The sequence below is a fragment of the Pseudonocardia sp. N23 genome (assembly GCF_002583555.1).
Lineage (GTDB): Bacteria > Actinomycetota > Actinomycetes > Mycobacteriales > Pseudonocardiaceae > Pseudonocardia.
In genome coordinates this window covers 1-57,671 of sequence record NZ_BEGX01000106.1, presented here as the reverse complement: position 1 = coordinate 57,671, position 57,671 = coordinate 1, and the positions used below count along the sequence as shown (strand labels likewise).

Here is a 57,671-nt window from a genome sequence, read left to right as displayed (position 1 = left end):
CCATCCCCGAGGCCCGCGAGCGCACCGTCGTCCTCGGCGGGTTCTCCAAGGCCCAGGCCATGACCGGCTGGCGCGTCGGCTGGATCTGCGCCCCGCAGGCCATCGCCGAGCTGTGCGTGCGCGTGCACCAGTACACGATGCTCTGCGCGCCGCACGTCTCCCAGCTCGCCGCGGTCGAGGCGCTCACCTCCGCCGAGACCGACGTGTCGGAGATGGTCGCCGACTACGACCGGCGCCGCCGCGTCTTCGTGAAGGGGCTGCGCGAGATCGGCCTGGAGTGCCCCGAGCCCGACGGCGCCTTCTACGCGTTCCCGAGCATCCGCACGTCGGGGCTCGACTCCGAGACCTTCGCCGAGCGGCTGCTCAAGGAGCAGGGCGTCGCCGTCGTCCCCGGCAACGTCTTCGGGCCGTCCGGCGAGGGCCACGTCCGCTGCTCCTACGCCACCGCCCTCCCCCAGCTGGAGACGGCGCTCGACCGCATGTCGGCCTTCCTGCGCGGGCTCTGACCCCTGCGTGTCCGGGCGCGGCCGGCGGCCTCACGTGACAGTCGGATCTCCGAGTGTCGTGGGGTGGACCGTCCGGCCGCCGAGTATCTGGGCGCCGAGTGTCGGGGGTCGAGCGGAGTTGCACGATCGCAACGCCTTGCACCCGGGAACACGGGTGTCGTTCACCGATCCGCAACACCGTTGCGGGAACCTTGGTCGATGGACGAGATGAGCACGACCGCCCCCGGGGTATGTCCCTGCTGCGCCCGGCCGCGCACGGCCACCGACGCCCGTGGCCTCGGATGGAGCAGCGAGCACTCCACCGACGGCACCGTCGTCTTCACCTGCGGGGACTGCACCCGCGACCAGCTCTGGCGCATCGAGGCCCTCCTCGCGCCCGAGCCAGCCGTGACCACCGCCCGCGCTGCCTGACCCGGCCCTCCGCCCCCGGAGCGTGCGGGCTCAGCAGGTGACGGCGGTCCACCTCGGTACGCCGAGTTCGACATGAGGATGGTCCCGGCCGCGCGTCAGACCGGGCTGCCGTCGAACTCGGCGAGGGGTCCGGGCCGCGTCAGCCCGGTGACGTCGGGTCAGCCCGCGACGCGCACGTCCACCGGCGACACGGCCTCGGCGGGCTGCGGGAGCTCCCGCAGGGATGTCGGGTCCGGGGACTCCCAGGCCCGCGGGGTGCGGTCGTGGGCGGGGCGCAGGCCGTCGACGAGGCCCGTGAGGATCACCGGGCCGAGGTCACGGCCGCGACGGACCAGCCACGGCACCCCCTTCACGACGAGCCACGCGATGCGGTGCGCCGCCGTCACCCGGCGGCCGCCCGCACAGGTCAGCGAGACCGGCTCCGGGACGTCGTAGGTCCCGGCCAGGATGTCGGCGATCCCCGCGGCGAGCATGCGGTGGCCCAGCTCCGAGGGATGCAGCCGGTCGACCGCCCACGCGGACGTGTCGTAGCCGCCGGGCAGCTCGTCCAGGTCGAGGACGGCCGCACCCGCACGACGGGCGGCGGCGTCGATCGCGGCGTTGAGGGCGACGATCCGCGCGTGCAGCGCACGTCGCAGCGGCGCCGGGAGGCGGAAGACCCGGGTGTGGTCGTGGTATCGCATGACGACGACGAGCGCCCCGGCCGCGTGCAGTGCCGTGATCGTGGCGGCGCAGTCGGCCTCGATGCCGACGGGATCGAAGTCCGACCGCAGGGTGTCGTTCATGCCGGCGCAGACCACGGCGACGTCGACAGGCGGGCCCGCAGCCGAGCCGCCCGCCGGACCGAGGGCGGCGGGCAGCTGCTCGCGGAGGACCGACCCCATCCGGGCGCCGGACTGCGCCCGGTTGTCGAGCACGCACGACGCGCCCAGCGACTCCTGGACCAGGACGGGGAAGCCGCGCCAGCCGCCGGTGACGGGGTCGCCGACCCCGACGGCCGTCGAGTCGCCGAGGACGACGAGCCGGGCTGCGCGCCGCCCGGCCGGTCCGGTTCGCGGGGCGGGCGACGGCGGCCCGGGCGGGCGGCCGGGGCGGGGTGTGTGCGGCCGGGCGGGCTCGGGACCGCGTGGCTGGGGGGACGCGACGGGGTCGGCACGCAACGACGGGGCGGACGGTGCGGTCACGGCGATCACCATCGCTGCCCTGCCCTGACCTGCGGTGTGCGTGTGGTGACGTGTCGCGGGCGCTCGGTGGAACGTCAGGTGCTCCGGCGTGCCTGCGCCTCCGCCGGGCGGGTCAGCCTGCGCTGCGGAACGCCGGGTACAGAGGGAGTGCTGCCGGCGCGTCGGAGAACCGCGCACGCAGCGCGGTGGTGACCGCCTCGGCGAGCTCGACTGTCGCGCCGAGGCCCTCGGCCTCGGCGGCGGCGACTCCGAGGCGGCGCCAGTAGTCGCAGAGTGCGGTGCTGATCCGCGGCGACCGGCCCGGCTCGGGACCGACCGACGTGTCGCGGTCCTTGATGCGCGGCAGGAGCCACCAGGTGCACAGCCACACCCACAGCAGCTGGGCGTCGAGAAGTCTGCGGTCGAGCCGCAGCGGGTCGTCGAGGTCCGGCCACACGACCGCGATCTCGTCGCGCCACGCCTCGAGCATCGCCTCGCTCATCCCATCGGGCATTGCGAAACTGGCCCGGCAGCCGGGGAACGGGACGCGGAAGTAGGCGGCGTCGAGCGCGACGTCGCGGAAGCAGCCCCATTCGAAGTCGACGAAACGCACGCCGCGGCTGGTGACGAGGTTGTTGTCGGGACAGGTGTCGGACGGGCTGAACGCGCGGTACCGGGTGCCGCCGAGCAGACGGGCGGTCTCGTGGGCCTGCGCCTGCGCGGCGGCGGTCGTCGTCACCCCGAGGACCGATCCCAGGAGGTCGGGCAGCCCGGCGATGGCCGCGCGTGCCTCGTCGGCGATGGGGTCGCGCCACGCCTTCTCACCGAGCCGGCGCAGCAGCGCCCCGAAGTCGTTCTCCCGGCCTGCGGTGGCGGCCTGCATCCGGCCGAGCGCGCGGGCCCACCCGACGAGGTAGCGCTGCGCGGCCGCCGGGTCGGGGCCGAAGAGCTTGTCGGCGAGTGTGGAGCTGCGGCCGAGGTCCTCCAGGACGAGGAGCCGGGCCTGCGGATCGTGGGCGATGATGACCGGGCTGGGCCGGGAGTCGGCAGGCAGCGCGGTGAACAGCTGACAGCTGGCGACCTCGAAGTGGAACGGATCGGGCCGGTCTGCGTCGGGCTCGGCGATGTAGTGCTTGACGACGACGCTGCGGCGCATCGAGAACGGGTTGCGCGCCACGCGGGCGCGCGCGACCACCGACCGGTCGCTCCCGCCCAGGTCCTCCGGATCGGCCAGCACGACCGACGCACCGTATCGCCGGGTCAGCAGGCGCTCCGCAGCGGCCAGCGCCGCGAGCACCGGCCTGGGGAAGTCGGCCAGGTCACGAACCATTGCCGTTGACCTTACCCGGCGCAGGGCCGCTCGACCCCACACCTCCGGACCCGATCCTGAACCCGCTGTGCGCCACGGCTCTTGACCGCACCTGTCGCCCACACCGGACTCGGGTGCCACACCGGCGTCGATCCGCGCGTCGTGCCCGGTCGCCCGTCCCGCGTCGGCTGCCGCCGAGGTCCGCACCGGCGGTGTCTGACGTTGCGCCGCAACGACTCTCACAGCATGCTCAGCTGCTCCCCGTCGCGCGGCGACACCGGGCGGCCAACGCCGGTACGGCGGGACGGATCGGGGCCGCCGGCGGGACCAGCGCTGTCGGAGGACCCGGGGCCGCCGAAGGAATCAGGGCTGTCGGAGGACCCGGGGCCGCCGAAGGAATCAGGGCTGCCGGAGCGATCAGGGCTGCCGGAGCGATCAGGGCTGCCGCGCAGCCGCATCGTCGTCACCGGCCGGTCGAGACCGTGACGGCGCAGCAGCGGCCCGACCCGCTCCCCGAGCGCGCGGCGGTAGTCGGCGTCGACATAGGCGCCCCGCCGGTACAGCCGCGCGTACTTCTCGACCAGCCCCGGATACTCCCTCGCGAGCCACTTCAGGAACCACTCCCGGGTGCCCGGCCGCAGGTGCAGGGCCATCACCGTCGCCCCGGTCGCTCCGGCCACTGCGATGCGTTCGAGGACCGCGTCGAGCGCCTCCGGGGAGTCGGTGAGCAGCGGCAGGACGGGCGCGACCATCACCCCACAGGACAGGCCGGCGTCGGTGATGCGGCGGACGAGGTCGAGCCGGGCCCGGGGAGTCGGTGCGCCCGGCTCCAGCCGGGAGTGGAGCTCCTCGTCGACGAGCGCGATCGAGACGCCGAGCCCGACCGGGACGTCGTCGGCCGCCGCGGCGATGTCGGGGAGGTCCCGGGTCAGGACGGTGCCCTTCGTGAGGACCGAGAACGGCGTCCCCGTGTCGGCGAGCGCCCGCAGGATTCCGGGCATCAGACGGTAGCGGCCCTCGGCCCGCTGGTAGGGGTCGGTGTTGGTGCCCATCGCCACCGGCTCGCGGCGCCACCGCGGCCTGCGCAGCTCGCGGTCGAGCACCCGCGCGGCGTTGACCTTGACGACGATCTGGCTGTCGAAGTCGGCGCCCGCGTCGAGGTCGAGATAGGTGTGAGTGTTGCGGGCGAAGCAGTTGTGGCTGATCACGCCCTCGGCGACGAAGTCGCCCGTGCCGGTGGTGATGTCGAACATCGGGCGCCGACCGCCCAGCGCCCGGACGCCGACGACCTGGGCACCGGCCGCCGCGACGAGGGCTCCGGCGATGTCGCGGACCGCGGCCGCGGTCGGGTCGACGCGGCCCACGAGGCGCGCGACGGTGCGGGCGTCCCCGGGCAGGATGGCCTCGGCCGTACCGCCCAGAGCAGGACCGGCCGGGACAGGGCCGGCCGGGACAGGCTCGACCGGGACGGGTCCGGCCGGGGCGAACCGCAGCCCCAGCCCCCGGCCCGCGGCGACCAGCTTCTCGACGAGCTCGCGACCACTCGCGCCGACGGCGCGCACGGCCAGACCCTCCGCGGTGCGGACGCCCGCCGCGTCGAGCACACCGGCGACGTATCCGGCACACCAGTCGAGCCCGGGCCGCAGCGGCCACCCGGCGGGACCGGCCACGTCGGGGACCGCGCCCGTACGGACGCCTCCGCCGGCCGGCAGCGGCACGCGCCGCGACTCCGCACCCTCGCGTCCCGGCCCGCGGGTCCTGCCCCGTGGGCCTGCCGCCGGTCGGGTGGGTGCGGGCGACCACACGCCCGGCTCGGACCGCATCCGGGTCCAGCGTCCCGCCGCCGCGGGCCGGACCGGCCCGGCGGCGGACGGACCGGTGCCGAGAACCCGCCCGACGAGGCCGCCCGGTTCCGGCGGACGAGCCGGACGCGCGCCGAGTGCACCGCCGCTCTCCGCAGCCACCACGACCGGTACATCGGACGCGTCGCCGGAGGCCTGTCCGGCCCCGGCGGCGATCCGAGCGGGCGACGCCCCGGGCTCCTGCTCCGCACCGGCCGCGACCATCCGGTGCACGCGGGCCAACGCCTCCAGCGGCAGGCGTTCCGACGGGAACGTCTCATCCGCCCGCGCCGCGGGATGCACCGCGTCGGCGCGGGTGATCCCGCACAGGTACCCGGCCCGGTAGCCGGGCGTCCACTCCGGCACCGCCATCGGCGCGCCCGGGCCGAGCAGGGTCTCCCCGGAACGCAGGTGCGGGCGCCGCCCGCTGCGGCACCATCCCGGCGCGACGTGGCGCCAGCCGCGCGAGGTGAGGAACCGGTGCTCGCCACTGGCGACCAGGCGTGTGCCGTCGCTCAGCTCGACCTCCCAGGCGTCCCGGTCGGTCTCCCAGTGCGCGAGCACCCGGGTACGCACGTACCTGCGAACCCCGTCCGGGCCCGTCTCGGTGCCGAGGACCGCGTCGCCCACCCCGAGCTCGGCGATGGGCCGCATGCGCCCGTCGGCGAGCAGGACGCGGGTGGCTCCGTCGAGGCAGTAGACGCAGGCGTGCGAGCAGCCGCGATAGGGGTTGACCGTCCACGAGAAGGGCATGGACAGGCCGCCCGGGACCCGGTTGAGCATCGACTTCGCCTCCACCTCGTGGAACACCGCTCCGGCGAACTCCGGTGTTCGTACGCTGCGCAGCAACCCACGCAGCCCCGGCAGCGCCGCATCGCCACCCACCCCGTCGTTCCCGACCTGCTGTCCGCTCCATCGCACGACGTGATTCGAACATGTGTTCGAACTGCTCGCAACCCGGCAGGACGCCCCGTCGCTGACCGTGCATCCTGAGCCGGTGAGCGGCGGCACGGGCGACAGCAGTTCGGTCGGCAACAGGACTGCCGGCAACGGAGCGGGGCACGTCACGACGACGCTCGTCGTCGCGGGGGTCTCGGGCTCCGGCAAGTCGACGATCGGCCGTGCGGTCGCCGAGCGGGCCGGCTGGGCGTTCGCCGAGGGTGACGACCTGCACCCCGAGGCGAACCGCCGCAAGATGGGCGCCGGTGTGCCGCTCGACGATTCGGACCGCTGGCCGTGGCTGCGCCGGGTCGCGGCCTGGATCGGCGCGCAGGAGCGGGCCGGGCGCTGCGCCGTCGTCACCTGCTCCGCGCTGTCCCGCCGCTACCGCGACCTCCTGCGCGAGGGCCATCCGTCGCTGCGTTTCGTCCTGCTGCAGGTCGACGGCGAGCTGCTCGAGGCGCGGCTGCGCGCCCGGACCGGGCACTTCATGCCGGCGTCGCTGCTGGCGAGCCAGCTCGCGGCGCTCGAACCGCTGGGCGCCGACGAGCCCGGCACGGTCGTCCCGGCAGGTGGCCCGGTCGACGCGGTGGTCGCCGCCGTACTGGCCGAGGCGCGAGCCTGACAGGACCGGCCGACACCACGCCCGGGCCGCGTTGGGAGGATGCGGGCGTGCCTCCGCCCGACGACCGTCGACGCCGCCCCGCGGCGCCCACGGCGAGCGGACCACGGCACCGCGCACCCGATGCCGAGCCGGAACCGGAGACGCCGGTCATCGGACTCCAGGCCGTCGCATCCCGCGCCGTACCGCCGGACCTCGCACCGGCGGCCGGCGCATCGCGGGACCCCGCCCCGCCCACCGCCGCGCCGGCGGACCTCGCACCACCGGACCCCGCACCGCCGGACCCCGCACCACCGGACCCGGTTCCGGCGGACCCCGCGGCGCCGCGGTCCACAGCGCGGCGCGGCAGCCGTACGCGCCCCGCGCCGGCTCGGGGCGCTCGCGGCCGGGACGGTGACATCGAGACCCGGGCGGAGCGCGACCGTCGACCCCGTCACCCCGCAGCCGCCGGTCACGGCCACAGCCACACCCCGGCCGGCCCGTCCGCCCGCCGGGTCCGCGTCGTCATCGCGGCGCTCCTGGTGCCGTGCGCGCTCGCGACGCTGGTCGGCCTGGTCGTACTGTGGCCGCGCGGCGGGCCGCCGCCGACGGTCCAGCAGCCCGGCACCCCGGTCGATGCGCAGGTCGTGGCCGCCCAGCGGGCAGACTGCTCCCCCGGCGACGGCACGAACGCCTGCCTCGGGCTGACCGTGCGGATGGAGGACGGCCCGCAACCGGGCCGCGACCTCGTCCAGATCCTGCCGGTCGAGCCGTCGACGCCGCGGTTCGCGGTCGGCGACGAGGTGGTACTGCAGTGGTCGGGCGCCGACCCGCTGGATCCGGGCTCCTACCAGGTCGTCGACTTCCAGCGCGGCCCACCGCTGATCTGGCTGGCGGTGCTGTTCGCGGCGGCGGTACTGGTACTGGGCCGGTGGCGTGGGCTGGCGGCGCTCGTCGCACTGGGCATGACGTTCGTCGTGCTGCTGATGTTCGTGCTGCCGTCGATCGTGTCGGGGCACGATCCGCTGGCGGTGGCGATCGTCGGGTCGTGCCTGGTGATGTTCGTGGTGCTGTACCTGACGCACGGGCTGTCGGCGCGTACCTCGACGGCGGTGCTGGGGACGTTGGCGTCGCTGGCGCTGATCGGGGTGCTGGGTGCGGTGTTCGCGGGCGCCGCCCGGCTGACCGGCCTCGACGACCAGACCGCGAACCTCATCGCGACGCTCGGCGCCCCGGTGGACGCCCGCGGCCTGCTGCTGGCCGGGTTCGTGATCGGCGCGCTCGGTGTGCTCGACGACGTCACCGTCACCCAGACCAGCGCGGTGTGGGAGCTCCGGGCGGCCGACCCCGACCTCACGGCAGCCGGACTGTTCACGGCAGCGATGCGGATCGGCCGCGACCACGTGTCGTCGGCGGTGAACACCCTGGTGCTGGCCTACGCGGGCGCGTCGCTGCCGCTGATGCTGATCTTCTCGGTGTCGGGTGACGGCCTCGGACACGTCCTGACGATCGGGGACGTGTCGACGGAGATCGTGCGGACGCTGGTGGGCAGCATCGGGCTGGTGGCGTCGGTGCCGATCACCACGGGGCTGGCCGCGCTGGTGGCGAGCCGGGAGCCACGCCCCACCGGCGCCTGATCGCGATCAGCGTCGCCTCGCCGTTGCCCTCCTCGTGCACGACCGTGGTCAGGCCGTCGAACGCCGCGGCCAGCTCACCGGGCCCGGCGCGGAAGGGGCCGGGCTCGTCGTCGACCGCGGAGAGCACGGTGAGGACGAGCAGACCGCCGGGCGCGAGAACCCGTGCGAACACCGGGTGGAGCCGCGGATCGCGGAAGCGCTGGCAGACGACGACGTCGTACGGCCCGGTGCACCCGGGCGGCAGGCCGGAGTCGAGGTCGCCCGCACGCCACGAGACGGCGGCACCGTTCGCCGCGGCCAGGGCCGCCCCCGACGCGAGCGCGACAGGCGACACGTCCACCGCGTCGACGACGAACCCCCGCAGCGCCAGCCAGACCGCGACGCTCCCCCGCCCGCAGGCCACGTCGAGCGCCCGGCCACCCGCGGGCAGCAGGCTCTCCCGGCCGCGTAGTGCGTCCGGCGGCGCCGGGGTGCCGACACCCGCGACGGAGTGCCGGGAGTCCCAGCGCTCCCGGTCGGCGTCCGCCACCGGCGTCAGGCCCCGACGCGCCCGACGACCGTGTCGACGACCGAGTCGAGCCCTACGGACTGCTGGTCACCGGAGGCGAGGTCCTTGACCCCGATCGTCCCGGCCTCGATGTCGCGCTCGCCCAGCACCAGCGCGAACCGCGCGCCCGACCGGTCGGCCGACTTCATCGCCCCCTTGAGCCCGCGGCCGCCGTAGGAGACGTCCACCCGGACGCCCGCCCGGCGGAGCGCGGCGGCGACGACGACCAGGCGGCTCAGCGCCTCCTCGCCCAGCGGCACGCAGAACACGTCGACGCGGGGGGCGTCGTCGATCGCGATGCCCTCGGCCCGGCAGGCCAGCAGCGTGCGGTCGACACCGATCCCGAACCCGACCCCCGACAGCGGCTGCCCGCCGAGGATCTCCATCAGCCCGTCGTAGCGGCCGCCGCCGCCGATCCCGGACTGGGCGCCGAGGCCGTCGTGGACGAACTCGAACGTCGTCTTCGTGTAGTAGTCGAGGCCGCGGACCATGCGCGGGTTCTCGACGTAGGCGACGCCGAGGTCGTCGAGGTGACGCTTCACCGCGGCGTGGTGCGCGGCCGACACCTCCGAGAGGTGGTCGACGAGCAGCGGCGCGTCGGCGAGCAGGGCCCGCACCTCGGGGCGCTTGTCGTCGAGCACGCGCAGCGGGTTGATCGCGGCGCGGTGGCGGGTGGCCTCGTCGAGCGGGAGGCCGGCGAGGAACTCCTGGAGCAGCTCCCGGTAGGCGGGCCGGCAGTCGGCGTCGCCCAGCGACGTGAGCTCCAGCCGGTAGCCGGTGAGCCCCAGCGAGCGGAAGCCCTCGTCGGCGACGGCGATGACCTCGGCGTCGAGTGCCGGGTCGTCGACGCCGATGGCCTCGACGCCGACCTGCTGCAGCTGACGGTAGCGGCCGGCCTGCGGGCGTTCGTAGCGGAAGAACGGACCCGCGTAGCGCAGCTTGACGGGCAGGCCCTGGCGGTCGAGGCCGTGCTCGATGACGGCGCGCACGACGCCTGCGGTGCCCTCGGGCCGCAGCGTCACGGAGCGGTCGCCGCGGTCGGCGAAGGAGTACATCTCCTTGCTGACGACGTCGGTCGACTCCCCCACGCCGCGGGCGTAGAGGCCGGTGTCCTCGAAGATCGGCAGCTCGATGTGGCCGTACCCGGCGCGGTCGGCGGCGCCGACGAGTGCGTCGCGGACCCGGACGAACCCGTCGGCCGGGAGATACTCCGGGATGCCCTTGGGGGCGGCGAAGGGCTGGACCCGCCCCGTCGCGGCGGCGCCTGTCGAGGTGGCGGTCACAGTCCCCTCCGTGCGGGCTGCTCGCCCAGGTCCTGCAGGAACGGGTTGGTGGCCCGCTCCCGCCCGATGGTGGTGGTCGGGCCGTGCCCGGGAAGCACGAACCCGGAGTCGTCACGGACGAGCAGCTTGTCGCGCACGCTGTCGAGCAGCTGCTGGTGCGACCCGCCCGGGAGGTCGGTGCGGCCGACGGAGCCTGCGAACAGCGTGTCGCCCGCGAGGATGACCTCGGTGCCGTCGTCGGACGGGGTGGTGAAGACGACCGATCCCCGGGTGTGGCCGGGGGTGTGGTCGACCCGCAGGGTCAGCCCGGCGAGCTCGAGGTCGGACCCGTCGGTGAGCAGCTCGACCGAACGCGGTTCCCGCAGCTCCAGGCGGCCGCCGAAGAGCGCGGCGGACTCCGCGGAGATCCCCTTCATCGGGTCGGCCAGCATGTCGCGGTCCTCGGGGTGGATCCACGCCGGGATGTCGTTGCCGTCGCAGACGGGGGCGACGCTGAAGGTGTGGTCGAAGTGCCCGTGGGTGAGCAGCACCGCGACGGGGGTCAGCCGATGCTCGGCGAGCAGCGCCTCGAGGGGCTCGACCGCGTCCTGCCCGGGGTCGACGACGATGCACGCCTCCCCGGCCTCGCGGGCGAGGACGTAGCAGTTGGTCTGGAAGGACCCGGCGGGAAAGCCTGCGACGAGCACGCGAACAGCCTAGACGCGCCCGCCCAGGTTCCTCTCAGGCACGGTGGATAGGCTCGCCGCCGCCTGCGGCGCCCGCAGGCGGCCGGAGTACCAGCCAGGAGGATGCACCGCGGTGGCGACGAACCAGATGCGACGTGAGGCGGCGAAACGCAAGCTCGCCAACCAGCAGAAGCGCCGGGCAGAACAGGCGAGGCGTCGCAGGCAGGTCGCCACGATCACGACGGCGGTCGTCGTCGTGGTGGTCGTCGTCGGCGTCGTACTGCTCACGACGATCGGGTCGGGCGGCGGGTCGAGCACGCCGTCGTCGACGGACCCGAGCAGCAGCGCGGCCGCCGCAGGGGTCACCCCCGACGCGATCCCGACGGCCGCGGTACCGCTGCCGACACGGCCCGACCCGTTCCCCGCGACCGTGTCGTGCGACTACAAGGCACAGGGCCAGCCGTCCAAGCCGGTGAACCCGCCGCCTGGCGCCGACGTCTCCGCGCGCGGCACTGTCGCGGTGAACCTGCAGACCAGCGCGGGGGCGATCCCGATGACGCTGTCGCGCGACCTCGCGCCGTGCGCGGTGAACAGCTTCGTGAGCCTCGCCCAGCAGGGCTGGTTCGACGGGTCGAGCTGTCATCGGCTCACCACGTCGGCGGGCCTGCAGGTGCTGCAGTGCGGCGACCCGACCGGCACCGGCACCGGCGGCCCCGGCTACCAGTTCGCCGACGAGGTGTTCCCGCAGCTCACCTACGGCCGCGGGCTGCTCGCGATGGCCAACGGCGGCCCCGACACCAACGGCAGCCAGTTCTTCATGATCTACGGCGACGCGCAGCTGCCGCCGAGCTACACGGTGTTCGGTGAGATCGACCCGGCCGGGCTGCAGGTGATCGACACGGTCGCGAAGGCCGGCAGCGACGGCTCGATGGAGCCCAGCCCGGGCGGCGGCAAGCCGATCACCCCGGTGACGATCGAGAAGGCCAGCGTCGCCTGACGGCTCCCGGTCCCCGGCATCGTCCGCCGGGGACCGGCCCGTCTCGTCAGCTGCCGACGCGGACCGGGGCAGCACCGTCCCAGGCGGCCTGCCAGGTCCGCGGACCGAGCTTGCCCGACGGGGTCAACCCGTTGGCGCGCTGCAGCTCCAGCACCGCGGTCCGGGTCTTCTCGTAGTAGCACCCGGTGCCCTGGAAGTCATAGCCCCAGCGGTTCATCTGCAGCTGCCAGACACGCAACGCCGGGTCACAGTCTCCCTGGACCCATACCTTCCCCGGCCACGCAGGCGGGCCGGCCGGGGCGGCGGGCGTGGTGCCCAGACCGAGGGTCCGCGCGCACGTCCACGGCTGCCAGCCGCGCTTGCGCCACAGCGCGAGCGCACGCTGGTCCTGTTCGGCCGGTGAGGCGTCGGACGGCAGGCCCGTCCCGCCGACGGAGCGCCAGGTCGGCAGGTCGAACTGGTAGGCGCCGTAGTGCCCGTTGTCGGCGACGACGTCGTAGCGGTTGCTCGACTCGCACATCCGCAGCCGCTCCCAGTCCGAGGCCGACGGGTCGGCCGACGCGGTACCCACGAACGTCGGGACGAGGAGCCCGATCCCGGCGACGAGCAGCAGCACGGACAGAAGCTTGACTACACGGCGTCGCCACAAGATCACGACGCGGAACAGTAGAGACGGCTCTCAGCACTCACAAGAGTTGCAATGCGCACCGTGCGTATGCATGCGCCACTTTCGTCACTCGTTCGAGTAGAGCCGTGTGGCCCCGCTGCGCCGGACGGTCGCCTGGACGGCCGGTGGCCCGGCCGGCCGGTCAGCCCGCGGACGTGACGCGGTAGACGTCGTAGACGCCCTCCACGTTGCGGACCGTGCGCAGCACGTGCCCGAGATGCTTCGGGTCGCCCATCTCGAAGCTGAACCGCGACACCGCGACCCGGTCCCGAGACGTCGTCACCGACGCCGAGAGGATGTTGACGCGCTCGTCGGCCAGCACCTTCGTCACGTCCGAGAGCAGCCGGTGCCTGTCGAGTGCCTCGACCTGGATCGCGACGAGGAAGACCGACCCGGGCGACACCGACCACGCCACGTCGAGCAGCCGCTCCTCGCGGCTCTGCAGGTCGTGCGCGTTGGTGCAGTCGGTGCGGTGGACGCTGATCCCGCCACCACGCGTCACGAAACCGAGGATGTCGTCGCCGGGCACGGGCGTGCAGCACCGCGCGAGCTTGGTGTACATGTCGCCCGCGGAGCTGCCGTCGGGGTTCACGACGGTCACGCCCGCGTCGCCGGTGGGCCTGCGCTGGCGGACCGTCGACGGAGTGGCCCGCTCGGCGAGCTCCTCCTCCGCGTCCTCGATCCCGCCCAGCAACGCCACCAGGCGCTGCACGACGTGGCGGGCACTCGCGTGCCCCTCCCCGACCGCGGCGTAGAGCCCGGACAGGTCGGGGAAGTGCAGCTCCCGCGACAGGGCCGCCATCGAGTCCGGCGAGGCGAGCCGCTGCAGCGGCATCCCGGTGCGCCGGGCCTCGCGGGTGATCGCGTCCTTGCCCGCCTCGATGGCCTCCTCGCGGCGCTCCTTGGCGAACCAGTGCTTGATCTTGGTCTTGGCCCGTGGCGACGCGGCGAACTGCAGCCAGTCGCGGCTGGGGCCGGCGGCCTCGGCCTTGGACGTGAAGATCTCGACGACGTCGCCGGACTCCAGGGTGCGTTCCAGCGCGACGAGACGGCCGTTGACCCGGGAGCCGATGCAACGGTTGCCGACCTCGGTGTGCACGGCGTAGGCGAGGTCGACCGGGGTCGACCCCGTCGGCAGCGTGACGACGTCGCCCTTCGGCGTGAAGACGAAGATCTCCTGCGATGCGAGGTCGAAGCGCAGCGACTCCAGGAAGTCCCCCGGGTCGGCGGCCTCACGCTGCCAGTCGAGCAGCTGGCGCATCCACGACATCTCGTCGATCTCGACGATGCCGTTGCCGCCCGCGGCGACGTTGGAGCCCTTGGTCTCCTTGTAGCGCCAGTGCGCGGCGATGCCGTACTCCGCGGTGCGGTGCATCTCCCGGGTGCGGATCTGGACCTCGAGGGGCTTGCCGTCGGGGCCGATCACGGTGGTGTGCAGCGACTGGTAGACCCCGAACCGGGGCTGGGCGATGTAGTCCTTGAACCGGCCCGGCATCGGCTGCCACAACGCGTGCACCATGCCCATCGCGGCGTAGCAGTCACGCACCTCGTCGACCAGCACCCGGACCCCGACGAGGTCGTGGATGTCGTCGAAGTCGCGGCCCTTGACGATCATCTTGCGGTAGATCGAGTAGTAGTGCTTCGGCCTGCCCTCGACGGTCGCGGCGATCCGCGCACCCTCGAGCTGCTGCATGACCTCGTCGATGACCTGCTTGAGGTAGGTGTCACGCGACGGCGCCCGGGTGGCGACCAGCCGCACGATCTCCTCGTACTTCTTGGGGTGCAGGATCGCGAACGACAGGTCCTCGAGCTCCCACTTGACCGTCGCCATGCCCAGGCGGTGCGCGAGCGGCGCCATCACCTCGAGGGTCTCGCGGGCCTTCTTCGCCTGCTTCTCCGGCGACAGGAACCGCATGGTGCGCATGTTGTGCAGCCGGTCCGACAGCTTGATGACCAGCACCCGTGGGTCCCGCGCCATGGCGACGACCATCTTGCGGATCGTCTCGGCCTCGGCGGCCGACCCGAACTCGACCTTGTCGAGCTTGGTGACGCCGTCGACCAGGTGCGCGACCTCGTCCCCGAAGTCGTCACGCAGCCGGTCGAGCGAGTAGTCGGTGTCCTCCACCGTGTCGTGCAGCAGCGCCGCGACCAGCGTCGTCGTGTCCATGCCCAGCTCGGCCAGGATGGTGGCGACGGCGAGCGGATGGGTGATGTACGGGTCGCCCGACTTGCGCTTCTGGTGCTCGTGCTTGGCCTCGGCGACGTCGTAGGCGTGCTGCAGCAGCCCGAGGTCGGCGTTGGGGTGCAGGGCCCGGTGGACCGTCGCCAGCGGCTCGAGGACCGGCTTGACGACCGCGACCCGCTGGGGGGTCATCCGGCGCGCGATCCGGGCGCGGACGCGGCGCGTCGCCGAAGGCTTCGTCACCGCCGTGCCGGGGCCCTCGGGACCGGGGACCGGCGGTGCGGCCGGCTGCAGATCCGTCATGCGCGCTCCACCTCGAGAAGGATAACCCTCGGCTCCGGGCCGGGCTCAGTACACCGGCACGCTCAGTACGTCATCAGCGCATGGACCTCGACGTCGCCCAGCCGCGCCCGCCCGCCGAGGGCTCCCAGCTCGACCAGGGCGCCGAACCCGGTGACGACGGCCCCCACGTCGGCCAGCAGCGCACAGGTCGCGGCCGCCGTCCCGCCGGTGGCCAGCACGTCGTCGACGACGAACACCCGCGCCCCGGCCTCCACGACATCCGCCGGCAGCTCCAGGGTGGCCTCGCCGTACTCGAGGGAGTAGCTGCGGCTCGCGGCGACCCGCGGCAGCTTGCCCGCCTTGCGCACCGGCACGACGCCGACACCCGCGACGACGGCCACCGCCGAGCCGATGAGGAACCCCCGCGCCTCGACCCCCGCGACCAGGTCGGCCTCGCCGACCAGCGCCGCGAGCTCGGTCGCGACGGTGGTCAGCGCCTGCCCGTCGGCGAGCACCGGGGTGATGTCACGGAACAGCACACCGGGCCCGGGAAAGTCCGGTACGTCACGGACCAGCGCCCTGACCTGGGCGAGCCGTTCCGCGGCCTCCTCGTCGTCGGTGCCAACGGGCAGCGCGGTCACCGGCGGCGCTGCTTGCCGGTCGGCTGTGCCGTCGGCCTGCCCGACTTGCCCGTCGGACGGCCGTTCCCACCGCCCCGGGGACCACGGCCCTGCGCCCGGGCGGACGTGCCCGCCGCGGCGGCGGCCGCACGTTCGCGGCGCAGCTCCCGGTCGATGGACTCGTCGTCGGTGGAGTCGTCGTCGCCGTCCGCGTCGGTCGCCCGGGCACCACCCGTGCGCGCCGCGCGGGCCCGGCGGGCCGCGACCCGCTCGGCCTGCTTGCGGAAGCGCGGGTCGCGCATCTTCAGGTCGACCAGCAGCGGCGTGGCCAGCATCAGCGAGGACAGCGCACCGGCGACGATGCCGACGAGCTGCACCAGCGCCAGGTCGGCCAGCGTGCCGACGCCGAGCAGCCCGACACCGACGACCATCAGGCCGAGCACCGGCAGCACCGCGATGAGCGAGGTGTTGATCGAGCGCATCAGCGTCTGGTTCAGCGCGAGGTTCGCCGCCTCGCCGTAGGTGCGCCGGGTCAGCCCGAGCAGGCCGCGGACGTTCTCCCGGACCTTGTCGAACACGACGACCGTGTCGTACAGGGAGAACCCGAGGATCGTGAGCAGCCCGATGACCGTGGCCGGGGTGACCTCGAAGCCGATGATCGAGTAGATGCCGGCCGTGACGATCACGTCGTGGACGAGCGCCACGAGCGCCGCGACGGCCATCGCACGTTCGAAGTAGAACGCCAGGAACAGCGTGACCAGCACCAGGAACACCGCGAGCGCGATGACCGCCTGGCGGGTGATCTGCCCACCCCAGATGCCGCTGACCGCGCTGTCGCTGATGGCCTGCGCCGACGGCCTGCCGTCGGGGCCGAGCGGCTGGAACTCCTGGTTCAGGGCGTCCTTGAGCGCGATCGTCCGAGCCTGGTCGAGCGGCTCGGACCGGAGCTGGATCGTCGCCGACGCACCCGTCCCCGCTGTCTGCACCGACGCCGGCTCCTCGCCGATGGTGCGCTGGTAGACGTCGGAGACCTGCTGGGTCGAGATCGGGCCGGTGGCGCCGGTGGCCGAGAACTGGATCTTCGTGCCGCCGGTGAAGTCGATCCCGAGGTTGAAGCCGCGGAGGACGATCGAGAGCAGGCAGATCAGCACCAGCGCACCGAAGGCGATGTACCAGACCTTGCGCTTGCCGACGATGTCGAACGCGCCCGTGCCGGTGTAGAGCCTGCTCAGCGTGCTTCCGCGCGTCGGCGCGGGCTTCTTCACGGTTTTCGTGGTCGTGTCCTGCGAGGCCACGTCAGGCCCCCTTCCCGGCCGTTGCGGCCGCACGCCGGCGTTCGGCGCCGATCGCGGCGACGCTGCCCAGCCCCGACAGGGCCGGGCTGGAGAACACCTTCGAGTTCGACGCCAGCGCGACGAGCGGGTGCGTCACCAGGAACACGACGACGAGGTCGAGCACCGTCGACATGCCGAGGGTGAACGCGAAGCCCTTCACCTGGCCGACGGCCAGGATGTAGAGCACCGCGGACGCCAGGAAGCTGACCGCGTCGGCCGACAGGATCGTGCGCCGGGCGCGGACCCAGCCGCGCGGCACCGCCGCCCGGAACGTCCGGCCCTCCCGCATCTCGTCCTTGAGTCTCTCGAAGAAGATGACGAACGAGTCCGCCGTGATGCCGATGGCCACGATGAACCCGGCGACGCCGGCGAGGTCGAGGGTGAGGCCCACCCATCTGCCGAGCAGCACCAGGACCGCGTAGACGACCAGCCCCGACAGGACCAGCGACAGGATCGTCAGCACGCCGAGGATGCGGTAGTAGAACAGGCAGTAGACGAACACCAGCGCGAGCCCGATGGCCCCGGCGATGAGACCCGCCTGCAACGACGCCGTGCCGAGGGTCGCCGAGATCGTCTCGGCCTGCGAGGACTGGAACGACAGCGGCAGCGACCCGTAGCGCAGGACACCGGCGAGGTCCTGGGCGCGTTGCTGGTTGAAGTTGCCGCTGACCTCGGTGGTCCCGAAGATCGGCTGGTTGATCGTCGGGGCGGACACGACCTGGCCGTCGAGGACGAAGGCCGCTGCCTTGCCGACGTTCTGGCTCGTGTAGTCCCCCCACGCCTGCGCGGCCGCCGACTTGAACGTCAGGCTGACCACCCAGTCGACGCTGTTCTGGTTCTGTCCGGCCTGGGCGCTGTCGATGTCGGTGCCCTCGATCAGCGTCTTGTCGAGGATGTACTTCGCCTGCTTGTCCTCGCTGCACGCGACGAGCGGCAGCGCCGGGTCGTCGTAGCCGAGCAGCGGGTCCTGCTTGGTGCAGTCCAGCGCCGCGAGGGCGGCCTGCAGTGTCGCCGGGTCGGTGCTCTGCCGGGTCGCCTTGGCCTGGTCGACCGCAGCCTTCAGGGCCGGGTCGACCGGCTCCGACGCAGCCGCGCCCGGGGCCGCGGGCGCGGCGGGGGCGGTCGTGCCCGGCGTCGGCGGCGGCGTCTGCTGAGCCGGACCGACGGCGGGGTCGCGCAGCGGCGTCGAGTACGAGACCGGCGCGATCGCACCGTGGGACGTGTCGAGCGCGCCGAGCCCCTGCGGCTGACCGGTGGCGGGAGCGCCCGGACCGGTGCCCGTGCCGCCCTGGTCGGCCGTCCCACCGGTGTCGCCCGGCGAGGTCGGCGTGCCGGCGCCGGGAAGAGTCGCCGCCGCGTCCTGCAGGACGGGGCGGATACGCAGCTGGGCCGTCTGGCCGAGCGACTTCGCCTCGTCACCACCGTCGCCCGGGACGGTGATGTTGATGTTCGTGCCGTCGAGGACGACCTCGGCGCCGCTCACACCGAGACCGTTCACCCGCCGTTCGATGATCTCCTGGGCCTGCACCAGCTGGTCGCGAGGCGGGTCCTCACCCGTCGTGGTCCGTGCCGTGAGCGTCACCTGGGTGCCGCCCTGCAGGTCGATCCCCAGCTTGGGGGTGGCCTTCCCGTCGCCGGTGAAGAACACCAGGGCGTACAGGATGACGACGATCCCGACGAAGGACGCCAGGTACCGCCAGGGGCGGATGCGCCCCGGGGTCGTTGCCACGTGCAGGTCTCCAGGAGGTAGCCGGGCACCGACGACCGGGGCCCGGGCGGGCGGCCCGATCGTCTGATCGCGGTGGCCGCCCTCGGGTCGTCAGTTGCGCGAGCCCGGCGTGCCGCCCGTCTGGGCGTCGTCGTCGGTGGCACCGGCGGTGCCGTTGGTGCTGGTTCCGGCGGTGCCGTTGGTGGCGGCGCCACCGGCGGGCGTGGCGTCGGGGCCGGGGTTCTTCTCCAGCGACGGACGGGCCGGCTCGGCCGGGGCCGCCGGAATGGCGTCGTCCCCGGTCAGCTCCGACGCGTCGTCGGGGGTGGTGTCGACCCTGTCGCGGACCGCGGCACGCAGCCACGTCGTCACGACACCGTCGGCGATCTCGAGGTCGATGGTGTCCTCGTAGGAGGAGTCGACGATGGTGCCGCGCAGGCCGGACGTCGTGGTGACGACGTCGCCGACCTCGAGGGCGGCCTGGAGCCGCTGGGTCTCCTGCACCTGTCGGCGCTGCTTGCGACCGGACAGGAAGATCGGGATGAACAGCAGGAGGATGAGCAGGGGAAAGAGCAGCGTTTCCATGATCTTCTGAGATCTCCGTATCTTCGCAGGTCGGCCCGAGTCTGCCAGCACCGCGGATCGCGCGACGCCGGGGTCTCGACCGCCTTGTTCAGAACAACGCCTGGGACGCCTGACCGGTGACGTCCGGAGGAGGAACCATCCCCAGATGGGCCCATGCCGCGGCGGTCGCGACCCGGCCCCGCGGCGTGCGGGCCAGCATGCCTGCGCGCAGAAGATACGGCTCGCAGACCTCCTCGACGGTACCGGGTTCCTCGCCGACCGCCACGGCCAACGTGGAGACCCCCACCGGCCCCCCGCCGAACGACTTGACCAGCGCCGACAGCACCGCCCGGTCGAGCCGGTCGAGGCCGAGCTCGTCGACGTCGTAGACGGCGAGCGCCTCCCGTGCCACCTCGAGGGTGACCGCGCCGTCGGCGCGGACCTCCGCGTAGTCACGCACCCGGCGCAGGAGCCGGTTCGCGATCCGGGGCGTGCCGCGCGACCGGCGGGCGATCTCGACGGCCCCCTCCGGCCGAAGGTCGACCCCGAGAATGACGGCCGCGCGCCGCAGCACGAGCTCCAGCTCGGCGGCGTCGTAGAACTCCATGTGGCCGGTGAAGCCGAACCGGTCGCGCAGCGGTCCGGTCAGTGCGCCGGACCGCGTCGTGGCTCCGACCAGCGTGAACGGCGCGATGTCGAGCGGGATCGACGTCGCCCCTGGTCCCTTGCCGACGACGACGTCGACCCGGAAGTCCTCCATCGCGAGGTAGAGCATCTCCTCGGCGGGCCGGGCGATGCGGTGGATCTCGTCGATGAACAGGACGTCGCCGGGCAGCAGGTTGGACAGCATCGCCGCGAGGTCGCCCGCGCGTTCCAGGGCCGGTCCCGACGTCAGCCGGATCGCCGCGCCCAGCTCGGCGGCCACGATCATCGACAGGCTCGTCTTGCCGAGCCCGGGCGGGCCGGACAGCAGGATGTGGTCGGGTGGTGCGCCGCGGCGGCGCGCCCCCTCCAGGACTAGCTCCAGCTGTTCGCGCACCCGGGGCTGGCCGATGAACTCGTCGAGCCGGCGCGGCCGCAGCGAACCCTCGACGTCGAGGTCCTCCTCGAGCACCTCGGCGGTGAGGTCGCGGTCGTCGACCTCCGGCTCGGCCTCCCGCAGGCCCTCGTCGCTCACGGCGTCACCCACGGGTCACCCACGACCCCGCCCGCGACGCCGCGCTCCCCCGGCTCACGTCCGGCCCAGCTGCGTCAGCGCCGACCGCAGCAGCGTCGACGGGTCGGCGTCGGGTGCACCTGCGAGCACCCCGTCGACCGCGGCCTCGGCGGGCCTCGCGGTGAAGCCCAGCCCGACCAGCGCCTCGACGACCTGGTCGCGGCGGGTGTTCCCGGTGAGCACCGGCGGCGCGTCGCCGTGCGCGACCGGGGTGGGGGCGACGACCTTGTCGCGCAGCTCCACGACCAGCCGTTCCGCGCTCTTGCGGCCGACGCCGGGGATCCGCATCAGCGTCGTGAGGTCGCCCTCGGACAGCGCCCGGCGCAGCGTGTCGGGGTCGAGCACCGCGAGCGTCGCCAGCGCCAGCCGGGGGCCGACGCCGGTGACGGTCTGCAGCAGGACGAACAGCTCCCGCTCGTCGACGTCGGCGAACCCGAAGAGGGTCAGCGAGTCCTCCCTGACCACGAGCAGCGTCGCGAGCCGGGCCTCGTGGCCGCGCCGGAGCCCGGCCAGGGTCGCGGGCGTCGCGAACACGGCGTAGCCGATGCCGTTGCCGGCCTCGACGACCGCGTGGTCGAGGCCGATCGACAGCACCTCGCCGCGCACGCTGGCGATCATCGGGACGCTCCCTTCGCCGCGGCGGCGAGCCGGGCCTTGTGTCGCTTGGCGAGCTCGGCGGACCTGGCCTGCGCCTCGGCCATCCGCGTCTGCATCGGGCCGCGCCAGCAGTGGCAGATGGCCAGTGCGAGCGCGTCGGCGGCGTCGGCGGGCCGGGGCGGGGCGTCGAGGCCCAGCAGCCGGGTCACCATCGTCGTCACCTGGGCCTTGTCGGCGCGGCCCGCGCCGGTGACTGCGGCCTTGACCTCGCTCGGGGTGTGGAACGCGACGGGCAGCCCGGCCCGCGCCGCTGCGAGCGCGACGACCCCGCTGGCCTGGGCGGTGCCCATCACCGTGCGGACGTTGTTCTGGGCGAACACGCGCTCGACCGCGACGACGTCCGGGGCGAACGCGGCGATCCACCGGTCGGCCGCGTCGGCGACGGCGAGCAGGCGCTGCGCGAGCGGTTCGTCAGCGGTGGTGCGGACGACGTCGACAGCGACGAACGCGACCCCCCGGCCCCCGGTCGAGTCGACGACGCCGATACCGCAGCGTGTCAGTCCCGGATCGACGCCGAGCACCCGCACCCGCATCCTCCGATCGCACGAACAGCCGTTCGAGCCCGAAGGCTACCGGCCGCGACCGTCAGGTCCGTGCGGGGCACGCCGGTGCGCCGTCACCCGGTCGGAGGCACCGGGGGGACGGGCCTGCTCACGCGGCCGGGTCGGCCTTGTCGTCGACGAACAGGACGCGGCCCTCCGGGTCGACCACCTGGATGTAGCTGCCGGACGGCTCGTGGGTGGGGCCGTCGACCTCGATGCCGGCAGCACGCAGCGTCTCGGCGGTGGCGAGCAGGTCGTGGCAGGACAGGGTCAGTGTGTAGAGCCGGTCCGGTTCGCGGTGGTAGGCCCGGGCGGGTGTGAGCACGATGCTCGTCTCCGCGTTCGGCAGGGCCACCTCGACCCAGCGCGCCCCGGGCCACAGCGCCCGGTCGACGGTCTTGCAGAAGCCCAGTTTCTCGAAGAACCCGACCATGACGTCCTGGTCCTGCACGGCCAGCATCGCCCCGGAGATGCGTGCGATGACGGGCGGTCCGACGTCCATGACGATCATCCTCCCCGCCGCGGCGGCGGTGCGCACCCTCCCGGCGGGTGAGAGCCGGAGTGCAGGGTCGGGCCCGGCACGTCGGGCCCGGAGATCGGGCATCGGGCATCGGGCTTCGGGCTTCGGGCTTCGGGCTTCGGGCTTCGGGCTTCGGGCATCGCTACGCTGCCGGACCGGCGTCCCTGCCCACCGTGGGAACGGCCGGTCGCCGCGCGCCCCTGGCACCCGATTCGCGCAGGCGCTGGTCGACGCGCTCGGCTGAGCCCGCCGGCCTGCCGCCGCGTGCGGGGGTCACCCGGCGCGGCCGGTGTCCCGGGGTCGGGGGTCAGTGCGCCGCGTCGTCCCAGCTGCGCCCGTAGCCGACCGAGACCTCGAGCGGCACCGACAGTTCGTGGGCCGCTGCCATCTCACGACGGACCAGCGTGTCGACGACGTCGCGCTCGCCCTGCGCGACCTCGAGGACCAGCTCGTCGTGCACCTGCAGCAGCATCCGGCTGCGCAGGCCCTCGGCCTGCAGCGCGGCGTGCGCGCGCAGCATCGCGACCTTGATGATGTCGGCCGCGCTGCCCTGGATCGGGGCGTTGAGCGCCATCCGCTCGGCCATCTCGCGGCGCTGCCGGTTGTCACTGGTCAGGTCGGGCAGGTAGCGACGGCGCCCCAGCATGGTGGCGGTGTAGCCGTCCTTGCGAGCGATGTCGACGATGCTGCGCAGGTAGTCGCGCACGCCGCCGAACGTCTCGAAGTAGTCGTCCATCAACCCGCGCGCCTCCTCGGTGGAGATGCGCAGCTGCCCCGACAGCCCGAACGCCGACAGCCCGTAGGCCAAGCCGTAGTTCATCGCCTTGATCTTGGCGCGCTGCTCGGGCGTGACCGCCGACGCCTCGACGCCGAACACCTTCGACGCGGTCTCGGAGTGGAAGTCGCGCTGGGAGTTGAACGCCTCGATCAGCGCCGCGTCCTCCGACAGGTGGGCCATGATCCGCATCTCGATCTGGCTGTAGTCGGCCGTCATGAGCTGTTCGTAGCCGTCGCCGACGACGAACGTCTCGCGGATCCGGCGCCCCGCGGCGGTGCGGATGGGCACGTTCTGCAGGTTCGGGTCGGTCGAGGACAGCCGGCCCGTGGCCGCGATGGTCTGCGAGTAGGTCGTGTGGATGCGTCCGTCGGCCGCGATCGACTTCAGCAGGCCGTCGACGGTCACCTTGAGCCGGGTCGCGTCCCGGTGCTGGAGCAGGTGCATCAGGAACGGGTGCTCGGTCTGCTCGAACAGGCTCTGCAGCGCATCGGCGTCGGTGGTGTAGCCGGTCTTCGTGCGCTTGGTCTTGGGCATGTTCAGCTCGTCGAACAGGACGACCTGCAGCTGCTTGGGCGAGCCGAGGTTGATCTCCTTGCCGATCACCCCGTAGGCCTCCTGTGCGGCCTGCTGCACCTGGCCCGCGAACTCGGCCTCGAGCGCCTCCAGGTGTGCCCGGTCGACGGCGATGCCGGCCGCCTCCAGGTCGGCGAGCACGAACGCGAGCGGCTGCTCGAGCTCCAGCAGCAGCCGGGTCTGCTCCTTCTCGGCCAGTTCGGCGCCCAGCGCGTCGGCCAGCTCCGAGACCGCCGACGCGGCGACCATCTCGGTGTCGGCGTGCTCGCGGTCGGCCTCCTCCTCGCCGCCGAGCAGCGACAGCTGCCCGTCGGCCGGGGCACCCTCCAGCGCCAGCTCGCGCCGCAGGTACCGCAGGGCGAGGTCGGCCAGGTCGAACGAGCGCTGCCCGGGCCGGGCCAGGTAGGCCGCGAGCGCCGTGTCGCTGGTCAGGCCGCCGAGGGCCCAGCCGCGCCCTCGCAGCGCGTGCAGCACGGCCTTGACGTCGTGCGAGGCCTTCGGAACGGCGGGGTCGGCGAGCCAGTCCCCCAGCGCCGCCTCGTCGTCGGGAGTGAGCCCCCGCACGTCGAGGTAGCCGGCCACCGGGACACCGGCCTGCGCTCCGTCGGCGCGGGCCTCCACGGTCGGCTCCCCCGCGGCCAGCGCGGTGCCGCTGAAGTCGCGCTCGGTGATCCCGCCGGTCACCCCGGAGAAGGCCACCCCGACCCGGCGGCCGTCGCGGGCGTTCTCCTCGAGCCAGGTGCGCACCGATCCGGCCGCGACGACGCTGCCCTGCACGTCGAACCCCGACTCGGCCTCCGGCTCGGCGCTCTGCAGCGTGGAGAACAGCCGCTCGCGCAGCACCCGGAACTCCAGCTCGTCGAACAGCCGGTGCACCGCGTCGCGGTCCCAGGGACGGACCTCGAGATCGTCGGGCGCGCCGTCGAGCGCGACGTCGCGCACCAGCTCGGTGAGCTGCCGGTTGAGCAGCACGTGGGCCAGGTTGGCGCGCAGCGCGTCGCCCGCCTTGCCCTTCACCTCGTCGACCCGGTCGGTCAGCTCGGCGAGCGAGCCGAACTCGCGCACCCACTTGGCCGCCGTCTTCTCCCCGACACCGGGGATCGACGGCAGGTTGTCGCTGGGGTCGCCGCGCAGCGCGGCGAAGTCCGGGTACTGGGCGGGGGTGAGGCCGTAGCGGGTGTCGACCTCCGCCGGGTCGATCCGGCCCAGGTCGGACACGCCGCGCTTGGGGTAGAGGACCGTCACGTTGTCGGTGACCAGCTGGAACGCGTCGCGGTCACCGGTGGTGATGAGCACGTGGAAGCCGACCGCCTCGGCCTGCGTGGTCAGCGTCGCGATGACGTCGTCGGCCTCGTAGCCCTCGACGGCGAACACCGGGATGTTGAGCGCGCCGAGGACCTCCTTGATCAGGTCGACCTGGCCCCGGAAGTCGTCCGGCGTGGACGACCGGTTCGCCTTGTATTCGGCGTAGCGCTCCGACCGGAACGTGCGGCGCGAGACGTCGAACGCCACGGCCAGATGCGTCGGCTGCTCGTCGCGCAGCAGGTTGATCAGCATCGAGGTGAAGCCGTAGACGGCGTTGGTCGTCTGCCCCGTGCCGGTGCGGAAGTTCTCCGCGGGCAGGGCGAAGAACGCCCGGTAGGCGAGCGAGTGCCCGTCGAGCAGCAGCAGCCGCCTGCCCGCGGGGGCGGACGCGGCGGCGGCGGCCTTCGCGGGCGAGGCGGGCTTCTTCGCGGTGGTACCGGTGGCGGGGCTCATCGCGGGCGAGTCTAGGACCGGGCACCGACGATTCCGCCGGGGCGTCCGTACCGACCCGCCCTCTGTTCGGAACCGCACGTCCGTGCCAGGATCGGACACGGCGCGACGACCGCGGCGGACCCGCCCGGCGCGTCGACACCCGCTCCCGGAACCAACCGCCGCGCCCGCACGTTCATCGTGCACGAACCGCCCCGTTCGATCCTGTTCGTCCCGATATGCTCGCCGCCCGTGCGGGGAGGGGACGGTTCACCGGCGGGTCCACGACCCGCTCCGGCACGAGCGACACCAGCCACACCAGCCACACACACAGAGTTCCCACGACAGATTCGGAGCACGACGTGAGCGTCAGCCTCACCAAGGGTGGAAACGTCAGCCTGACCAAGGAGGCCCCGGGCCTCACCAACGTCATCGTCGGCCTCGGCTGGGACGTGCGCACCACCACCGGCACCGAGTTCGACCTCGACGCCTCGGCGATCGTCCTGGGTGCCGACGGCAAGGTCCTGTCCGACAAGCACTTCATCTTCTTCAACAACCTCACCAGCCCGGACAGCTCCGTCGAGCACACCGGCGACAACCTCACCGGTGAGGGCGAGGGCGACGACGAGCAGGTCAAGGTCAACCTCGGGGGCATGGCCGGCGACGTCGACAAGGTCGTCTTCCCGGTCAGCATCTACGACGCCGACGCCCGGTCGCAGAACTTCGGCCAGGTGCGCAACGCCTTCATCCGCGTCGTCAACGCCGCCGACCAGAAGGAGCTCGCCCGCTACGACCTCACCGAGGACGCCTCGACCGAGACCGCGATGGTCTTCGGCGAGCTGTACCGCGCCGGGTCGGACTGGAAGTTCCGGGCGGTCGGCCAGGGCTACGCCTCGGGGCTGTCGGGCATCGCCCGCGACTTCGGCGTCAACGTCTGACGTCCGCCGTGGCGATCGACTACACGAAGCGCCCCGGCAAGGCCTCCGCCCCGGCTCCGGCCGCGGGCGGGGCCTCCGGGGCCGCCGCACCGGTGTCGCTGTCCAAGGTGACGCTGACCAAGTCCGCACCGTCGGTCTCGCTCACCAAGCGGGGCGCGGCGGGCGGCCGGCTGCGGGTCAACCTCCAGTGGAGCACCGGCGCACAGCCGGCCAAGCGCGGCCTGTTCAGCCGCGGCGGGTCCGGGGCGATCGACCTCGACCTCGCGTGCCTGTGGGAGTTCACCGACGGCAGCAAGGGCGTCGTCCAGGCGCTCGGCAACGCCTTCTCCGCGCCCGGCCACGGTGCGCCGATCATCCACCTCGACGGTGACGACCGCTCCGGTTCCGTCGCCGGTGGCGAGAACATGTTCATCGACCTGTCCCGCGTCGCGGAGATCCGCCGCATTCTGGTGTTCACCTTCATTTACGAGGGTGTCCCCAACTGGGCCAGTGCCGATGGGATCGTCACGCTGTGGCCCGCGTCCGGACCGGAGATCGAGGTGCGGCTCGACGAGCCCGACACGCAGGCCCGCACCTGCGTGATCGCCATGCTCGAGAACAGGGGTGGCGACCTCGTCGTCAACCGGGAGATGCGCTACATCCGCGGTGGGCAGTCCGACGTGGACCGCGCCTACGGGTGGGGCATGCAGTGGGCGCGCGGCAGCAAGTGACGTCCGGGGGGTGACGGCCCCCGGCACGCGTCGCCGCTCGCGATGCGGGCAGGGGGCCACACCGTCGTGGCTTCGTCGTCGAGCACGGGTACGGGCCGTCATGAGAGGTCCGGCCAGGACGTCCGATGAGGAAGAGGAAGACCACGTGCGGCACTTCGGGTCCCTGACCGCGGCCGACGCCGCGGCACTGTTCGAGCGCCTCCCGCAGGACTTCGGCCGCAACAGCGGTCCCGACCTGCTGTCGGTGGCGCTCGGCGCGACGCTCTACATGCCCGGCGACCGGCCCGCGCTCGCCGCCGACGTCGCCAAGCAGGCGGCGGCCGGGGTCACCTCGGTCGTCGTCTGTCTGGAGGACGCCATCGCCGACGACCGCGTCGGCGACGCGGAGGCGAACGTCGTGGCCTCGCTGGGTGAGCTGTACCGCGAGGTGACCGCGGACGGGCGCGACCCCGACGCGCCGGGCCTGCCGCTGCTGTTCGTCCGGGTCCGCGAGCCCGGCCAGATCCCGTCGCTGGTCGACCGTCTCGGGCCGGCTGTCGCGGTGCTCGACGGGTTCGTCCTGCCCAAGTTCACCGCCGTCAGCGGGACCCCGTTCCTCACCGCGCTCGACGAGGCCGAACGCCGCTGCGGGCGGATGCTCTGGGCGATGCCGGTGATCGAGTCGGGCGCGGTCCTCTACGCGGAGTCGCGGGTGGACGAGCTCGCCCGGCTGCGTGCCCTGCTGCACCGCGACCGGCACCGCGTCCTCGCCGTCCGGCTCGGCGCGACCGACCTGTGCGCCCTCTACGGGCTGCGGCGCACCGCCGACTTCTCCATCTACGACGTCAAGGTCGTCGCCGACCTGATCGCCGACGTCGTCAACGTCCTCGGCCGCGCCGACGGCACCGGCTTCACGGTGACCGGGCCCGTCTGGGAGTACTACGGGCACGCCGAGCGGCTGTTCAAGCCACAGCTGCGGCGCACCCCGTTCGAGGAGCACGACGAGTCGGAGCTGCGCGGCAACCTCGTCTCGCGCGCCATCGACGGGCTGATCCGCGAGGTGCAGCTCGACCGCGCGAACGGCCTGCAGGGCAAGACCGCGATCCATCCGAGCCACGTGGCGATCGTCAACGCGCTGTCGGTGGTGACGTCGGAGGAGTACCACGACGCGCTCGACGTCGCGGGCACCGACCGCCCCGGCGGGGTGATGGCCTCCGGCAGCGGGGTGCGGATGAACGAGATCCGCCCGCACGCGGCCTGGGCGAAGCGCACCCTGCTGCGCGCCGACGTCTTCGGGGTGTCGGCGTCCGGTGTGTCGGTCGTCGACCTGCTCGCGTCGAGCCTGTCGCGGTGAGCACCACAGCGTCGTCGCCGGCCGCGACGGTCGTCGACCGGACGGGTGTCGTGCTGCGCGACGCCGGCGGCCCTGGCGACGCCGACCCCCGGGTGCTGCTGGGGCTCGCCCTGCGCCGCAACCCCCGCCGTGCCCAGCTTCTCGTCTCCCGGGTCCTGGGCAAGCACGTCCCGACCGACCCGCGCCTGGTCCGCGCCGCCGGCCTGCTGCTGGGTGCGCGGGTGGCCGACGTCCTCGACGACCGTGCCCCGCGGGCCCTGCCCGTCGACCTCCTGCACGCCGCCGTGCGGGGCGGGCGCGACGCGGCGGCAGCCGTCCACGCGGCCGCCGCCCACGCTGTCGGGCAGGCCGGCAGCGGGACCGCCCACGACGTCGCCGTCCTCGGGTTCGCAGAGACGGCCACCGCGCTGGGGCACTGCGTCGCGGAGGCGCTGCACGCCGACTACCTGCACTCGACGCGGCGGCCGGTCGAGGGCATCGCCACCGCGGGCGGCTTCACCGAGGAGCACTCCCACGCCACCGACCACCTGCTGCTCCCAGCCGATGCCGCGTTCCTGACCACGCCACGCCCGCTGGTGCTCGTCGACGACGAGCTGTCGACGGGCCGCACCGCGTTCAACACCATCGCAGCGCTGCACCGGCTCTGCCCGCGGGAGCGCTACGTCCTGGCCGCGCTGGTCGACTCCCGTCCGCACGACAGCGACCTCGTCGCGTCCGTCGCGGCGCTGGGGGCCCGGCTCGACGTCGTGTCACTGGCCCGGGCCGCGATCGTGCTGCCGGCCGATCTCACCGCGCGCGCCGGCGCCCTGCGTGCGGTGATCGACGCGGCACCGGGCACCGGCCCGACGGAGCCGGGGACACCGGCCCGGGACGTGCCACGGGTACGGCTCACCGATCTCGGGTGGCCCGCCGAGACCCCGGACGGCGGACGCCACGGCTTCGGCCCGGCCGAGCACGACCGCCTCGCCGCCGCCCTGCCCGGCCTCGCCGCCTCGCTCGGCGACGCCACCGCACTCGACGGGCGGGTCCTCGTCCTCGGGACCGAGGAGCTGATGGCGTTGCCGCTGCGGATCGCGCAGACACTCGCCGACGCGGGCCACGACATCGCCTTCTCGACGACGACCCGCTCCCCCGCGGTCGTCGTCGACGATCCCGGCTACGCGCTCACCTCCGGCATCACCTTCCCGGCCCACGACGACCCCGCCGACGGCCCCGGCCCCCGCTACGCCTACAACGTCGGTGGCCCCACCGACCCGCGCTGGGACCACGTGCTGGTCGTCGTCGACCCGCCCGCCGACACCGCCGCCCTCGACGCAGGGCTCCTCGCCGCGCTGGCCCCGCGCACACAGGCACTGACCGTGGTGGTGACGCCGTGATGCCTCCCGAACCGTTGCGCGGCAACACTTTCGGCAGCTACCGCGCCGACGAGGTGGGCTGGCTGCTCACCGACCTGTCCGGCGTCGAGCTGGAGGCCCCCACGGAGGAGCGCGAGGAGGCCATCCAGAGCGGGGGCGCGCACTACGCGGAGTCGCTGCCCCAGGAGTTCCAGCCCGACCCCGACTACCTCGCGTTGTACCGCCGCGCGCTCGACGGGTCGGCGCTGCGGCTCGCCCGCGCCGTCGCGACGGTCACCGAGCTCGTCCTCACCGAGCGCGGCCACGACGTCACCCTCGTCTCGCTCGCCCGCGCCGGCACGCCCGTCGGGATCCTGCTGCGACGCTGGGCCGCCCACGCCCACGGCCTCGACCTGCCGCACTACGCCGTGTCGATCGTGCGTGGCCGGGGCATCGACACCGTCGCGCTGGAGTACCTGGCCGCGCACCACGACCCCGCGCGGGTCGTGTTCGTCGACGGCTGGACCGGTAAGGGCGCGATCTCCCGCGAGCTGACGGCCGCCCTCGACGCCCACGCCGCCACGACCGGGGTCCGGTTCGACCCCGACCTCGCGGTGCTGGCCGACCCCGGGCGCTGCGCCCGCACCTACGGCACCCGCGACGACTGGCTCGTCGCGTCGGCCTGCCTGAACTCGACGGTGTCCGGGCTCGTCTCGCGCACCGTGCTCAACCCGGCGCTGCTGCGCCCCGGCGAGTACCACGGCGCGAAGTTCTACCGCGAGCTCGCCGGCGCCGACGTCTCCGCCGACTTCCTCGACACCGTCACCGCCGAGTTCGGCCACGTCGGCGAGGTGTGCGCGCCGGCCGACCGGACCGTCGACGCGGACCGGACGGCCGAGGTCGCCCGCGTCGGGGCCCGCTACGGGGTCGACGACGTCAACCTCGTGAAACCCGGCGTCGGCGAGACCACCCGGGTGCTGCTGCGCCGCGTCCCGTGGCGGGTGCTGGTGCGCGCGGGTGCGCCCGCAGAGGACGTCGCCCACGTCGTGCTGCTGGCGCAGCGCCGCGGCGTCCCGGTCGAGGAGGTGCCCGACCTGCCGTACAACTGCGTCGGGCTCATCCACCCGCGCTTCACCCGGGGCGCCACCGGTGCCGACGGCCTGGCGGTGGCGGGATGAGCCGGCCCGGGGAGGGACGGCCCGTCGTGTGCCTCGACCTCGACCGCACCGTCATCTACTCGGCGGCAGCGCTGGCGCTCGACGGCCCCGACGAGCTCGCGCCCCGGCTGTTGTGCGTCGAGGTGTACCGGGCCGCGCCGCTGTCGTTCATGACCGAGCGGGCCGCGCAGGTCTACGGGCGGCTCACCGGCGAGGCCCACGTCGTGCCGACGACGACGCGCACCCGTGCCCAGCTCGGCCGGGTCCGGCTCCCCGGCCCGCCCGCCCCGTTCGCGGTGGCGGCCAACGGTGGGCACCTGCTCGTCGACGGGGTGCCCGATCCCGGGTGGGCAGCGCTGGTCCGGCGCCGGCTGGCCGACGTCGCCCCGATCGCCGAGGTCCGCACGCACCTCGACCAGGTCGCGGGACCGTTCGTGCGGACGCTGCGCGACGCCGACGAGCTGTTCGCCTACGCCGTCGTCGACCGTGACGCGCTCCCGGCGGGCTGGGTCGACGACCTCGCCGGCTGGTGCGCACCGCGTGGCTGGCGGGTGTCGTTGCAGGGCCGCAAGGTCTACGCCGTCCCGGTGCCGCTCACCAAGTCCGCTGCGGCGCAGGAGGTCCGGGCGCGCTGCGGCGGCGGCACGCTGTTCGCGGCGGGCGACTCGCTGCTCGACACCGACCTGCTCGAGACCGCGGACGTGGCGGTCCGGCCGGCACACGGCGAGCTCGCCGACACCGGCTGGCGACGCCCGCATCTCACCGTCACGACGACCCGCGGGGTGGCTGCAGGCGAGGAGCTGCTCGACATCCTCGTCGGCCAGGTGATTTCCACCCGTTTTTCCGTTTCTGGCAATCTGGGTGCGGGCGCCTGAGCGTCCGCGACATCGAGGGAAGGAAGCCATAGACATGGCGCTGTGGGACCAGCTCAAGGAACGGGCGGCCGATATGTCCGCCAACGCGAAGACCCAGGTGGGGAAGTTCAAGAACAAGGACTTCGCGAACGCGAGCATGGCGATCTGCGCTCTCATCGCGGCGGCCGACGGGACGATCTCGCCCGAGGAGCGGTCGAAGACGGCCGGCTTCATCACGAGCAACGACGTGCTGTCGATCTTCCCGGCCAGCGAGCTGCTGGAGAAGTTCACCTTCTACGCCTCGAAGCTCGAGAAGGACTACGACTTCGGCAAGGTCGAGGCGATCCAGACGATCGCGAAGCTCAAGAGCAAGCAGGACGCCGCCCGCGCCGTGATCCAGGTCGGGATCATCATCGGTGGCGCCGACGGCGACTTCGACGACGACGAGAAGCAGGCCGTCCGCGAGGCCTGCAACGCCGTCGGCATCGCGCCGTCGGAGTTCGACCTGTAACACCCCTCGCTGCTCACGACGACGGCCCGCGCCCTCGATGAGGGACGCGGGCCGTCGTGGTGAGCGCGGGTCTACAGGTGCGCCGCGGTGGCGGGCACGAGGTCCTGCACCGTGCGGCCGCTCGCGACGGCGCCGATCGCCGTCATCGTCCACTCCCCGGAGCCCGCGCGCGACACCTTCGCCATGATCTGGGCGTTGTGCCGGCCCGAGCCACTGAGGTCGTAGCGCGCGAGCTCCTCGCCGGTCGTCTCGTCGACGAGGCGGCAGAACGCGTTCTCGATCTGCGAGAAGTCCTGGCCGGTGAACGAGTTCACCGTGAAGACGATCTGCGTGGTGCCGGGCGAGAGCCGGGTGAGGTCGACGACCACGGACTCGTCGTCGCCGTCACCGTCGCCGGTGAGGTTGTCGCCGGTGTGGCGCACCGAGCCGTCGCGGCTCTGCAGCTGGCGGAACCACACCGCATCGACGAGCCGGCCGGCGCCGTCGAACAGCAGGGCCGACGCGTCGAGGTCGATCGTCTGCGACTTCATGCCGCCGAACAGGCCCTTCTTCTTCACCGCGTCCCAGCCCAGCCCCATCCGCACGACGGTCAGGCTGCCGCCGCCACGCTTGGCCAGTGAGACCTTCTGGCCCTTGGTCATGTTCACGCTCATGCAATGGCTCCGTTCGGTTACGGGGTCATCCGGGACGAACGGGGTGGGGCGGCGTCCGCCGCCCCCACCCGTTACTTGCGGAGCTGTTCGCCCGACGTGCCGGCGACGTCGCCGGACGTCTCGGCGCCGGTCGTGTCGGCAGCCGGCGTGCCAGGGGTGTGGCCGGCCCCGGCCTTCCCGGCGGCAAGCTCGTCGACCGGCCGTTCGGTCTCGGCACCCTCGCGGGCCAGCCTGCGGTTGCGCATCACGCTGGACAGGAACGCCGCGCCGATGAACGCGACGCCGATGAGGCCGGTGACGATCTCGTTGACGTGGTAGCCGATGCCGACCAGCAGGATCACCGACAGCGCACCGATCGCCCAGTGGGCACCGTGCTCGAGGTAGACGTAGTCCTGCAGGGTTCCCTTGCGCACCAGGAACACCGTGAGCGAGCGGACGAACATGGCGCCGATCAGGCCCAGGCCGAGCGCGATGAGGATCGGGTCGGTCGTGACCGCGAAGGCGCCGATGACACCGTCGAACGAGAACGCCGCGTCGAGCACCTCGAGGTAGAGGAACAGGAAGAAGCCGGCCTTGCCGGCCGCCTTCGCGAGGTTCGACGGGCCGCCGGACCCGTTGCGGGACTCCTCCGTGGCCTCCTCGCCGCCCGCGAGGGCGTCGGCGCCGCCCGCCTGGTCGAACAGGTCACCGAGGCCGTTGACCAGCAGGTACGTGACGAGACCCAGCGAGCCTGCGACGAGCACCTTGCCCGGCTCGGCGGCCAGCGTGCTGGCGAGGACGACGAGCGCGCCGATGGCGATGACGATGGACACCCGGTTGAGGGCGCCGATCCTGACCAGCGGCCGCTCAAGCCAGCTGAGCCAGCTGTGCTCGCGCTCCTCGAAGACCCAGTCGAGGAAGAGCATGAACAGGAACATGCCGCCGAAGGCCGCGATCTCCGGGTACGCCTGGTTGAGCAGGTAGGCGTAGCTCGTCGGGTCGGTCTCGGGCCGTTGCTCGAGTGCGAGCTGGAACGCCTCGATCGGCCCCAGGTTCGCCGTGATGCCCACGATGAGCAGCGGGAACACCAGCCGCATACCGAAGACGGCGATCACGATGCCGATCGTCAGGAAGATCCGCTGCCAGAACGGGCTCATCCGCTCCAGCACGGTGGCGTTGACGACCGCGTTGTCGAACGAGAGCGAGATCTCCAGGATGCCGAGGATCGCGCAGAGGATCAGCGCCTCGACACCGCCGTAGAGGAAGGCGACGACCAGCGCGACGACCGTGACCGCGTAGGACCACCCGAAGATTCTGAGATTCATGTCCTCTGCTTCTGTTGCGCTCGTGAGGCCTGCAGGCCCGGCGGGCTCGTGCCGTCACCGATCGCGGCAACGGTATCGCCGGTGATCCGGTCACCGGTGAGCGGAGTCCCGAATCCGGACAACCCACCCGCCAGTGTGCCCGGACCGCTGGTGGAGCGTGGCGGACCCGGTACAGCTCACCCGTCCGAGCAGGCCCGGGGCACGACGTCGCCAGGGGAGGCGCCGTCGACGAGCAGAACGACCTCGTACACCGGAAGGTTCCCGAGCGGGACATTTCCGTCATCGACCGACGTGCCGCGCACCCGGGCCAGGACGCTCCAGCCGCCGTCCGCGCGGCGGCGCCGGACGCGGTACTGCGCATCGGGGTCCCCGGTCCAGCGCACGTGCACGACGCCGCCCGCCCCGCGCTCCGCGTGCACACCGGACGGTTCCGGACGGCCGGTCGCCGGCTGCGTCGCGGTGGGGATGCGCGGGGACCCGTCGGAGCGCACGGGCTCGGAGCCACGGCCGTCACGCAGCGTCGTCACCCGGTAGACGGGCGCCTCGACACCGGGTGGTGCGCCGCCGTCCTCGATCGTCGCGTCGGTGGTCCGGCCGACGACCCGCCACGCCCCCTCGCCCGTGAGCCGCTCCACCTTGTGGGTCACCCCGGCCTCGGTGGACGGCTGCCAGAGCACGAGGACGGCGCCGGCGGCGTCGCGGGCGGCCGACACCCATGCGGGGGCGACGGGCGCCGCTTGCCGCCACAGCGCCTCGGACGCCGCCACGTGGTCGACGCAGGCCTCGAGCACAGCCCTGAGTGCGCGCACCCGGTCCACGGCCGGCGCCGTAGGCACCAGAGCGAACGCACGGTCGGCGGCGGCGACCCGGGCACCGGCCTCGGACGCGGCGTCCGCGGCGGTGCGCCCGCCGGGGCCCGGCACGTCGGAGGCGGTGCGCCGCAACCGGTCGGCCAGCCCGGCGGCCTCCACCCAGCGCCGGGCGGCGCGGGCGGCGTCGAGCACGAGCCAGGTGCGGGCGGCGTCGGCGAGGACGGTCTCGATCTCCGCGGCGAGCGCGCGGGCCTGGGCGCCGGACGCCCCGTCGAGGCCGCGCACGTCGCCGAGCAGCGCCACCGCGGCCCGCGGCCTGCCCCCACGCAGGCTCCGACGGACCTCACGCAGATCGGGACCGGCGGCTCGCGGCGGGACCGGCTCGCGGGGCGGGGCCGGGTCAGGGGCCGGGGCGGGGTCACGGGCCGGAGCGAGGTCACGGGCCGGGGCGGGGTCACGGGCCGGGGCGGGGTCACGGGCCGGAGGGCTCGCGCCGGGCAGCGGTTCCACCTCCGCGCCCAGCTCGGCTGCCAGGCGTGCGACCAGCGCCGCGGCCGACGCCCGGTCCAGACCCGCGTCGACCGCGGCGTCGACGAGATGGGCGTGGTCCTCGGCCACCAACCGGTCCTCGACCAGCACCGCGGCCCGGACCTGCGGGCGGAGGGTGTCGGCGGCGTCGGCCTCCACGGCCGCGAGGTAGCCCCCGATCGCCCGCGGCCCGGCTTCGAGCAGGTCGGCGACGTGCACCAGCAGCTCGTCGACGACGACGCGCAGCCGGTCCGGGGGCAGCTCCCGGGCACGTGCACGCCAGCCCGTGGCACGCTCGGTGACCTCCTCCGGGCCCGCGTCGGTGCCCAGCCCGAGCAGGGCGAGCAGCGTCGGCGGCACGGGCGACCCGGTGAGGCGGCCGAACTCGTCGAGCAGGACCCGGATCTGGCGCCGCTGCTCCGGCCCGACCGCGGCGACGGCCGGCGCCGGAGCGGGCGCCGCGGGCAGCAGCCGGTGCCGGTTCAGCCGCGCCGACACCTCGGCCCGGTCGAGGCCGGCGAGGGCCCCGACGTCGTGCAGCCCGTCGACCTTGTCCTGCGGGACGCCGCCGTGCCGGTCGACGAGGCGGGCGATCGCGGCGTCGAGGAGCTGGTAGCGGGCCGCGTCCCGGCGTTCGCGCACCGCCCTGGCGGCCACTGCCGCGAGCCTGCGCCGCCCCGGGTCACGCAGGTCGGCGCAGCGGACGTCGTGCGTGGCGACCAGCTCCCCGACGAGGACCCGGTACTTGGGGTGATCGCGCTGGCGCTGCCAGAACCCCCACACCTCGTCGATGCGGGCCACGACGGCCGCGTCGTCGAGGGTGCCGGCGGCCGCCGCGTCGACGGGGACGTCGTAGAGCTCGAACGGGTCGGACTCGTCGGGGCCGCCACGCCGCTCGACGGCGGCGAGCACCCGCTTGCGGTAGCCGTTGGGGTCGAACGGGTCGAGCTGCGGACGCTCAGCCACGGCGACGGGCCCGGCCGAGCTGGTCGCGTTCGCGGGCCACCTCGGCCTGCGACAGCGTCGCGCCCGTCGTCGCGGTCAGCTCGAGCGGCATGGCGGCCTCGACGTGGTGGGCGGTGACGTGCAGGATGCCGTCGAACCCCATCTCGAACGTCACCCGGATCTCGCTGCCCTCGTCGTGGCCCGGCGGGATGCCGGTGATCTCGCCCTGGATGAGGATCTTGACGTCCTGGGCGCGCTGGGACTCGGCCTGCCCCTGCTGCTCCACGACGGTGAGCGCGACGACGGCCTGGTCTGCCCGCACGGTGCCGAAGGAGCGGCTGGTGCGCACCGGCAGCCGGTCGTTGCGGTGCACCAGCCACGTGGGTTCCAGGCGCCCGGCATCGCTCACCGCCAGCACCCCGAAACCTCGCGACACCACGGTGTCGACGCGGATCTCCACGGCCCGGCGGACCTGCGCGAGCGGGACGGCGAAGGCGTCGGCGACGCGACGGCAGGCGTCGTCGAGATCGGCGGTGGGAGCGTCCTCGACCGGGTCGCCGTCACGCAGCCGGCCCCGGGTACGCAGGTCGGCCGCCACCATCCGTTCGAGCTCCTTCTTCTCCCCGTACAGCGCGGCGCCGCGGGCGACGGCGAGGTCCGGGTCGTGCAGCAGTGCCTCCAGGCCCAGCTCGGTGCGCAGCGCAGCGGCGACCGACGGCATCCGCGACGACCCGCCGACCAGCAGCACCCGGTCGACCCGGTCGACGCCGCGCCGGGCTGCCTCGGCCAGGCAGGAGCGGGTCAGGTCGACGGTGCGGCGCAACAGGGGTGCGGTCAGCTCGGTGAGCTCCGCCCGGGTCAGCGGCACCGTCACGCGGACGCCGTCGTGCGCGATGACGACGTCGGTCCGTTCGGCCTCGGACAGCTCGTGCTTCGCCCGTTCCGCCGCCAGCACGAGCACCTGCGCGCCGGCGGAGTCGTCGAGAGGGTCCTCGGCGTCCGGTTCGGCCTCGCAGAACCGCCTCGACAGATGCAGCGCGAGCCGCTCGTCCCAGTCGGCGCCGCCGAGCTGGTGGTCGCCCTCCACCGCCAGCACCGAGATTCGCCGGTCGGCCAGCTCGATGACGGTGACGTCGAACGTGCCACCGCCCAGGTCGTAGACGAGGACGGTCTCCCCCGTCCCCTTCGTCGTCGCAACGCTGCCGTCGAGGCGCCCGAAGCCGTAGGACAGCGCCGCGGCGATCGGCTCGGACAGCACGTCGACGACGTCGAGGCCCGCGTACACACCGGCCTGCACGGTCGCGCGCCGTTCTTCGTCGCCGAAGTAGGCGGGCACCGTGATCACGGCCGACGTCGGCTCGGTGCCGTCGGCGAACCGGGCGTCGGCGACGAGGCTCGACAGGATCAGCGACGACACCGCCGGTGCCGACCACGATCTGCCGTGCGCCACGAACCGCCACGCCGCGTCGCCCATGCGGCGCTTCACCATCGCGCAGACGTGCTCCGGGTCGAGGCGGGCCTCGCGCCGAGCGCCCTCCCCGACGACGTACTCGTCGCGGGAGGCGAACAGCACGACCGACGCGGTCGTCGGCTCCCCGGACATCCCGGCGAGGACCGCGGGACTGCCGTCGGGGGCGATGCGGGCGATGGCGGAGTTGGTCGTACCGAGGTCGATCCCGTGGACGGCCACGCCGGGAGCCTAACGATAGGTTCCGGGGCCGTGGCCGAACCTTCCCTGCGCGACATCGCCGACAAGGTCGACGACCTCGCGCGGCTGCTCGCCCGGCAGGCCGGCGTGGCCGCCGCACGTCCCACCGGCGCGCCCGCCGGGCCCGACGTCGCGCTGCTCGTGGACCTGCACGCCCTGCGCTCCGATGCGCTGACCTGCGCGGCGACCGCGGCGACCGCCCCGGACGCCGAGGCGTTCGAGGCACTGGCCGGCGGCCTGGAACGGGTCCTCGCCGGGCGTGGCGGGATCGTCGTGGCACCCGTACCCGGTGACGTGTTCGACGCGACGACGATGGACGCCGCCGAGGTCGTCGCCGGCTCCGACGCCACGCTCGACCGGACCGTCGCCGCGACGCTCACCGACGGTCTGCGGGTGGGCGCGCGCTGTGTGCGGCCGGCCCGGGTGCGGGTGCGGGTGCACCGGGGCCCCACCGACGCGCCGTGACGGGTGCTGGTGCGGGTCAGCGCACCTTCGCGGCCAGCGCCACGGCCAGGTCGCAGTTGCCGTCGTCGGTGGCGAAGCCGACCGCGGCGCCGGGATCGGCGTCCGGGTCGAACCGGATGTCCGGGACCTTGCCCTCGCCCGCGGCGGTCGTCGACACGTAGACCAGCAGGTCGCCGCGGCGCACCAGCGCACCCGCCGAGCCGGTGCCGTCGCCGGTGGTGCAGAACGCCTCGTCGCCGGCCTCGACGGACTTGTTGAAGTACGCCGCCGACGACACGGTGATGCCGTTGCCGCGGTCCTCGCTCGTGCCGTGCGCGTTCTGCAGCTCGGTCGCGAAGCGGGCCGCCGCGTCACCGCCGGAGTAGCGGGCGATCCGCGCGAGCTTGCCCAGGTCCTCGGTGCCCTGACCGCTCTGCACCGCCCAGCAGCTCTCGGCGTCGGGCAGCACTCGCCCGTCGAGCATCGGGGCGGCGATCGACCCGATCCCGCCCATCGCGACCACATCGAACTGGCCGCCGAGCACGGAGTTCACGTCGGCGGTCGACACGGCCGGGCACTCCCCGCCGGCACCGCCGGTCACGCCGGCCGCGAGGCCCGTCACGGCCCGGTAGGCGAAGTACCCGCCGGCGCCGATCAACACGACGAGCACGACCACGACGATCGCGACGATCTTGCCGGTGTTGCTCCCCCGCCGCGGCGGGGGTGGCGGAGGCGGTGGGTAGCCGCCGCCCATGGGCGGTCCGAGAGGATAGCCGCCGCCGGGCGGAGGCGGGTAGCCGCCGGGGCCCTGCGGCGGACCGGGACGGCCCTGGGGGGCGGGCGGGTACCAGCGGCCATCGGGGCCCTGCGTCCATCCGGGAGTGCTCAAGGCCGTCTCCGTTCCCGTGCCGCGGGCACGGCGAGAGGGTCGTCAGGTCCGGCGACCGCGCGCCGCCTGCGGACACGCGGCTCGCGCGGCATTCTCCGCGGAACGGACGGCGGGCCCGCCACCGGGGCCATCGTCAGCGGTGGGACGCGGCCCGGCCGTCGAGGTGCCGCTCCATGCGGACCAGTTCCACCCCCGCGTCGTCGACGACCCTACCGGTCACCTGGTATCCCGCGGCCCCGTAGAAGCGGAGGTTGTCGTCGCTGCGTCCGCCGGTGACCAGCCAGAACGACCCGACGGTCGGCGGCGCCGCGGCGTGGAGCGCCGTGAGCAGGGCCCGCCCGACCCCGCCGCCCTGCACGTCGGGAGCCACGGTGAACCGGACGACCTCCATCGCCTCGCCCTCCACCCGGCCCCGGACCGACCCGACCAGCCGGGGCCCGAGCCACGCCGCGCGGGCGACGAGCAGTGGGCCGGCCGCTGCGAGGTCGGCCGTGATCTCCTGCAGCGTCTCGCGCAGCGGTGGGATGTGGGGTGCGTGATAGCGCTGCGCCTCGGTGACGTACGCGGCGCGCTGGACGGTCAGCATCTCGCCGGCGTGCTCCGGCGACGGCGCGGCGATCCGCAGACCGGTGGCGGACCCGGCGGCTGCCACGTCGGGCGCACCTGCCGGCGCCGCGTCCTCCTCGCTCACCGGGCACAGCACGGACGGCAGGCGATCGTCGTGGCGGCCATGCCGGCGACTGTAGCCAGGATCCGCGGCCGATCGATCACGCACCGATGTGATTCGCGGTGACGCGCGTCGCATTCCCCGACAATCGGGCCGAAATGGTCCGGGACAGCGGATCAGTGCGTTCCGGTGCGGAACGGAAGATCGTCGAACGGGCCGGACGCACCGTCCTCGTCGCCGTGCAGCTCGAAGTGCATGACCCGGGCCCAGGCGCCTTCTTTGCTCTCCGACGACTGGATCGCGTCGGCGACGATCGAGTACGACCTGGCCGACAGGAAGTCGAACACCGGGTCGAATGCCGGGTCGGTCATCTCGGCCAGGAGGGAGAACTCGGCGATGACGTACGGCCCGACCACGACGGCGTCGACCAGCCCGACGCGCTCGGCAAGAACCGTGAGCGGCTCCTCGTTGTCCACGCCCCGATATTGCATGCAAAGGTCAGGTAAAGCAAGAGAAAAGGTTGCTGGAATGACCTGGATCTCGGCATGAATGCGGCGAATTCGATATCCGGAACAGTGAACGGATATTGTGTCGAAACCACCCGGAACGGCTTGTTCCGAGTCGTTCCGGACATCTCCGGGGATCGGCGCCGTGGACGCCGGCCCCCGGGGACCGGGAGCCGGGCCGCGGACCCTAGGCGTCGACAGCCTCCATGACCTCGTCGCTCACGTCGAAGTTCGCGTAGACGTTCTGGACCTCGTCGGAGTCCTCCAGCGCGTCGATCAGCTTGAAGACCTTCCGCGCGCCCTCGGCGTCGAGCTCCACCTGCATCGTCGGCAGGAACGTCGGGTCCGCGGAGTCGTAGTCGATCCCCGCGTCGACGAGTGCCGTACGGACGGCGATCAGGTCGGTGGCCTCGGAGACGACCTCGAAGGACTCCCCCAGGTCGTTGACCTCCTCGGCGCCAGCGTCGAGCACGGCCAGCAGGACGTCGTCCTCGCCGAGGTCGTTCTTCGGGACGATCACGACGCCCTTGCGGTTGAACAGGTACGCCACCGAACCCGGGTCGGCCATCGCGCCGCCGTTGCGGGTCATGGCCGTGCGCACCTCGGTGGCGGCGCGGTTGCGGTTGTCGGTGAGGCACTCGATCAGCAGCGCGACGCCGTTGGGGCCGTAGCCCTCGTAGGTGATGTTCTGGTAGTCGGCGCCACCGGCGTCGGCACCCGAGCCGCGCTTGACGGCACGGTCGATGTTGTCGTTGGGGACCGAGCTCTTCTTCGCCTTCTGGATCGCGTCGAAGAGGGTGGGGTTGCCGTCGGGGTCACCGCCACCGGTGCGCGCCGCGACCTCGATGTTCTTGATCAGCTTGGCGAACATCTTGCCCCGCCGGGCGTCGATGACGGCCTTCTTGTGCTTCGTCGTAGCCCACTTGGAGTGGCCGCTCATCGCACTTCCCTTCCGCTGCTCACGTGCCGCACCTCAGCCCCCAGGCCGGGCCCACACGGGGCCGCGCAGCCGGGATCGTGCCGAACGTGCCGGATCCCGTCGATCCTACCGACCCCCCGGTCCGGCGCCCGACGGGCTGCGCACGGACCGGACCGCTCCCGTGACTCCGCTCGTGCGACCTGCTCCCACTCCTGCGACGCGGGGTCTCAGCCGCGAGCAGCCGCCGCGTCGCGCACCATGTCGACGAACATCGCGTGCACCCGGGTGTCTCCGGTCAGCTCTGGGTGGAACGCCGTCGCCAGCACGACACCCTGGCGCACCGCCACCGCCCGCCCCGCGGCCGCACCGGCGTCCTCGCCGGCACTCGTGACCGCCGGGACCGAGGCGAGGACCTCGACGTCGGCACCGACCTTCTCGACCCACGGCGCCCGGATGAACACCGCGCGGACCGGGCCGCCGGGCACCCCGTCGAACTCCAGGTCGGTCTCGAACGAGTCGACCTGGCGGCCGAAGGCGTTGCGCCGCACGACGACGTCGAGACCGCCGAGCTGCTGCTGGTCGGGGCGCCCGTCGAGGACCTCCGACGCCAGCAGGATCATGCCTGCGCACGAGCCGTATGTGGGCATCCCGCCGGCGATCCGCGCGCGCAGGGGCTCCAGCAGCTCGAAGACCCCGAGCAGGTTGCTCATGGTCGTCGACTCCCCGCCCGGGACGACCAGCCCGTCGACCGCGGCGAGCTCCGCGGCCCGGCGGACCGGGCGCGCATCGGCGCCGCAGCCACTCAGCGCGGACAGGTGCTCACGGACGTCGCCCTGCAGGGCGAGCACACCGATGACGGGGACGGGACGGGGGACGTTCACGGACATCCAGCGTAGTCGCCGCGGTCAGGCGGGCCGCCCGGCAGGCCGGGCCGCCTCGCCGTTGCGGATCGCGGCGGCACGCACCGCCTCGGCGACCGCCGGCGCGACTGAGGTGTCGAACACGCTCGGCACGATGAACGACGGGTTCGGCTCGGCGACGACATCGGCGATCGCGGCCGACGCGGCCAGCAGCATCGTGTCGGTGATGTCGCGGGCGTGGGCGTCGAGCAGCCCGCGGAACACCCCCGGGAACGCGAGGACGTTGTTGATCTGGTTCGGGTAGTCCGACCGGCCCGTCGCCACGACCGCGGCGTGCTGGTGCGCGACGGCCGGGTCGATCTCGGGGTCGGGGTTGGCGAGGGCGAACACCACGGCGCCCTCGGCCATCGTCGCGACCTCGTCGGCACCGAACAGGTTCGGGGCCGACACCCCGATGAACACGTCGGCACCGACGAGCGCATCGGCCAGCGAGCCGGACATGTTGCCCACGTTGGTCATCGCGGCGATCTCGACGAGGTTCGCGTCCATCCCGGCCCGGTCGCGGTGCACGATCCCCGCGATGTCGACGGCGACGACGTCGGCGGTCTGCTCCGAGTTCAGGAGCCGGATGATCGCCGAGCCCGCAGCCCCGACCCCGCACACGACGACGCGGATGTCGGCGAACTTCTTGCCCACCACGCGCAGCGCGTTGCGCAGGGCCGCGAGGACGACGACCGCGGTGCCGTGCTGGTCGTCGTGGAACACCGGGATGTCGAGCAGCTCACGCAGCCGGCGCTCGATCTCGAAGCAGCGTGGAGCGGCGATGTCCTCGAGGTTGATCCCACCGTAGGCGGGCGCCAGGATCTGGACGGTCCGGATGATCTCCTCGGTGTCCTGGGTGTCCAGGCACACCGGCCATGCGTCGACGCCGGCGAACCGCTTGAACAGGGCGGCCTTGCCCTCCATCACGGGCATCGCCGCGGCCGCGCCGAGGTTGCCCAGCCCGAGCACGGCCGAGCCGTCGGTGACGACCGCGACGGTGTTGCGCTTGATGGTCAGCCGCCGGGCGTCGGCGGGGTTGGCGGCGATCGCCTGGCAGACCCGCGCGACGCCGGGGGTGTAGGCCCGGGAGAGGTCGTCCCGGTTGCGGAGGCTGACCTTCGACTGGATCTCGATCTTGCCGCCCAGGTGGAGCAGGAAGGTCCGGTCGGACACCTTGCGCACGGAGACGCCGGGCAGCGCCTCGAGCGCGGTGGTGATCTCGTCCGCGTGCGTCTCGTTGAGGGCGTTGCAGCTGATGTCGACGACGATCGCGTCGGTGCGCGCCTCGACGACGTCGTACGCGGTGACGACGCCGCCGACGCGGCCGACCGCGACGGCGAGATCGCCTGCTGCGCTGGCGGATGCGGGCGCCTCGACGCGCGCGGTGATGGCGTATCCGGGACCAGGGATGGGCACGGCCGACGACCCTACTCCCGCGTGGAATCCGACTTCCGCCCTTGTGACCGACGGGGCGCGGGTGTGAGATCGAGCACAGGGCCCGGCGCACGGGGCGCCGCGCTCGACACCGCCTCGGAGGTGGTCGCGATGGCCGGCAGAGCAGACAGCGGGCAACGTGCGGGGACCGGTCGGGTCCCTGCCGTCACCGATCCCGCCCACGTACGCAACGTGGTCCTCGTCGGGCCCAGCGGAGCAGGGAAGACGACCCTCGTCGAGGCTCTGCTCGCCCACACCGGCACCATCCCGCGACAGGGCACCGTCCTCGACGGGAGCACCGTCTGCGACCACGATCCGGCCGCCGTCCGCCAGCAGCGCTCCGTCGCGCTGGCGGTCGCCCCGTTCGTCCACGGTGAGACGAAGATCAACCTGATCGACACCCCCGGCTACGCAGACTTCGTCGGTGAGCTGCGCGCCGGACTGCGCGCCGCCGACGCCGCCCTGTTCGTCATCCCCGCGTCCGAGGGCCACGAGGGCACCGTCGATCCTGCGACGGTCGCCCAGTGGGAGGAGTGTGCCGAGGTGGGGATGCCGCGCGCGGTGGTCGTCGCCCGCTGCGACCACGCCCGCGCCGCGCTCGAGACGACGATCGACGCCTGCCGCGACGCCTTCGGGACCGGAGTCTCGCCGCTCTACCTGCCGCTCCGCTCCCCCGAAGGTGGCCTCGCGGGCCTCTACGGTCTGCTGTCCCGGACCGCCGACGCAGGCGCATCCGGGGGCGCGGCACCCGACGGCGCCGACGACGCCCGCAGCGAGCTGATCGAGGGCATCATCGAGCAGTCCGAGGACGAGTCGCTCATGGAGCGCTACCTCGGCGGCGAGGACATCGACGTCGAAACGCTGGTCGACGACCTCGAGACCGCCGTCGCGCGTGGCTCGTTCCATCCCGTCGTCCCCGTCTGCGCCTCCAGCGGCATCGGCCTCGACGCCCTGCTGGAGGTCGTCGTCGGCGGGTTCCCGTCGCCGCTGGAGCACCCGCTCCCGCCGGTCTCGGGTGTCGACGGCAGCTCCCACGACACCCTCGTCGCCGACCCGGCCGGGCCACTGGCCGCGGAGGTCGTCCGCACCTCCGCCGACGCCTACGTCGGGCGCGTGTCGCTCGTTCGTGTCTTCTCCGGGACGCTGCGCCCCGACGCCACCGTGCACGTCAGCGGCCACATCCCGGTGCAGCGCACCTCACCGGAGGACAACGGCTCCGGTCCCGGCCCGGCCTCCGACGGTCACGACGTCGACGAGCGCCTCGCGCACGTCTACTCGCCCCTGGGCGCCACCCTGCGGGAGGTCGACAGCTGCATCGCCGGCGACATCTGCGCGCTCACCAAGCTCGGGTCGGCCGAGACGGGCGACACCGTCTCCGCCGCCGACCACCCGCTGCTGCTGCAGGCCTGGGACCTGCCCGACCCGCTGCTGCCCGTCGCCGTCGTCGCGCACTCCCGCGGCGACGAGGACGCACTGATCAAGACGCTGTCGAAGATCGTCGCGGCCGACCCGACGCTGCGCCTGGAACGCAACTCCGAGACCCACCAGACCGTGCTGTGGTGCATGGGCGAGGCGCACTCCGACGTCGTGCTGTCGCGACTGCGGGCCGGCGGCGCGGAGGTCGACACCGAGCCCGTGCGCGTCCCGATGCGGGTGTCGTTGGCGCGCAAGGGAAAGGTCACGGGGCGGCACGTCAAGCAGTCGGGGGGGCACGGCCAGTACGCCGTGTGCCACGTCGAGTTCGAACCCCTGCCGCGCGGCAGCGGGTTCGTCTTCGAGTCGAAGGTCGTCGGCGGCTCGGTGCCGACGCAGTTCGTCCCGAGCGTCGAGAAGGGCATCCGCGCCCAGCTCGACCGCGGGCTCACCGCGGGCGGCGACACGTCCTACCCTGTCCTCGACGTCCGGGCCACCCTCGTCGACGGCAAGGCGCACAGCGTCGACTCGTCCGACGCGGCGTTCCAGACCGCGGGCGGGCTGGCGCTGCGCGAGGCCGCCGAGGAGTGCGGCACGGTGCTGCTCGAACCGCTCGACGAGGTACGCGTCCGCATCCCCGACGACCATCTCGGGTCCGTACTGGGCGACGTGTCGTCGCGGCGCGGGCGGGTCCTGGGCACCGAGGTCGCGGGCACCGGCCGGACGCTGGTGGTCGCCGAGATCCCGGCCGTCGAGCTGCTGCGCTACGCCGTCGACCTCCGGGCCGCGACGTCGGGCACGGCGACCTTCACCCGCACGTTCGCCCGCTACGATGCCGCACCGGCGTCCGTCGCGACCTGACCCCACCGCCCCTGTGAGTGCCTCACGAGGTCCGTGCTCGCAGGGTCACGGCACTCCGAACAGGCGCAGGCCCGCCGTCGTGCCCGCCGCGAGGAGGACGACCAGCACGAACGGCACCCGGAGCAGCGCGGCGGCCGCACCGACCGCCACGCCTGCCGGCCGCGCCCAGCCCGCGAACCCGCCGCCCTCGGTGAGCGCGGCCGTCGCGGCCAGGGCGACGAGCAGGGCCGTCGCGCCCAGGTCGAGCAGCCGCTGCACCTTCTCCGGCACCTCGACCCGGCCCCGCAGCAGCAGCCCGGCCAGCCGCATCAGGTAGGTGCCGACGCCCAGGACGAGCACAGCCGTCCAGGTCACGACGTCACCGGTCCTGGAGCCGGCGGTCCCGGGGTCGCCGGGGTGGCCGGGCGCGCCCGGCCGGCCAGCGCCAGACCGGCGAGCCCCGCGAGCACCGGCAGGCCGGGCGGCAGGAACGGCGTCGCGGCCAGGGCCACGGCAGCGGCGCCGAGGCCGACCCGCCGCGCGTCGGCGGCACGCAGGCCCGGCAGCAGCAACGCGAGCAGCGCCGCGGGGAAGGCCGAGTCGATCCCGAACGAGTCGGGGTCGGGCACCGCCGCGCCCGCGACCGCGCCGACGACGGTGCCGACGTTCCACATCACGAAGAAGGAGATGCCGCACGCCCAGAACGCCCGGCGTGCCCGCAGGCCGGTGCCCCGGGCACGGGAGAACGCGACCGCCTCGTCGATCAGGATGTGCGCACCGAGCACCCGGCCCAGCGGGCGGTCGGCGACGACCGGCGCCATCGCGAGCCCGAACGGGATGTGCCTGGCGTTGAGCAGCAGCCCGCCGACGATCGCCGCGAGCGCTCCCCCACCCGCCGCGACGACCGCGACCGCGAGGAACTGGGAGCCGCCGGCGAAGACGATCGTCGACATGCCGACGATGATCGGCAGCGGGATGTCCGCGGCGGCCGCGAGCGCGCCGAACGACGCCCCGACGACTCCTAGCGCCGCCGCGAGGGCGAGGACGTCACGCAGGTCGGTGCGGGACCCGTCAGCGGGGCTGCCCGCGGCAGGTGTTCGACGAAACGAACGCATGGTGTCCTACACTGGACACCACGTCAGTGTTCGTCAAGTCGAACGAGGAGTCCGGTGGAACGAACGAAAGAGCCGGAGCCCGCCGACGTGCCGGAGGGCCCGCCGCTGCGCGCGATCGCGGACGCGGTCCGCCGCGAGCGCACCCGGCGCGAGCTGTCCCTCGGTGAGCTCGCCCGGCGGGCCGGCCTGTCCAAGTCGACGTTGTCGCAGCTCGAGAGCGGTTCGGGCAACCCGAGCGTCGAGACGCTGTGGGCGCTCGCCGTCGCGCTGGGGGTGCCGTTCGCCCGGTTGCTCGAGACGCCGTCGCAGCCGGTCCGTGTCGTCCGCTCCGGCCACTTCGCCCCGCTCACCTCCGACCGGGCGCCCTTCACCAGTGCGCTGCTCGCGGCCTGCCCGCCCGGCGCGCGCCGCGACCTGCACTTCGTCACCGCCGAGCCCGGCGCGGCCCGGGAGGCGCACGCGCACATTCCCGGCACTGTCGAGCACATGCTCGTGAGCGCGGGCCGCTGGCTGGCCGGGCCAGACGGCGAACAGGTGGAGCTGGCGCCCGGCGACTACGCCTGCTTCCCCGGCGACCGCCCCCACACCTACACCGCGCTGGCCGCAGGCAGCGCCGCGATGCTGGTCATGGAGTACACCTGACGCCCGCCCGGGTCGCTCACATGGTGCCGCCCGGGGCCATCGGACCCGCGGCGCCCGGCGTGGTCCCGCCGGGCATTGCGGGGAGGGTCGTCACGGGTGCGGTGACCGGCGGAGCGGCAGCACCGGGAACAGCGGGCGTACCAGGAAGCGCGGGAGTCCCCGGCACAGCAGGCGTCCCCGGCACAGCAGGGACGCCCGGGACGGCGGGCGGGCAGGTCGTCACCGGCGGGGCCTGGGCGGTGCCGGACGAGGCCCCGGGATCGGGCGTGCCGCTCTGGTCGCCCGGAGCCTGGTCGTCCGAGGCCTGGTCGCCACCGCCCTGGTCGTCACCGGCGCCCTGGTCACCCGGGTTCTGGTCGTCGGAGGCCTGGTCGTCATCGGAGGTCTTACCCCCCGCGTCCTGGTCGTCCGAGGACTGGTCGCCCGCGTCCTGGTCGCCCGCGTCCTGGTCGCCCGAGGACTGGTCGTCCGAGGACTGGTCGTCACGGTCGTCCTGGGCGCTCTGGTCGTCCCCGCCGGAGGCGTCGTCGTCCCCGCCGGAGGCGTCGTCGTCCCCGCCGGAGGCGTCGTCGTGGCCGCCGGAGGCGTCGGAGTCCTCGTCGCCACCACCCCCCTCGACGGCCGGCCCTGCCTGCGGCGTGCCGCCGGCGGTCGACGGCGTGCCCGGCACCGCGAGCGCTCCGGGCGGCATGGTCGTCAGCGGCACGAGGCCCGGCGCCGCGGGCGTCCGGGTGCTGCACGAGACCGCGCGCGGCACCGGGTCGGTCGAGGCCGCGAAGGCCATGGATCCGCCGAACAGCGTGCCGGCGATCACGATGCCACCGATCGTCACGTAGCGCCTCATCAGGCTCCTCCCTCACTCCTGTCACATGAACCACGACGAAGGTTAGGTGCGCTGCGTGATCACCGTGAGGTGTTGTCACCGGTCCGTGGAGCCCCTGACCGACGCCCTCTCACAATCCGTGATCGTGGGTCGGCGCGGCTCGCCAGGTGGGGCACATCGTCGTGACGGACCGTCACCGCACTCGCGGCAAGTGGCCGGATCGGGCAGGTCGACCCGTTCGAGCGACCGGCCCGCCCGGAGGGAGCGGGAACGGGAACGGCCCCGGCACGCGGATCGCGTGCCGGGGCCGTCCGTGGGACAGCTAGCGGGGTGAGGTCACCAGCCGCGGGAGGCGTAGCGCTGCTCAGCGGGCAGGTCGGGGATGTTGATGCCGACCATGGCCTCCCCCAGCCCACGCGACACCTTGGCGATGACATCGGGGTCGTCGTGGAACGTGGTCGCCTTGACGATCGCGGCCGCACGCTGCGCCGGGTCGCCGGACTTGAAGATGCCGGAGCCGACGAACACGCCCTCGGCGCCCAGCTGCATCATCATCGCCGCGTCCGCCGGGGTGGCGATGCCGCCCGCGGTGAACAGCACGACGGGCAGCTTGCCCTTGGCCGCGACCTCGCGGACCAGCTCGACCGGCGCCTGGAGCTCCTTGGCCGCGACGAACAGCTCCGTCTCGTCGAGGGTGCCGAGGCGGCGGATGTCGGAGCGGATCTGGCGCATGTGGCGGGTGGCCTCGACGACGTTGCCGGTACCGGCCTCGCCCTTCGAGCGGATCATGGCCGCGCCCTCGGCGATGCGGCGCAGCGCCTCACCCAGGTTGGTCGCGCCACACACGAACGGCACGGTGAAGGCCCACTTGTCGATGTGGTGCGCCTCGTCGGCCGGGGTGAGGACCTCGGACTCGTCGACGTAGTCGACACCCAGGGACTGCAGGACCTGCGCCTCGACGAAGTGCCCGATGCGCGCCTTGGCCATCACCGGGATGCTGACCGCGGAGATGATGCCCTCGATCATGTCGGGGTCGCTCATGCGCGCGACGCCGCCCTGGGCGCGGATGTCGGCGGGGACGCGCTCGAGGGCCATGACCGCGACGGCGCCGGCGTCCTCGGCGATCTTCGCCTGCTCGGCCGTGACGACGTCCATGATCACGCCGCCCTTGAGCATCTCCGCCATCCCGCGCTTCACGCGTGCGGTGCCCTGCTGGGAGTCGCTGGTCTCAGCGGGGGAAGTGGCGGGAACGGCCTGGTCGGACGACACGATGGAACCCTTCTTGACGACAGATCGACGCATCGATCCTACGTCAGTACACCGGGTCACTCGGCGCCGCGGCGGACGTGCTCCGGCCCACGTCGGGGTCCGCGATCTCGAAGTACTCCGGGACCGGTGCGGTACCGGCCAGGTGCAGCCACCGGACGAGGCGTCGGGACCGCAGTCCGAGGGTGTCGCGGACGGCGTCGTTGTGGACACGGCGGGCCAGTACGACCAGCTGTTCGGCGTCGGTGAGCTCGGCGGCGGGGCCGGTGGGCAGGCCGCTGCGGTCGACCCCGGCGAGCGCGCGGGTGAGGGTGTTCTCGACGGTCTCGGCGCGACCGTCGCCGGGTGGGGGCCGCAGCCCCGTGCGGGCGTCGAGGGCGGTGCGCAGGGCCGCGGCGCCGGGTCCGCGGAGCGCCGGCAGGCAGCCGACCGCTGCGGCGGCGCGCCGGTCGAGTGCGTGGTGCAGGCCGTCGCGGGCGGCGTCGGTGCGCACGTGCAGCCGGTCGAGGCGCCGGGCCCGGCCGATGCAGGAGACCACGACCGTCGCGACCAGCAGCGCACCGACGACGAGCGCCCAGACCAGGAACGTCATCGGCTCAGCGGGCCGTGGCGACGACGCGGCGCGGGTCGGCCGCCACCGCGGCCCGGTAGACCTGCAGCACGGCGCCCGCGACGACCGGCCAGTCGAACGCAGCGGCGCGGACCCGGCCGGCGGCACCCAGCGCGGCGCGGCGTGCGGGGTCGTCGAGCAGTGCGGCGAGACCGGCGGCGAGCGCGGCGGCGTCCCCGGGCGCGGCGAGCGTGCCCGCGGCCGGTCCGCCCAGGGGGTCGGCGACGACGCGCCGGAACGCGTCGATCTCGCTCGCGAGCACGGGTGCACCCGCGGCCATGGCCTCGGTGAGGACCATGCCGAAGCTCTCGCCGCCGAGGTTCGGCGCGCAGTAGACGTCCATCGAGCGCAGCGCCGCGGCCTTGGTCTCGTCGTCGACGGCACCGAGCACGTCGAGCCGGTCGGCGACGGGCCCCGCGCGGCGCACGAGCGAGTCGGCGTCGCCACGGCCCACGACGAGCAGCCGCAGGCCGGGCCGGTGCGGTGCGAGCCGGGCGAGCGCGTCGAGCAGGACGGGCATTCCCTTGCGGGGCTCGTCGAACCGGCCGAGGAAACCGACCGTCTCGATCCCCGGCCGCGGACACCCCGGCAGCAGCGGGCCCTCCGCGAACAGACCGACGTCGACGCCGTTGGGGATCTCGACGGCGTCGCCCCCGAGGTGCTCGACCTGGACGCGGCGGGCCAGCGTCGACACCGCGATGCGTGCGGTGACCTTCTCCATCAGCGGTCGCAGGACGCCGCCGAACGCCGAGAGCGCCCGCGACCGCTCCGTCGAGGTGTGGAACGTCGCGACGATCGGTCCCTCGGCGGCGAGCAGGGCCAGGACGGAGATCGAGAACGTCGTGGGCTCGTGCAGGTGCAGCACGTCGAAGGTGTGCTCGGCGAGCCAGCGCCTGACCCGCGCGTACGAGACCGGGCCGAACGTGACGCGGGCGACCGACCCGTTGTAGGGGACGCCCAGCGCCCGGCCCGCGGAGGTGACGAACGGTGGGAGCGGCGCCTCGCCCGGCTCGCGCTCGTCGTCGGCGGGGGCGAGCACGTCGACGCTGTGGCCCAGCCGGATCAACGCCTTGGCCAGGTCGACGACGTGCGCCTGCACCCCGCCCGGCACGTCGAGCGAGTAGGGGCACACGATCCCGATCCGCAGCCCGGTCATCCGACGGCCACCGGGTCGGGCACGTCGGCGGAGAAGACCGGCTGCAGCATGTGCCAGTCCTGCGGGGCGGCGCGGATCAGCTCGGTGAACGCGTCGGCGACCGCCTGGGTCGCCGCGGCGACCCCGCTGCGGCCGGCCACGTCGACCGCCTCCGCGAAGTCGACCGACCAGCCACCTTCGGTGAAGCCGCTGCGGACCGGCACGAGCAGGGAGCCGGTCATCGCCGCCATCCGGGCCGGGCCGACGGGCATCCGCGCGGCGTGGCCGAAGAGCGTCACGTCGGCACCGGTGGACGACAGGTCGCGATCGGCGACCAGACACACCAGCCCGCCCGCACGCAGCCGGGAGACCAGCCCGCGGTAGACCGCCGAACCGTCGTCGGCGGCGAAGACCTCGAACCCGAGCGACTCCCGGTACCCGACGAACCGGCGGTAGACGTCCTCGGGACGCAGCCGCTCGACGACCGTGCTGAAGGCCGGGTCCAGGCCGGCGGCGCGCAGCATCTCGATGACCCACACCCCGGCGGCGTCCCAGTTCCCGCTGTGCGGCAGCGCGAGGATCACCCCGCGGCCGCCGCGCAACGCGGCCAGGGTCGGTTCGAGGCCGGTGAAGACCGTGTCGCGCACGATCGTCGAGGGCGCGATCACCGGCAGCCGGAACGCCTCGCGCCAGTACCGGGCGTAGCTGCGCATCCCGGCCCGGACCAATGCGTCGAGCTCTCCGGGGCCGGCGTCGGGGACGACCCGGGCCAGGTTGGCGCGCAACCGCGTCACACCGGGGCCCGCGCGCCGGGCGGCCACCACACCCGCGGAGTCGAAGATCGTGGTGGCGACGCCGGCGGGCAACGCCTTCACGACGCTCCACCCGGCGCCGTAGGCGAGTCCCGCGAGCCGCTCCCCCCGCGCCGGCCGGGCGTGCCCGGACGTGGTCACTGCTCGGCCCGCTCGGCGGCCTGCGCGCTGCGGTGGACCGCGACGATCCGTTCGCCCACCGTCCAGATCGACAGGGCTGCGAGCAGCCACAACGCCACGGTCAGCGCGTACGGCACGCCCACCCCTTCGAGGAACGTGCCGAGCAGGGTGATGATCAGCCGCTCCGCGCGCTCCACGAGTCCGCCGTCGGCCCGCAGGCCCGACGCCTCGGCCCGAGCCTTGACGTAGGAGGTGATCTGGCTCGCGACCAGGCAGATCAGCGCCGCGATGCCGAGCGTGCGCTGCTCCCCCGCCCCGAGGCACCACCACGCCAGCCCGGCGAACAGGGCGCCGTCGGCGATCCGGTCGCACACCGAGTCGAGGACCCCACCGAACAGCGTGGACCGGCCACGGGCCCGGGCCATCGCGCCGTCGACGAGGTCGAACAGCACGAAGAGGGTGATGATCCAGGGGCCGATCGCGAGCTGGCCGCGCGGCAGGAACCAGAGGGCCGCGGCGACGGACCCGATGGTCCCCACGACGGTGACGACGTCCGGGGTGATCCCGCGCTGCACCAGCGCGCGACCGATCGGGTCGGTGACGCGGCTGACGGCGGCACGAGCGAAGACGTTGAGCATCGGCTGCGGCCGACTCCTGGCGTTCGGAAGAGGAACCTGACCGTCGCCAGACTAGTCGGGTGAGCTGCGCGGCCCGGTGGCGGGCACGCCGCTCTCAGGAGCTTCCCAGGCTTCCGCGAGCAGCTCCCGGGTCTCCGACAGCAGCTGCGGGATGACCTTCGTCTGCCCGACGACGGCGATGAAGTTCGCGTCGCCGCCCCAGCGGGGCACGACGTGCTGGTGCAGATGGTCGGCCAGGGACCCGCCTGCGACCGTCCCCAGGTTCAGCCCCACGTTGAACGCGTGCGGCGCCGCGACCTTCTTCATCGCCCGGATCGCCTGCTGGGTGAAGGCCATCAGCTCCGCCGACTCGTCGGCCGTCAGGTCCTCCAGCTCCGCGACGTGCCGGTACGGCAGCACCATGAGATGCCCCGGGTTGTACGGGTGCAGGTTGAGCAGCGCGTACACGGCCGTCCCGCGCGCCACCACGAGTCCTTCGTCGTCGGGGAGCCGGGGGATGCGGCAGAACGGGCAGCCGCTCTCCCCGGCCTCCTTGATGTAGGCGAGCCGGTGAGGCGTCCACAGCCGGCGGAATCCGTCGGGGGTGCCCACCCCGTCCTGGGGCTCCAGCACCGGCTCGCTCATGCCCGGAATCCTAGTGAGCGACTAGTGCGCGACGCCGAAGGTCTCCGCCGTCGGCGAGGCGTTCTCGCGGCGGTCGATCCAGCCGCACAGCGCCTCCACGGCGTCGGCCACCGGCACCCCGTTGACCTGGGTGCCGTCGCGGAACCGGAAGCTCACGGCGCCCGCCTCCACGTCGCGCGCGCCCGCCAGCAGCATGAACGGCACCTTCTGCATGGTGTGCGTCCGGATCTTCTTCTGCATCCGGTCGTCGCCCGCGTCGAGCTCCACCCGCACGCCCCGCTTCTTCAGGGCCGCGACGATCTCCTGCACCGCGGGCACCTGGTCGTCGGTCACCGGGATAGCAACGGCCTGCACCGGCGCCAGCCACGCCGGGAACGCGCCCGCGTAGTGCTCCAGCAGGACGCCGAAGAACCGCTCGATCGACCCGAACAACGCCCGGTGGATCATGATCGGCTCCTGGCGGGAGCCGTCGGCGGAGGTGTACTCCAGGTCGAACAGGCCCGGCTCCATGAGGTCGACCTGGATCGTCGACAGCTGCCAGGTGCGGCCGATCGCGTCCTTGGCCTGGACGCTGATCTTCGGCGCGTAGAACGCCGCGCCACCCGGGTCGAGCACCAGCTCGAGGCCCGACGCCTCCGCGGCCTCGCGCAGCGCCTCGGTGGCCATCTCCCAGTCCTCGTCGCTGCCGATCGACTTCTCCGGGTCGCGAGTCGACAGCTCCAGGTAGAACTCGTCGAGCCCGTAGTCGCGCAGCAGGTCGAGCACGAACGTCAGCAGCGAACGGATCTCGTCCTGCATCTGCTCGCGGGAGCAGTAGATGTGCGCGTCGTCCTGGGTGAACCCGCGGGCGCGGGTCAGGCCGTGCACCACACCGGACTTCTCGTAGCGGTACACCTGACCGAACTCGAACAGCCGCAGCGGCAGCTCCCGGTAGGAGCGCCCGCGCGACCGGAAGATCAGGTTGTGCATCGGGCAGTTCATCGGCTTCAGGTAGTAGTCCTGGGCCTGCCGCCGCAGCTCGCCGTCGGCGCCGTACTCGGCATCGACCTGCATGGCCGGGAACATGCCGTCGGCGTACCACTCGAGGTGCCGCGAGGTCTGGAAGAGCTGCCCCTTGGTGATGTGCGGGGTGTTGACGAACTCGTAGCCCGCCTCCTCGTGCCGGCGGCGCGCGTAGTCCTCCATCTGCTTGCGCACCACACCACCCTTGGGGTGGAACACCGGCAGGCCCGAACCGATCTCGTCGGGGAAGGAGAACAGGTCGAGCTCCGAGCCGAGGCGGCGGTGGTCGCGCTTCTCGGCCTCCAGCAGCCGGTCGAGGTAGAGGTCGAGCTGCTCGGTGGACTCCCACGCGGTGCCGTAGATGCGCTGCAGCATCGGGTTCTTCTCGCTGCCACGCCAGTACGCCGCGGCACTGCGCATCAGCTTGAAGGCGGGGATGAACTTCGTCGTCGGCACGTGCGGGCCGCGGCACAGGTCGGACCAGACGACCTCGCCGGTGTGGGCGTGCACGTTGTCGTACGCGGTGAGCTCGCCCGAGCCGTCGACCTCGACGACGTCGTCGGCCGGCGCGCCCTTGAGGTCGATGAGCTCCAGCTTGTACGGCTCGTCGGCGAGCTCCTTGCGGGCCTCGTCGAGCGAGTCGTAGCGACGCCGGGAGAACCGCTGCCCCGACTTGATGATCTTCTTCATCGCCGACTCGAGCTTCGACAGGTCCTCGGGCGTGAACGGCTGCGCGACGTCGAAGTCGTAGTAGAAGCCGTCGGTGACGGGCGGGCCGATGCCGAGCTTCGCGTCCGGGTTCACCTGCTGCACGGCCTGGGCCAGCACGTGCGCGGCGGAGTGCCGGACGACTGCGCGGCCGTCCGCGGTGTCGGCGCCGACCGCCTCGACGGTCACGTCGGCGTCGGGGACCCACGCGAGGTCACGCAGGTGACCCTCGGCGTCGCGGACGACGACGACCGCGCTCGGACCGTTGGACGGCAGGCCTGCCTCCCGCACCGCGGCACCGGCCGTCGTACCGGCCGGCACCTGGACGGTGGCGGACGCGGGCTGGGCGGATGGTGCGGACACGACTTGCCTCCGAAGGACACGTAAGGATGTGTGCTGTCGAGGCTATCGCCCGGGGTCGACCGGGTTCCCGCCGTCCCGTCCCGCGGCCGGCGGGGTCGCGGCGTCGGGAGCGGATCGGGCACCCGGGATCGGCGGCGTGGTGCTCCCGGTGGGGTCCTCGGCCCGCTCCGTGAGGTCGTCCCGGTCGCGGGGACCGGGCGGCTCGAACAACGACGGTGACGCCCACGGTGCCGGCTGCGGGACCGCCGCCCCCACACCCTGCAGGGCCGCGGCCACGACACGGTCGACCGGCGCCTGCGCCGCCCGCGGGTGCGGGACCGGTCGTGGCCGTTCCGCAACGGGATGCACCGCCGACGCGGTCGGGTCAGCCGGCCTCGGCTGCTGCGGGGGGCTCGGCGGCACCGGCGCGGTCGCAGGGGTCGAGGTGTGCCGGCCGGGGCCCGGCGCACCGGTGACCGGCGAGGAGGGCGCGCCCTCGGGACGGGAGTGCCTGCCGGCGCCGAACCATGGATGCGGCTCGGAACCCTCGGTCGGCCCCGGGTCGGCGGGCGAGGTGTCATCCCCGACCGCGGGCGCGGGGTCGGCCGCCGGGACCTCGTCCGCCCAGGTAGTGGCAGGTGGCAGGTCGTCGACGGGCGAGGGCGGCTCGGGCGGGACCAGCCCCGTGAACAGGGCGGACCCGGACAGGCCTGCGACGGTACCCGCACGGTCGAGCGCCGCGACGACGTCCGTCGCCGCCGGGGCCGCTCCCCCGGGTCCGACCCCGCGGCCGAGCACTGACGCCGTCGACCAGCCGGCCGCGCGGCCGCTCGGCGTCGGGCGGTCGTCGGGGTCGCCGTCCTGGTGGAGGTCCGGTGCGGCGCCCTCGTACCCCGGGCCGCCGGGCACGGTTGCTGTCGACGGCGGCGGTCCGTCCGGGGCCGCGGCGGCAGCAAGGTCGCCCGGCGGCGCCGGAGCCGGCTGGGCCGGCCTCGTCGGCATCGCGACGGGCACCGCCGGGACCGGCGACGCAGCGGCCGCGATCGGCGGGACGGCCGAGGCGACAGCCGCCCGGGCGGGCGCGACGGGCATGGCGACGGGAGCCGCCGGGGTCGACGACGAGTAGTCCGTCGGCCCGGCCGGAGCCGCTGCCGGCAGGACGGGCTGTGCCGGGGCCGGCCGGGTGGAGCGGGCGGACGTCGCGGAGGCCGGCCCAGGGAGAGACGGCCCCGAGCGGAGCGGCCCACTGAAAGACAGCCCCGAGAGGGACGGCCCCGAGAGGGGCGGCTCGGGAGGAGACGGCGCCGGGAAGGACCGCGCCGGCAGGGATGCCGCCGGCGCGACGCGGGTCGGGAGTGCGGCCGGGTCGGAGCCGAGGCCCGTGGCGCCCGGCTGTGTCCCCACGCCTCCCGGCGACGGCCCGACGACGGGCAGCGCCATCGTCGCCGGGTCGCCGTCCGACGGCGGGCGCTCGACCGGCCCCACCGTCTGGCCGGGAAAGGGCTGCGCGTCCGGTGCCGGGATCGTCTGCGGCGGCGGGATCGTCTGCGACGGGGCCGTCCGCGGCGGGGCCGGGTCGGCCGTGTCGGCGGCCCGCTCCGGAGCCTCGGCATTCCGACTCCCGGCGCCCGCGTGCTCGCCACCAGGGCGCTCGGTACCTGCGCGCTCGGCGGTCGGACGCTCGGCGACCGCGCGCTCGGCGGTCGGACGCTCGGCGACCGCGCGCTCGGTGCTCGGACGCTCGGCGACCGCGCGCT

Annotated in this window: 52 protein-coding genes and 1 pseudogene (1 of these 53 running past the window's edge); 15 read left to right on the top strand and 38 right to left on the bottom strand. The window is 73.7% G+C overall.

The features are described from left to right. A protein-coding gene (locus tag TOK_RS23425) for an aminotransferase class I/II-fold pyridoxal phosphate-dependent enzyme (RefSeq protein WP_098960149.1) crosses the window boundary here: on the top strand, window positions 1-506 show its 3' portion. 649 nt of this gene lie to the left of the window's left edge; the window shows 506 of its 1,155 coding nt (coding positions 650-1,155); its start codon lies off the left edge, out of view; the stop codon is at window positions 504-506. 198 nt (window positions 507-704) lie between these two features. Beyond that, the gene (locus TOK_RS23420) at window positions 705-917 is read left to right on the top strand and encodes a hypothetical protein (RefSeq protein WP_098960148.1); all 213 of its coding nucleotides are present in this window, start codon (window positions 705-707) and stop codon (window positions 915-917) included. 158 nt (window positions 918-1,075) lie between these two features. Here the strand turns inward: TOK_RS23420 and TOK_RS23415 are convergent, their stop codons facing one another. The 3 genes from TOK_RS23415 to TOK_RS33535 all read right to left on the bottom strand — a co-directional run bounded on the left by TOK_RS23415 (window position 1,076) and on the right by TOK_RS33535 (window position 6,151). Beyond that, the gene (locus TOK_RS23415; protein ID WP_253258584.1) at window positions 1,076-2,101 is read right to left on the bottom strand and encodes an SGNH/GDSL hydrolase family protein; all 1,026 of its coding nucleotides are present in this window, start codon (window positions 2,099-2,101) and stop codon (window positions 1,076-1,078) included. Window positions 2,102-2,213: 112 nt separating this feature from the next. Beyond that, window positions 2,214-3,410, bottom strand: a complete 1,197-nt coding sequence (locus TOK_RS23410) for a hypothetical protein (RefSeq protein WP_098960146.1) — start codon at window positions 3,408-3,410, stop codon at window positions 2,214-2,216. A gap of 218 nt (window positions 3,411-3,628) precedes the next feature. Further along, window positions 3,629-6,151 carry an intein-containing Rv2578c family radical SAM protein gene (locus TOK_RS33535; protein ID WP_216362075.1) on the bottom strand — a complete coding sequence of 841 codons (2,523 nt, stop codon included), beginning with the start codon at window positions 6,149-6,151 and terminating at the stop codon, window positions 3,629-3,631. A 76-nt stretch (window positions 6,152-6,227) separates the two neighbouring features. Here TOK_RS33535 and TOK_RS23400 point away from each other — a divergent pair, with 76 nt between their 5' ends. Together TOK_RS23400 and TOK_RS23395 are read left to right on the top strand one after the other, a co-directional pair. Next, window positions 6,228-6,794 (top strand): gluconokinase, encoded by a 567-nt coding sequence (locus TOK_RS23400; protein ID WP_098960200.1) that lies wholly within the window; start codon window positions 6,228-6,230, stop codon window positions 6,792-6,794. Between the two features lie 518 nt (window positions 6,795-7,312). Continuing rightward, a complete protein-coding gene (locus TOK_RS23395) occupies window positions 7,313-8,407 on the top strand; it encodes a YibE/F family protein (protein ID WP_306305162.1) in 1,095 nt (364 codons plus the stop codon). On the opposite strand, the gene TOK_RS23390 is transcribed toward TOK_RS23395, so the two are convergent. Genes TOK_RS23390 through TOK_RS23380 form a run of 3 tightly spaced genes read right to left on the bottom strand, consistent with a single transcriptional unit; the run spans window position 8,349 to window position 10,923 of the window. After that, entirely contained in the window at window positions 8,349-8,936 is a 588-nt protein-coding gene (locus tag TOK_RS23390) for a bifunctional 2-polyprenyl-6-hydroxyphenol methylase/3-demethylubiquinol 3-O-methyltransferase UbiG (RefSeq protein ID WP_098960145.1), read from the bottom strand. The genes TOK_RS23395 and TOK_RS23390 overlap by 59 nt on opposite strands. A gap of 5 nt (window positions 8,937-8,941) precedes the next feature. Beyond that, complete coding sequence (gene hisS / locus TOK_RS23385; protein ID WP_098960144.1) at window positions 8,942-10,237, bottom strand: histidine--tRNA ligase; 1,296 nt, start codon at window positions 10,235-10,237, stop codon at window positions 8,942-8,944. Further along, window positions 10,234-10,923, bottom strand: a complete 690-nt coding sequence (locus TOK_RS23380; RefSeq protein ID WP_098960143.1) for an MBL fold metallo-hydrolase — start codon at window positions 10,921-10,923, stop codon at window positions 10,234-10,236. Before TOK_RS23380 ends, hisS begins: the two co-directional genes overlap by 4 nt. A 112-nt stretch (window positions 10,924-11,035) precedes the next feature. Between TOK_RS23380 and TOK_RS23375 the strand changes: the two genes are divergently transcribed. Further along, on the top strand, window positions 11,036-11,899 hold the full coding sequence (locus tag TOK_RS23375) for a peptidylprolyl isomerase (protein WP_098960142.1): 864 nt from the start codon (window positions 11,036-11,038) through the stop codon (window positions 11,897-11,899). Window positions 11,900-11,945: 46 nt separating this feature from the next. Here the strand turns inward: TOK_RS23375 and TOK_RS23370 are convergent, their stop codons facing one another. The 11 genes from TOK_RS23370 to polA all read right to left on the bottom strand — a co-directional run bounded on the left by TOK_RS23370 (window position 11,946) and on the right by polA (window position 25,300). Continuing rightward, window positions 11,946-12,515, bottom strand: a complete 570-nt coding sequence (locus TOK_RS23370) for a transglycosylase family protein (RefSeq protein ID WP_098960141.1) — start codon at window positions 12,513-12,515, stop codon at window positions 11,946-11,948. Between the two features lie 193 nt (window positions 12,516-12,708). Next, on the bottom strand, window positions 12,709-15,051 hold the full coding sequence (locus TOK_RS23365; protein WP_253258583.1) for a bifunctional (p)ppGpp synthetase/guanosine-3',5'-bis(diphosphate) 3'-pyrophosphohydrolase: 2,343 nt from the start codon (window positions 15,049-15,051) through the stop codon (window positions 12,709-12,711). A gap of 62 nt (window positions 15,052-15,113) precedes the next feature. Next, window positions 15,114-15,662, bottom strand: coding sequence for an adenine phosphoribosyltransferase (locus tag TOK_RS23360; RefSeq protein ID WP_253258594.1), 549 nt, complete (start codon window positions 15,660-15,662; stop codon window positions 15,114-15,116). 5 nt (window positions 15,663-15,667) lie between these two features. After that, on the bottom strand, window positions 15,668-16,915 hold the full coding sequence (secF, locus tag TOK_RS23355; protein ID WP_216362074.1) for a protein translocase subunit SecF: 1,248 nt from the start codon (window positions 16,913-16,915) through the stop codon (window positions 15,668-15,670). A 31-nt stretch (window positions 16,916-16,946) separates the two neighbouring features. Then, the gene (gene secD / locus TOK_RS23350; protein ID WP_098960138.1) at window positions 16,947-18,713 is read right to left on the bottom strand and encodes a protein translocase subunit SecD; all 1,767 of its coding nucleotides are present in this window, start codon (window positions 18,711-18,713) and stop codon (window positions 16,947-16,949) included. A 90-nt stretch (window positions 18,714-18,803) separates the two neighbouring features. Continuing rightward, window positions 18,804-19,277: a preprotein translocase subunit YajC gene (gene yajC, locus TOK_RS33530; RefSeq protein ID WP_098960137.1), complete on the bottom strand. Its 474-nt coding sequence runs from the start codon at window positions 19,275-19,277 to the stop codon at window positions 18,804-18,806. A gap of 88 nt (window positions 19,278-19,365) precedes the next feature. After that, a complete protein-coding gene (gene ruvB / locus TOK_RS23340) occupies window positions 19,366-20,370 on the bottom strand; it encodes a Holliday junction branch migration DNA helicase RuvB (RefSeq protein WP_098960197.1) in 1,005 nt (334 codons plus the stop codon). A gap of 117 nt (window positions 20,371-20,487) precedes the next feature. Beyond that, window positions 20,488-21,090: a Holliday junction branch migration protein RuvA gene (ruvA, locus tag TOK_RS23335; protein ID WP_098960136.1), complete on the bottom strand. Its 603-nt coding sequence runs from the start codon at window positions 21,088-21,090 to the stop codon at window positions 20,488-20,490. Next, the gene (gene ruvC / locus TOK_RS23330) at window positions 21,087-21,656 is read right to left on the bottom strand and encodes a crossover junction endodeoxyribonuclease RuvC (RefSeq protein ID WP_172457737.1); all 570 of its coding nucleotides are present in this window, start codon (window positions 21,654-21,656) and stop codon (window positions 21,087-21,089) included. Before ruvC ends, ruvA begins: the two co-directional genes overlap by 4 nt. A gap of 124 nt (window positions 21,657-21,780) precedes the next feature. Further along, entirely contained in the window at window positions 21,781-22,173 is a 393-nt protein-coding gene (locus tag TOK_RS23325; RefSeq protein WP_141566514.1) for a VOC family protein, read from the bottom strand. Window positions 22,174-22,498: 325 nt separating this feature from the next. Beyond that, window positions 22,499-25,300, bottom strand: a complete 2,802-nt coding sequence (gene polA / locus TOK_RS23320) for a DNA polymerase I (protein WP_253258582.1) — start codon at window positions 25,298-25,300, stop codon at window positions 22,499-22,501. A 338-nt stretch (window positions 25,301-25,638) separates the two neighbouring features. On the opposite strand from polA, the gene TOK_RS23315 reads away from it, so the two are divergent. From TOK_RS23315 to TOK_RS23285, 7 genes are all read left to right on the top strand, one after another. Beyond that, a complete protein-coding gene (locus tag TOK_RS23315; RefSeq protein WP_098960134.1) occupies window positions 25,639-26,214 on the top strand; it encodes a TerD family protein in 576 nt (191 codons plus the stop codon). 8 nt (window positions 26,215-26,222) lie between these two features. Beyond that, on the top strand, window positions 26,223-26,924 hold the full coding sequence (locus TOK_RS23310) for a tellurium resistance protein (protein WP_098960133.1): 702 nt from the start codon (window positions 26,223-26,225) through the stop codon (window positions 26,922-26,924). Window positions 26,925-27,069: 145 nt separating this feature from the next. Beyond that, a complete protein-coding gene (locus TOK_RS23305) occupies window positions 27,070-28,257 on the top strand; it encodes an HpcH/HpaI aldolase/citrate lyase family protein (protein WP_098960132.1) in 1,188 nt (395 codons plus the stop codon). Next, the gene (locus TOK_RS23300) at window positions 28,254-29,633 is read left to right on the top strand and encodes a phosphoribosyltransferase family protein (RefSeq protein ID WP_216362073.1); all 1,380 of its coding nucleotides are present in this window, start codon (window positions 28,254-28,256) and stop codon (window positions 29,631-29,633) included. The genes TOK_RS23305 and TOK_RS23300 overlap by 4 nt, the downstream gene beginning before the upstream one ends. After that, window positions 29,633-30,769 (top strand): cysteine protease StiP family protein, encoded by a 1,137-nt coding sequence (locus TOK_RS23295; protein WP_253258593.1) that lies wholly within the window; start codon window positions 29,633-29,635, stop codon window positions 30,767-30,769. The genes TOK_RS23300 and TOK_RS23295 overlap by 1 nt, the downstream gene beginning before the upstream one ends. Beyond that, window positions 30,766-31,623, top strand: a complete 858-nt coding sequence (locus TOK_RS23290) for an HAD family hydrolase (RefSeq protein ID WP_098960130.1) — start codon at window positions 30,766-30,768, stop codon at window positions 31,621-31,623. The genes TOK_RS23295 and TOK_RS23290 overlap by 4 nt, the downstream gene beginning before the upstream one ends. A 34-nt stretch (window positions 31,624-31,657) precedes the next feature. After that, complete coding sequence (locus TOK_RS23285) at window positions 31,658-32,113, top strand: tellurite resistance TerB family protein (RefSeq protein ID WP_098960129.1); 456 nt, start codon at window positions 31,658-31,660, stop codon at window positions 32,111-32,113. A 71-nt stretch (window positions 32,114-32,184) separates the two neighbouring features. Here TOK_RS23285 and TOK_RS23280 read toward each other — a convergent pair whose 3' ends face one another. From TOK_RS23280 to TOK_RS23265, 4 genes are all read right to left on the bottom strand, one after another. Further along, complete coding sequence (locus TOK_RS23280; protein ID WP_098960128.1) at window positions 32,185-32,766, bottom strand: TerD family protein; 582 nt, start codon at window positions 32,764-32,766, stop codon at window positions 32,185-32,187. A gap of 71 nt (window positions 32,767-32,837) precedes the next feature. Continuing rightward, complete coding sequence (locus TOK_RS23275; protein WP_098960127.1) at window positions 32,838-34,070, bottom strand: DUF475 domain-containing protein; 1,233 nt, start codon at window positions 34,068-34,070, stop codon at window positions 32,838-32,840. A gap of 176 nt (window positions 34,071-34,246) precedes the next feature. Beyond that, the gene (locus tag TOK_RS23270; protein WP_098960126.1) at window positions 34,247-36,376 is read right to left on the bottom strand and encodes a hypothetical protein; all 2,130 of its coding nucleotides are present in this window, start codon (window positions 36,374-36,376) and stop codon (window positions 34,247-34,249) included. Then, a complete protein-coding gene (locus TOK_RS23265) occupies window positions 36,369-38,045 on the bottom strand; it encodes an Hsp70 family protein (protein WP_098960125.1) in 1,677 nt (558 codons plus the stop codon). Before TOK_RS23265 ends, TOK_RS23270 begins: the two co-directional genes overlap by 8 nt. 30 nt (window positions 38,046-38,075) lie before the next feature. On the opposite strand from TOK_RS23265, the gene TOK_RS23260 reads away from it, so the two are divergent. After that, the gene (locus TOK_RS23260; RefSeq protein ID WP_098960124.1) at window positions 38,076-38,528 is read left to right on the top strand and encodes a nucleotide exchange factor GrpE; all 453 of its coding nucleotides are present in this window, start codon (window positions 38,076-38,078) and stop codon (window positions 38,526-38,528) included. Window positions 38,529-38,544: 16 nt separating this feature from the next. On the opposite strand, the gene TOK_RS33525 is transcribed toward TOK_RS23260, so the two are convergent. From TOK_RS33525 to TOK_RS23230, 6 genes are all read right to left on the bottom strand, one after another. After that, on the bottom strand, window positions 38,545-39,396 hold the full coding sequence (locus TOK_RS33525; RefSeq protein ID WP_216362072.1) for a hypothetical protein: 852 nt from the start codon (window positions 39,394-39,396) through the stop codon (window positions 38,545-38,547). A 133-nt stretch (window positions 39,397-39,529) separates the two neighbouring features. Continuing rightward, window positions 39,530-40,087, bottom strand: coding sequence for a GNAT family N-acetyltransferase (locus TOK_RS23250; RefSeq protein ID WP_216362071.1), 558 nt, complete (start codon window positions 40,085-40,087; stop codon window positions 39,530-39,532). Between the two features lie 152 nt (window positions 40,088-40,239). Continuing rightward, window positions 40,240-40,539, bottom strand: a complete 300-nt coding sequence (locus TOK_RS23245; RefSeq protein WP_098960123.1) for a hypothetical protein — start codon at window positions 40,537-40,539, stop codon at window positions 40,240-40,242. Between the two features lie 217 nt (window positions 40,540-40,756). Beyond that, the gene (locus TOK_RS23240) at window positions 40,757-41,509 is read right to left on the bottom strand and encodes a YebC/PmpR family DNA-binding transcriptional regulator (RefSeq protein WP_098960122.1); all 753 of its coding nucleotides are present in this window, start codon (window positions 41,507-41,509) and stop codon (window positions 40,757-40,759) included. 206 nt (window positions 41,510-41,715) lie between these two features. After that, the gene (gene pdxT / locus TOK_RS23235; RefSeq protein ID WP_253258581.1) at window positions 41,716-42,369 is read right to left on the bottom strand and encodes a pyridoxal 5'-phosphate synthase glutaminase subunit PdxT; all 654 of its coding nucleotides are present in this window, start codon (window positions 42,367-42,369) and stop codon (window positions 41,716-41,718) included. 24 nt (window positions 42,370-42,393) lie between these two features. After that, on the bottom strand, window positions 42,394-43,806 hold the full coding sequence (locus tag TOK_RS23230; protein ID WP_098960120.1) for an NAD-dependent malic enzyme: 1,413 nt from the start codon (window positions 43,804-43,806) through the stop codon (window positions 42,394-42,396). 129 nt (window positions 43,807-43,935) lie between these two features. On the opposite strand from TOK_RS23230, the gene TOK_RS23225 reads away from it, so the two are divergent. Beyond that, a complete protein-coding gene (locus TOK_RS23225) occupies window positions 43,936-46,098 on the top strand; it encodes an elongation factor G-like protein EF-G2 (RefSeq protein ID WP_098960192.1) in 2,163 nt (720 codons plus the stop codon). A 45-nt stretch (window positions 46,099-46,143) separates the two neighbouring features. Here TOK_RS23225 and TOK_RS23220 read toward each other — a convergent pair whose 3' ends face one another. Then, the gene (locus TOK_RS23220) at window positions 46,144-46,452 is read right to left on the bottom strand and encodes an AzlD domain-containing protein (RefSeq protein ID WP_098960119.1); all 309 of its coding nucleotides are present in this window, start codon (window positions 46,450-46,452) and stop codon (window positions 46,144-46,146) included. Next, complete coding sequence (locus TOK_RS23215; protein ID WP_098960118.1) at window positions 46,449-47,192, bottom strand: AzlC family ABC transporter permease; 744 nt, start codon at window positions 47,190-47,192, stop codon at window positions 46,449-46,451. The genes TOK_RS23220 and TOK_RS23215 overlap by 4 nt, the downstream gene beginning before the upstream one ends. A 54-nt stretch (window positions 47,193-47,246) precedes the next feature. Here TOK_RS23215 and TOK_RS23210 point away from each other — a divergent pair, with 54 nt between their 5' ends. Beyond that, window positions 47,247-47,834 (top strand): helix-turn-helix domain-containing protein, encoded by a 588-nt coding sequence (locus TOK_RS23210; RefSeq protein ID WP_253258580.1) that lies wholly within the window; start codon window positions 47,247-47,249, stop codon window positions 47,832-47,834. A 16-nt stretch (window positions 47,835-47,850) separates the two neighbouring features. Here the strand turns inward: TOK_RS23210 and TOK_RS23205 are convergent, their stop codons facing one another. The 9 genes and pseudogenes from TOK_RS23205 to TOK_RS33520 all read right to left on the bottom strand — a co-directional run. Continuing rightward, window positions 47,851-48,678, bottom strand: a complete 828-nt coding sequence (locus TOK_RS23205; protein WP_098960117.1) for a hypothetical protein — start codon at window positions 48,676-48,678, stop codon at window positions 47,851-47,853. Between the two features lie 315 nt (window positions 48,679-48,993). After that, on the bottom strand, window positions 48,994-49,959 hold the full coding sequence (gene pdxS, locus TOK_RS23200; protein WP_098960116.1) for a pyridoxal 5'-phosphate synthase lyase subunit PdxS: 966 nt from the start codon (window positions 49,957-49,959) through the stop codon (window positions 48,994-48,996). A 10-nt stretch (window positions 49,960-49,969) separates the two neighbouring features. After that, entirely contained in the window at window positions 49,970-50,515 is a 546-nt protein-coding gene (locus TOK_RS23195; protein ID WP_098960115.1) for an NUDIX hydrolase, read from the bottom strand. Window positions 50,516-50,519: 4 nt separating this feature from the next. Continuing rightward, window positions 50,520-51,680 (bottom strand): glycosyltransferase family 4 protein, encoded by a 1,161-nt coding sequence (locus TOK_RS23190; protein ID WP_098960190.1) that lies wholly within the window; start codon window positions 51,678-51,680, stop codon window positions 50,520-50,522. A 5-nt stretch (window positions 51,681-51,685) separates the two neighbouring features. After that, a complete protein-coding gene (locus TOK_RS23185; RefSeq protein WP_098960114.1) occupies window positions 51,686-52,621 on the bottom strand; it encodes a phosphatidylinositol mannoside acyltransferase in 936 nt (311 codons plus the stop codon). Beyond that, window positions 52,618-53,238: a phosphatidylinositol phosphate synthase gene (pgsA, locus tag TOK_RS23180; RefSeq protein WP_098960113.1), complete on the bottom strand. Its 621-nt coding sequence runs from the start codon at window positions 53,236-53,238 to the stop codon at window positions 52,618-52,620. Before pgsA ends, TOK_RS23185 begins: the two co-directional genes overlap by 4 nt. Window positions 53,239-53,289: 51 nt before the next feature. Continuing rightward, a complete protein-coding gene (locus TOK_RS23175) occupies window positions 53,290-53,862 on the bottom strand; it encodes an HIT domain-containing protein (protein ID WP_098960112.1) in 573 nt (190 codons plus the stop codon). Between the two features lie 21 nt (window positions 53,863-53,883). Further along, window positions 53,884-55,935, bottom strand: a complete 2,052-nt coding sequence (thrS, locus tag TOK_RS23170) for a threonine--tRNA ligase (protein WP_098960111.1) — start codon at window positions 55,933-55,935, stop codon at window positions 53,884-53,886. A gap of 42 nt (window positions 55,936-55,977) precedes the next feature. Continuing rightward, window positions 55,978-57,671 (bottom strand): annotated as a pseudogene (locus TOK_RS33520) (hypothetical protein); the annotation flags it as partial.

What these genes read in the sequence shown, in the direction of transcription:
- TOK_RS23420 (WP_098960148.1), top strand. Translation starts at nt 705, where the DNA reads ATGGACGAGATGAGCACGACCGCCCCCGGGGTATGTCCCTGCTGCGCC.
- TOK_RS23410 (WP_098960146.1), bottom strand. Translation starts at nt 3,410, where the DNA reads ATGGTTCGTGACCTGGCCGACTTCCCCAGGCCGGTGCTCGCGGCGCTG.
- TOK_RS23365 (WP_253258583.1), bottom strand. Translation starts at nt 15,051, where the DNA reads ATGACGGATCTGCAGCCGGCCGCACCGCCGGTCCCCGGTCCCGAGGGC.
- yajC (WP_098960137.1), bottom strand. Translation starts at nt 19,277, where the DNA reads ATGGAAACGCTGCTCTTTCCCCTGCTCATCCTCCTGCTGTTCATCCCG.
- ruvA (WP_098960136.1), bottom strand. Translation starts at nt 21,090, where the DNA reads ATGATCGCCAGCGTGCGCGGCGAGGTGCTGTCGATCGGCCTCGACCAC.
- TOK_RS23325 (WP_141566514.1), bottom strand. Translation starts at nt 22,173, where the DNA reads ATGGACGTCGGACCGCCCGTCATCGCACGCATCTCCGGGGCGATGCTG.
- polA (WP_253258582.1), bottom strand. Translation starts at nt 25,300, where the DNA reads ATGAGCCCCGCCACCGGTACCACCGCGAAGAAGCCCGCCTCGCCCGCG.
- TOK_RS23295 (WP_253258593.1), top strand. Translation starts at nt 29,633, where the DNA reads ATGCCTCCCGAACCGTTGCGCGGCAACACTTTCGGCAGCTACCGCGCC.
- TOK_RS23290 (WP_098960130.1), top strand. Translation starts at nt 30,766, where the DNA reads ATGAGCCGGCCCGGGGAGGGACGGCCCGTCGTGTGCCTCGACCTCGAC.
- TOK_RS23285 (WP_098960129.1), top strand. Translation starts at nt 31,658, where the DNA reads ATGGCGCTGTGGGACCAGCTCAAGGAACGGGCGGCCGATATGTCCGCC.
- TOK_RS23280 (WP_098960128.1), bottom strand. Translation starts at nt 32,766, where the DNA reads ATGAGCGTGAACATGACCAAGGGCCAGAAGGTCTCACTGGCCAAGCGT.
- TOK_RS23275 (WP_098960127.1), bottom strand. Translation starts at nt 34,070, where the DNA reads ATGAATCTCAGAATCTTCGGGTGGTCCTACGCGGTCACGGTCGTCGCG.
- TOK_RS23240 (WP_098960122.1), bottom strand. Translation starts at nt 41,509, where the DNA reads ATGAGCGGCCACTCCAAGTGGGCTACGACGAAGCACAAGAAGGCCGTC.
- TOK_RS23225 (WP_098960192.1), top strand. Translation starts at nt 43,936, where the DNA reads ATGGCCGGCAGAGCAGACAGCGGGCAACGTGCGGGGACCGGTCGGGTC.
- TOK_RS23215 (WP_098960118.1), bottom strand. Translation starts at nt 47,192, where the DNA reads ATGCGTTCGTTTCGTCGAACACCTGCCGCGGGCAGCCCCGCTGACGGG.
- TOK_RS23205 (WP_098960117.1), bottom strand. Translation starts at nt 48,678, where the DNA reads ATGAGGCGCTACGTGACGATCGGTGGCATCGTGATCGCCGGCACGCTG.
- pdxS (WP_098960116.1), bottom strand. Translation starts at nt 49,959, where the DNA reads ATGCGTCGATCTGTCGTCAAGAAGGGTTCCATCGTGTCGTCCGACCAG.
- TOK_RS23195 (WP_098960115.1), bottom strand. Translation starts at nt 50,515, where the DNA reads ATGACGTTCCTGGTCTGGGCGCTCGTCGTCGGTGCGCTGCTGGTCGCG.
- pgsA (WP_098960113.1), bottom strand. Translation starts at nt 53,238, where the DNA reads ATGCTCAACGTCTTCGCTCGTGCCGCCGTCAGCCGCGTCACCGACCCG.
- TOK_RS23175 (WP_098960112.1), bottom strand. Translation starts at nt 53,862, where the DNA reads ATGAGCGAGCCGGTGCTGGAGCCCCAGGACGGGGTGGGCACCCCCGAC.